Origin of the sequence: Sutcliffiella horikoshii (assembly GCF_008180725.1) — a bacterium.
Lineage (GTDB): Bacteria > Bacillota > Bacilli > Bacillales > Bacillaceae_I > Sutcliffiella_A > Sutcliffiella_A horikoshii_B.
The window spans coordinates 1-57,671 of record NZ_VTEV01000011.1 but is presented as its reverse complement, the minus strand read 5'-3'; the positions used below and the strand labels follow the sequence as shown (position 1 = coordinate 57,671).

General features: G+C 38.7%; 52 protein-coding genes (1 of these 52 running past the window's edge). 32 read left to right on the top strand and 20 right to left on the bottom strand.

Annotated features, from left to right (window positions below; genetic code table 11):
* The 6 genes from FZC76_RS20445 to FZC76_RS20420 form a co-directional block, all read left to right on the top strand.
* A protein-coding gene (locus FZC76_RS20445; RefSeq protein ID WP_148990003.1) for a sodium:solute symporter family transporter crosses the window boundary here: on the top strand, positions 1-830 show its 3' portion. It extends 817 nt beyond the left edge of the window; only the last 830 of its 1,647 coding nucleotides appear in the window; its start codon lies off the left edge, out of view; it ends in the stop codon at positions 828-830.
* A 56-nt stretch (positions 831-886) separates the two neighbouring features.
* The gene (locus FZC76_RS20440; protein ID WP_148990002.1) at positions 887-1,456 is read left to right on the top strand and encodes a YIP1 family protein; all 570 of its coding nucleotides are present in this window, start codon (positions 887-889) and stop codon (positions 1,454-1,456) included.
* 744 nt (positions 1,457-2,200) lie between these two features.
* Positions 2,201-2,620: a GNAT family N-acetyltransferase gene (locus tag FZC76_RS20435; protein ID WP_262372740.1), complete on the top strand. Its 420-nt coding sequence runs from the start codon at positions 2,201-2,203 to the stop codon at positions 2,618-2,620.
* 805 nt (positions 2,621-3,425) lie between these two features.
* Positions 3,426-4,049: a nucleotidyltransferase domain-containing protein gene (locus FZC76_RS20430; protein WP_148990001.1), complete on the top strand. Its 624-nt coding sequence runs from the start codon at positions 3,426-3,428 to the stop codon at positions 4,047-4,049.
* A 21-nt stretch (positions 4,050-4,070) separates the two neighbouring features.
* Positions 4,071-4,607 (top strand): serine hydrolase, encoded by a 537-nt coding sequence (locus FZC76_RS20425; protein ID WP_316246626.1) that lies wholly within the window; start codon positions 4,071-4,073, stop codon positions 4,605-4,607.
* Between the two features lie 338 nt (positions 4,608-4,945).
* Positions 4,946-5,512: a class I SAM-dependent methyltransferase gene (locus FZC76_RS20420; RefSeq protein ID WP_148990000.1), complete on the top strand. Its 567-nt coding sequence runs from the start codon at positions 4,946-4,948 to the stop codon at positions 5,510-5,512.
* A 158-nt stretch (positions 5,513-5,670) separates the two neighbouring features.
* Here FZC76_RS20420 and FZC76_RS20415 read toward each other — a convergent pair whose 3' ends face one another.
* Positions 5,671-6,207, bottom strand: a complete 537-nt coding sequence (locus tag FZC76_RS20415; protein ID WP_262372739.1) for a YhcN/YlaJ family sporulation lipoprotein — start codon at positions 6,205-6,207, stop codon at positions 5,671-5,673.
* 131 nt (positions 6,208-6,338) lie between these two features.
* Between FZC76_RS20415 and FZC76_RS20410 the strand changes: the two genes are divergently transcribed.
* On the top strand, positions 6,339-7,232 hold the full coding sequence (locus FZC76_RS20410; RefSeq protein WP_148989999.1) for an alpha/beta hydrolase: 894 nt from the start codon (positions 6,339-6,341) through the stop codon (positions 7,230-7,232).
* Between the two features lie 27 nt (positions 7,233-7,259).
* The gene (locus FZC76_RS20405; protein WP_148989998.1) at positions 7,260-7,451 is read left to right on the top strand and encodes a DUF2187 family protein; all 192 of its coding nucleotides are present in this window, start codon (positions 7,260-7,262) and stop codon (positions 7,449-7,451) included.
* A gap of 42 nt (positions 7,452-7,493) precedes the next feature.
* Here FZC76_RS20405 and FZC76_RS20400 read toward each other — a convergent pair whose 3' ends face one another.
* Positions 7,494-8,081, bottom strand: coding sequence for a cell wall hydrolase (locus FZC76_RS20400; RefSeq protein WP_148989997.1), 588 nt, complete (start codon positions 8,079-8,081; stop codon positions 7,494-7,496).
* Positions 8,082-8,308: 227 nt separating this feature from the next.
* Here FZC76_RS20400 and FZC76_RS20395 point away from each other — a divergent pair, with 227 nt between their 5' ends.
* Positions 8,309-8,761 (top strand): hypothetical protein, encoded by a 453-nt coding sequence (locus FZC76_RS20395; RefSeq protein ID WP_148989996.1) that lies wholly within the window; start codon positions 8,309-8,311, stop codon positions 8,759-8,761.
* Positions 8,762-8,786: 25 nt separating this feature from the next.
* Here the strand turns inward: FZC76_RS20395 and FZC76_RS20390 are convergent, their stop codons facing one another.
* A complete protein-coding gene (locus tag FZC76_RS20390) occupies positions 8,787-9,488 on the bottom strand; it encodes a class I SAM-dependent methyltransferase (protein ID WP_148989995.1) in 702 nt (233 codons plus the stop codon).
* Positions 9,489-9,590: 102 nt separating this feature from the next.
* Here FZC76_RS20390 and FZC76_RS20385 point away from each other — a divergent pair, with 102 nt between their 5' ends.
* The 3 genes from FZC76_RS20385 (at position 9,591) to FZC76_RS20375 (ending at position 12,631) form a co-directional block, all read left to right on the top strand.
* Positions 9,591-9,794, top strand: a complete 204-nt coding sequence (locus tag FZC76_RS20385; RefSeq protein WP_148989994.1) for a DUF6501 family protein — start codon at positions 9,591-9,593, stop codon at positions 9,792-9,794.
* A gap of 105 nt (positions 9,795-9,899) precedes the next feature.
* The gene (locus FZC76_RS20380; RefSeq protein ID WP_148989993.1) at positions 9,900-11,012 is read left to right on the top strand and encodes a PQQ-dependent sugar dehydrogenase; all 1,113 of its coding nucleotides are present in this window, start codon (positions 9,900-9,902) and stop codon (positions 11,010-11,012) included.
* 191 nt (positions 11,013-11,203) lie between these two features.
* Positions 11,204-12,631, top strand: a complete 1,428-nt coding sequence (locus FZC76_RS20375; protein ID WP_148989992.1) for a phospholipase D family protein — start codon at positions 11,204-11,206, stop codon at positions 12,629-12,631.
* A 30-nt stretch (positions 12,632-12,661) separates the two neighbouring features.
* Here FZC76_RS20375 and trhA read toward each other — a convergent pair whose 3' ends face one another.
* The 4 genes from trhA to FZC76_RS20350 all read right to left on the bottom strand — a co-directional run bounded on the left by trhA (position 12,662) and on the right by FZC76_RS20350 (position 17,277).
* On the bottom strand, positions 12,662-13,309 hold the full coding sequence (trhA, locus tag FZC76_RS20370) for a PAQR family membrane homeostasis protein TrhA (protein WP_148989991.1): 648 nt from the start codon (positions 13,307-13,309) through the stop codon (positions 12,662-12,664).
* 516 nt (positions 13,310-13,825) lie between these two features.
* Entirely contained in the window at positions 13,826-14,926 is a 1,101-nt protein-coding gene (locus FZC76_RS20360; RefSeq protein ID WP_148989989.1) for an AI-2E family transporter, read from the bottom strand.
* 138 nt (positions 14,927-15,064) lie between these two features.
* A complete protein-coding gene (locus FZC76_RS20355; RefSeq protein WP_148989988.1) occupies positions 15,065-16,684 on the bottom strand; it encodes an ABC-F family ATP-binding cassette domain-containing protein in 1,620 nt (539 codons plus the stop codon).
* A 140-nt stretch (positions 16,685-16,824) separates the two neighbouring features.
* Positions 16,825-17,277 (bottom strand): cupredoxin domain-containing protein, encoded by a 453-nt coding sequence (locus FZC76_RS20350; RefSeq protein WP_148989987.1) that lies wholly within the window; start codon positions 17,275-17,277, stop codon positions 16,825-16,827.
* 158 nt (positions 17,278-17,435) lie between these two features.
* Between FZC76_RS20350 and FZC76_RS20345 the strand changes: the two genes are divergently transcribed.
* Positions 17,436-18,422 (top strand): DUF3231 family protein, encoded by a 987-nt coding sequence (locus tag FZC76_RS20345; RefSeq protein ID WP_148989986.1) that lies wholly within the window; start codon positions 17,436-17,438, stop codon positions 18,420-18,422.
* A 763-nt stretch (positions 18,423-19,185) separates the two neighbouring features.
* Here FZC76_RS20345 and FZC76_RS20340 read toward each other — a convergent pair.
* Both FZC76_RS20340 and adh read right to left on the bottom strand, forming a co-directional pair.
* Positions 19,186-19,515 (bottom strand): DUF779 domain-containing protein, encoded by a 330-nt coding sequence (locus FZC76_RS20340; protein ID WP_148989985.1) that lies wholly within the window; start codon positions 19,513-19,515, stop codon positions 19,186-19,188.
* 1 nt (position 19,516) lies between these two features.
* Positions 19,517-21,037 (bottom strand): aldehyde dehydrogenase, encoded by a 1,521-nt coding sequence (gene adh, locus FZC76_RS20335; RefSeq protein ID WP_148989984.1) that lies wholly within the window; start codon positions 21,035-21,037, stop codon positions 19,517-19,519.
* 306 nt (positions 21,038-21,343) lie between these two features.
* Between adh and recQ the strand changes: the two genes are divergently transcribed.
* Both recQ and FZC76_RS20325 read left to right on the top strand, forming a co-directional pair.
* Positions 21,344-23,488, top strand: coding sequence for a DNA helicase RecQ (gene recQ / locus FZC76_RS20330; RefSeq protein ID WP_148989983.1), 2,145 nt, complete (start codon positions 21,344-21,346; stop codon positions 23,486-23,488).
* A gap of 66 nt (positions 23,489-23,554) precedes the next feature.
* Positions 23,555-23,827, top strand: coding sequence for a hypothetical protein (locus FZC76_RS20325; protein ID WP_148989982.1), 273 nt, complete (start codon positions 23,555-23,557; stop codon positions 23,825-23,827).
* 43 nt (positions 23,828-23,870) lie between these two features.
* Here FZC76_RS20325 and FZC76_RS20320 read toward each other — a convergent pair whose 3' ends face one another.
* Positions 23,871-25,400, bottom strand: a complete 1,530-nt coding sequence (locus tag FZC76_RS20320; protein WP_148989981.1) for a hypothetical protein — start codon at positions 25,398-25,400, stop codon at positions 23,871-23,873.
* A gap of 239 nt (positions 25,401-25,639) precedes the next feature.
* On the opposite strand from FZC76_RS20320, the gene msrA reads away from it, so the two are divergent.
* The 3 genes from msrA to FZC76_RS20305 are packed head-to-tail and all read left to right on the top strand — an operon-like array spanning position 25,640 to position 27,844.
* On the top strand, positions 25,640-26,185 hold the full coding sequence (gene msrA / locus FZC76_RS20315; RefSeq protein ID WP_148989980.1) for a peptide-methionine (S)-S-oxide reductase MsrA: 546 nt from the start codon (positions 25,640-25,642) through the stop codon (positions 26,183-26,185).
* A gap of 49 nt (positions 26,186-26,234) precedes the next feature.
* On the top strand, positions 26,235-27,425 hold the full coding sequence (locus FZC76_RS20310; RefSeq protein ID WP_148989979.1) for a DHH family phosphoesterase: 1,191 nt from the start codon (positions 26,235-26,237) through the stop codon (positions 27,423-27,425).
* Positions 27,426-27,451: 26 nt separating this feature from the next.
* Positions 27,452-27,844 (top strand): VOC family protein, encoded by a 393-nt coding sequence (locus tag FZC76_RS20305; protein ID WP_148989978.1) that lies wholly within the window; start codon positions 27,452-27,454, stop codon positions 27,842-27,844.
* Positions 27,845-28,488: 644 nt separating this feature from the next.
* Here FZC76_RS20305 and FZC76_RS20300 read toward each other — a convergent pair.
* Both FZC76_RS20300 and FZC76_RS20295 read right to left on the bottom strand, forming a co-directional pair.
* Complete coding sequence (locus FZC76_RS20300; RefSeq protein ID WP_148989977.1) at positions 28,489-29,556, bottom strand: DUF3900 domain-containing protein; 1,068 nt, start codon at positions 29,554-29,556, stop codon at positions 28,489-28,491.
* A 90-nt stretch (positions 29,557-29,646) separates the two neighbouring features.
* Entirely contained in the window at positions 29,647-30,891 is a 1,245-nt protein-coding gene (locus FZC76_RS20295) for an MFS transporter (RefSeq protein ID WP_148989976.1), read from the bottom strand.
* Positions 30,892-31,053: 162 nt separating this feature from the next.
* Here FZC76_RS20295 and ltaE point away from each other — a divergent pair, with 162 nt between their 5' ends.
* Entirely contained in the window at positions 31,054-32,082 is a 1,029-nt protein-coding gene (gene ltaE, locus FZC76_RS20290) for a low-specificity L-threonine aldolase (RefSeq protein ID WP_148989975.1), read from the top strand.
* Between the two features lie 34 nt (positions 32,083-32,116).
* Here the strand turns inward: ltaE and FZC76_RS20285 are convergent, their stop codons facing one another.
* The 7 genes from FZC76_RS20285 to FZC76_RS20255 all read right to left on the bottom strand — a co-directional run bounded on the left by FZC76_RS20285 (position 32,117) and on the right by FZC76_RS20255 (position 40,114).
* Complete coding sequence (locus FZC76_RS20285) at positions 32,117-33,757, bottom strand: AMP-binding protein (protein WP_148989974.1); 1,641 nt, start codon at positions 33,755-33,757, stop codon at positions 32,117-32,119.
* Positions 33,758-33,849: 92 nt separating this feature from the next.
* Entirely contained in the window at positions 33,850-34,788 is a 939-nt protein-coding gene (locus FZC76_RS20280) for a hypothetical protein (protein WP_148989973.1), read from the bottom strand.
* Between the two features lie 316 nt (positions 34,789-35,104).
* The gene (locus tag FZC76_RS20275; protein ID WP_148989972.1) at positions 35,105-35,587 is read right to left on the bottom strand and encodes a spore coat protein; all 483 of its coding nucleotides are present in this window, start codon (positions 35,585-35,587) and stop codon (positions 35,105-35,107) included.
* Between the two features lie 26 nt (positions 35,588-35,613).
* A complete protein-coding gene (locus tag FZC76_RS20270) occupies positions 35,614-35,826 on the bottom strand; it encodes a hypothetical protein (RefSeq protein ID WP_010199436.1) in 213 nt (70 codons plus the stop codon).
* Positions 35,827-36,692: 866 nt separating this feature from the next.
* Positions 36,693-37,166, bottom strand: a complete 474-nt coding sequence (locus FZC76_RS20265) for a GNAT family N-acetyltransferase (protein WP_148989971.1) — start codon at positions 37,164-37,166, stop codon at positions 36,693-36,695.
* 72 nt (positions 37,167-37,238) lie between these two features.
* Positions 37,239-38,156, bottom strand: a complete 918-nt coding sequence (locus FZC76_RS20260) for a nuclease-related domain-containing protein (RefSeq protein WP_148989970.1) — start codon at positions 38,154-38,156, stop codon at positions 37,239-37,241.
* A gap of 971 nt (positions 38,157-39,127) precedes the next feature.
* Positions 39,128-40,114 (bottom strand): Gfo/Idh/MocA family protein, encoded by a 987-nt coding sequence (locus FZC76_RS20255; protein ID WP_148989969.1) that lies wholly within the window; start codon positions 40,112-40,114, stop codon positions 39,128-39,130.
* A gap of 389 nt (positions 40,115-40,503) precedes the next feature.
* On the opposite strand from FZC76_RS20255, the gene FZC76_RS20250 reads away from it, so the two are divergent.
* The 13 genes from FZC76_RS20250 to FZC76_RS20190 all read left to right on the top strand — a co-directional run bounded on the left by FZC76_RS20250 (position 40,504) and on the right by FZC76_RS20190 (position 56,690).
* On the top strand, positions 40,504-41,637 hold the full coding sequence (locus FZC76_RS20250; protein WP_148989968.1) for a M20 family metallopeptidase: 1,134 nt from the start codon (positions 40,504-40,506) through the stop codon (positions 41,635-41,637).
* A 130-nt stretch (positions 41,638-41,767) separates the two neighbouring features.
* Positions 41,768-42,805 (top strand): N-acetyl-gamma-glutamyl-phosphate reductase, encoded by a 1,038-nt coding sequence (gene argC / locus FZC76_RS20245; protein ID WP_262372738.1) that lies wholly within the window; start codon positions 41,768-41,770, stop codon positions 42,803-42,805.
* 14 nt (positions 42,806-42,819) lie between these two features.
* Positions 42,820-44,052 (top strand): bifunctional ornithine acetyltransferase/N-acetylglutamate synthase, encoded by a 1,233-nt coding sequence (gene argJ / locus FZC76_RS20240; protein ID WP_148989966.1) that lies wholly within the window; start codon positions 42,820-42,822, stop codon positions 44,050-44,052.
* A gap of 10 nt (positions 44,053-44,062) precedes the next feature.
* Positions 44,063-44,863, top strand: coding sequence for an acetylglutamate kinase (gene argB / locus FZC76_RS20235; RefSeq protein WP_262372737.1), 801 nt, complete (start codon positions 44,063-44,065; stop codon positions 44,861-44,863).
* 25 nt (positions 44,864-44,888) lie between these two features.
* Complete coding sequence (locus FZC76_RS20230) at positions 44,889-46,052, top strand: acetylornithine transaminase (RefSeq protein WP_187442171.1); 1,164 nt, start codon at positions 44,889-44,891, stop codon at positions 46,050-46,052.
* Entirely contained in the window at positions 46,045-47,118 is a 1,074-nt protein-coding gene (locus FZC76_RS20225) for a carbamoyl phosphate synthase small subunit (protein WP_148989964.1), read from the top strand. Before FZC76_RS20230 ends, FZC76_RS20225 begins: the two co-directional genes overlap by 8 nt.
* Complete coding sequence (gene carB, locus FZC76_RS20220; protein WP_148989963.1) at positions 47,108-50,332, top strand: carbamoyl-phosphate synthase (glutamine-hydrolyzing) large subunit; 3,225 nt, start codon at positions 47,108-47,110, stop codon at positions 50,330-50,332. The genes FZC76_RS20225 and carB overlap by 11 nt, the downstream gene beginning before the upstream one ends.
* Complete coding sequence (argF, locus tag FZC76_RS20215; RefSeq protein WP_148989962.1) at positions 50,317-51,291, top strand: ornithine carbamoyltransferase; 975 nt, start codon at positions 50,317-50,319, stop codon at positions 51,289-51,291. Before carB ends, argF begins: the two co-directional genes overlap by 16 nt.
* A 66-nt stretch (positions 51,292-51,357) precedes the next feature.
* The gene (locus tag FZC76_RS20210; RefSeq protein WP_148989961.1) at positions 51,358-52,569 is read left to right on the top strand and encodes an argininosuccinate synthase; all 1,212 of its coding nucleotides are present in this window, start codon (positions 51,358-51,360) and stop codon (positions 52,567-52,569) included.
* A 188-nt stretch (positions 52,570-52,757) separates the two neighbouring features.
* Complete coding sequence (argH, locus tag FZC76_RS20205) at positions 52,758-54,149, top strand: argininosuccinate lyase (protein ID WP_148989960.1); 1,392 nt, start codon at positions 52,758-52,760, stop codon at positions 54,147-54,149.
* A 62-nt stretch (positions 54,150-54,211) separates the two neighbouring features.
* On the top strand, positions 54,212-54,736 hold the full coding sequence (locus FZC76_RS20200) for a type 1 glutamine amidotransferase domain-containing protein (RefSeq protein ID WP_148989959.1): 525 nt from the start codon (positions 54,212-54,214) through the stop codon (positions 54,734-54,736).
* 42 nt (positions 54,737-54,778) lie between these two features.
* Positions 54,779-55,735 (top strand): Gfo/Idh/MocA family protein, encoded by a 957-nt coding sequence (locus FZC76_RS20195; RefSeq protein WP_148989958.1) that lies wholly within the window; start codon positions 54,779-54,781, stop codon positions 55,733-55,735.
* Positions 55,736-55,838: 103 nt separating this feature from the next.
* Positions 55,839-56,690 (top strand): CAP domain-containing protein, encoded by an 852-nt coding sequence (locus tag FZC76_RS20190; protein ID WP_262372736.1) that lies wholly within the window; start codon positions 55,839-55,841, stop codon positions 56,688-56,690.
* A gap of 748 nt (positions 56,691-57,438) precedes the next feature.
* Here FZC76_RS20190 and FZC76_RS20185 read toward each other — a convergent pair.
* The coding region (locus FZC76_RS20185) for an IS3 family transposase (protein WP_148989062.1) at positions 57,439-57,671 on the bottom strand (233 nt) is incomplete at its 5' end.

The following is a 57,671-nucleotide window of genomic DNA, read 5'->3' as shown; positions in this document are numbered from 1 at the left end:
CTCGTCAGGCAATGGTTTGGTTTGCTTTAGTTCTTGGGTTTGTTTTCTCGGCAACTTATACAATGGGGTTTGCTGGTGTGTTCTATAATAGCTCCAACGGCAATTTGATTTCAGCTGCCGACGCTGACAAACTTACCATCATTTTAAATCTTGTTTATAATCCCGAATGGGTGACTGCTTTGGTGATTGCAGGTGCAATATCTGCCGGTGTTTCCACTTTAAGCGGTAACCTGTTAGCAATCGGAGCTCTTTTATCACAAGATATTTTTGCAACTTTATTACCGAATATTACTTCTAAAACGAAGGTGCGTTTGGGGTACGCAGCCATTGCTTTAGGAGGAATAATAAGCGTTATGCTTGCTGTAAAACCTCCTGCCTTTCTTGTAGTGAGTATTCTATGGGCTTTTGGCCTTGCAGCGGTTACGAATGCTCCGATAATTTTGATGGGAGTTTGGTGGAAGGGAGCCAATAAATATGGGGCCATTGCATCTGTAGTCATTTCAGGAGCCATTTATGTTATTGTTTCTCCTTTTGTATTTCCGAGTATTGTTGTGAGCGGCCATGGTCTGACAGACAGTTTAGGTGTATCGGGAGCTATGCTATGCGTGCCAATCGCTTTCATTATTTTAGTGGTAGTTTCCATGATTACAAACAAAATGCCTTCTCTGCAAAATAAATTAACCATACGAGAAGACCACAAATTGATTGAACGTATTCACGGGTGGAGCGATGTGAATCCAGCCAGATATAATAGCCTGACTGGTGCTATTATTGTGGTAATCGCTAGTGCATTGACCTTAATTTGGGCCTTGACACCTTGGCAATTCTAACATAAAGGAGAAGGATTTTTCATTCCTTCTCCTTTTCTGTCAAAGGAGGGAGATAAATGAATAAGCTATCACCTATTTTTCAAGCGATTTTTTTAGATAAGGAAGCGGCAGAAAAGCTCGCTTCCAGTGAAGCATATAACAAATGGGCATTTATTTTTACATTTGTCGTTGGCATCTGTTATGGATCGGTAATCTACTTGAGAGTGCCGGAAGAATATCTTACATTCGACTCTTCCATTTTGCAATCAGCTGTCTACCTATTCCTCCTCCTTTCAGGAACGGGGATGGTGTATCTCACAAGACTAGGCCTTACTCTTTTATTGTGGGCAGGAGGAAAAGCATTTGGCGGTCAGGGGTTTATGGGCATCATAAACCGGCTTACCGCGTTTGCCCTTGTTCCTTCAATTGTTGGCTTACCATCAATTGTTGCATTAAGCACAGGTGAAGAGTTATCAATTATATTGAAAATCCTTCTGGTAATCTCTTTATTATGGATGTACTTTGTTTCTGTGCGTTTTATACAAATATCCCAGAAACTAAATGCATGGCGGGCTTATGGGGCTGTTTTGATTGCCTTTTTATTCTTTTCAAGTGTTTATTATTTAATCCTGCCGCCTGCTGCCTAATAGGGAAATAATGTTTACATGGCCCTCACAAAATGTGGGGCTTTTTATAAAATAAATAAAAATAACCTGCTTTTCTAAATGTGCTTAAGAATCCAATAGCGAAAGGTCTTTTTCAAGTTCTGCGCGAACCCTGTAACAATAATAAGCGCCAGTTTTTCATTTTAGGGCAGATTGTAGGGAAAGAAACGAAATTAGATGGTTCATGTTGATTTGTAGGTCATGCAAAGAAGAGGATACCAATTAACCCCACCTTTATCGCTTTCGTACTTACATCTGGTAAACACATTGAATGGATATATAAGAAATGTAAACAAATGAAGTACATCATCTTTAATTATCGGGCGCTTTCCCAGAACAAGGATCAGCGCTCTTTTTATCTTGAACAAGATGAAGAATTGTATATTGTAGTAATTTGAAGATTATAAAATAATTGGTATTAAGCAATAGGGAAGTTTAATGGAAGATGTTTGGATATTACTTTTTAAAGGGAGAAGGAGATATTTCAATGAATGAGAGAAAGATGATGAAAGTTCTAGACTATAAATAATTTAATGGTCCTTTTTTTAGATTGAGTAATTCATTAAACGTTTCCTTAATGCATTAACGGGTGCTTTCTTCAATAAGACTTTAAATGATATTCAGCAATCTAGGGCGATTGCTGGATAAGTGATTGCATTTTACGTACTAAGTATCGCGCAGCAACTATTAGAGTGGACTATCACTTACACAATTATGGGAGGATACATGATGGAGTGGTTTAAAAACGAATTTATGATTAGTGACAATGAAGAGCTCATAGATTTTAATGTTGTAACACAGTTACTTTCGAATACATATTGGGCCTCTAATAGAACCAAGGAAACTATCGAAAAAAGTGTAAAAAATTCGCTTTGTTTTGGGTTGTACATAAGCGGCAGACAAATTGGGTTTGCCAGGGTTGCTACAGATAAAGCAGTATTCTCTTGGATTTTGGATGTAATTATTGCTGATAATTACAGGGGAAAAGGGTTGGGGCAATGGTTAATGAATTATATCTTTGAATATCCGGAAATAAAATATACGGCATTCGGATTGGCTACTGCTGATGCCCATAACTTTTACAAAAAGTTTGGTTTTAAAGACAACAACTGTATGACCAGAAGCATATTAACAACTAAGTATTAATACGTGTTTAATAACGCTTGTTACTTAATTATATATTCCACAATCTGGCGCGTTTATCTAAGAACGCGTCTATTAATCTTGGATTGTGGATAAGACGAGGACTTATTATGTTGATAATTGGCTTCTGAGCTTAGGGGAGATAAGATTGAAAATCTCACAAAACCGGAACAGATGGACAGAGATTTTATTAGAAAAGTGGAGGGGTAACTGTGGGAAGAAAAATGAATGTTGAAAAAATGAAAGTTTGGCAGCCTAGCCATCAAGCATGGAGGAATTATAGACACCGAGGGTCCTTGGTTTTATAAATTTTTAGACTCTAATTATATTGAATGGCATGACAAGTTGGGACATGTATCTAGTAAAGATGTGCCTGAATTAGTACATCATCTAATTCCTGTGGCTGATGGTATTTTAGAAGTTATAAGCGACTATGAATCTTTAGTTATAAGAGAAAAGCTTGATAGTGAAAAAAGCAATAACAAATGTTAATCTAGTTTTTAAGCTATAAAAAAGCCTATTCCTTTCGGATATCTTTTTTATAGCTTATTTTATTTACACTTGTATATAAGATCAATTTAGGAAGGTACAGCTGACGTAGCATTACCTTTAGATAAATCATATATTATAAGTTATCTCGAATTCGAGTCTTCAGCTATCGGACACATTCCATGAAAAGGATTAGCGCACATTTTTATTGGAACTGGATGAAGAATAGCTTATTGTAGGAATTTATATATTATGAAATAATTGGTATTTAGATAAAAGTCTGTTAGGGATAGGTCGAAAATAAAAATGGGGTGAAAAGTTGATAGAAAATGAAGAAGTCTGGAAACCTCTTTCTATTACTGAAATTCAAAATATTTTCTCCAGAATTCCTGTCCAATGGTGGATTGCTGGTGGGTGGGCTTTAGATATTTATTTACAGAAAATCACTAGGGCTCACGATGATATTGACATTGTTATGTTAAGACCAGACCACTTAATTTTACAAAGACATCTGGGTAGGGATTGGGAGATGTTTATAGCTTATAAAGGTCAGTTAATACCTTGGAACAAAAATCAATTGCTAGACTCTCATTTTGATAATATGTGGGTAAAGAACAAAGATGAATCAACATGGGCTTTCCAAATAATGTTATTGGATACAGAGGAGAAGGATTGGATATACAAACGAGACAACTCAATAAGAATGCCTATTGAAGATATTGGGTTAGAATCTTTATCGGGAATACCATTTTTAAAACCAGAAATACAACTTCTTTATAAAGGAGGAAGTTCTTTCATTAGAGAGAAAGATATTATAGATTTAAGAAATATATTACCTAAATTAAATACTAGCAACCGTGATTGGTTAAAAGAGTCCTTGAATATACAGTACCCTCAAGGACATAAATGGATTGAACTAATAGATTCTTATGCAAAAGTTTGAAACTAGGTAAGGTGAATATGCTTGAATAAAGTTATTGATAAACTTAAAGAAATAGATACCGGAGAAATAGGACTCATATTATTTTCCTGCAAAGAGCAAAGGTATGATACTGCTTTAAATAGTGAACTCTCAGTCCCCCTTGCTCCAGCAGCAAAAGTGGCTATAGGATTTTGTGTAGCAAAATGGGTAGATGAAAATACATATAATTGGGAAGACCTAGTTAATGAGATTTCATTTAATCCGGAAGAAGGTAGCAAGGAACTTTATCCTCATTTACAAAATAGAAAATCACTTCCTTTAAGGGAGGCGATTGAAGTTATGATTTCTTGTCATGATAGCTATGTAGCAAATTGTGTTGTAAATTATTGTGGTGGCTGGGAAAAGTTAAACAATTCTCTCCAATCTTATTTTCCGACAATAAATATTACTGAAAACTCGAGAGATATTGAAAACAGGGGTCAGCTAAACCAAATTCTTGAAATAATGATTCAAATCTTTCAAGGCTACAAAACAAAACCTCTCCTTTGGATACCTATTATTAATGGCCTAGTAAGATAAAAAGGAGAAATAAACCATATTCCAACACACCATCTAAATCATATGACAGGTGGCTTAGACAATGTGGTAATTGATATCGGTATGATAAAAAGATCCTTTTATTTATGCATTAGGCGCTATTAATTTACCAAATAGATTTACAAATCAGGCTGCTGACAACAAAGTTATGGAAGCTATGAGTTTGGTTTATGAAGAATATTTAAAGCAATCAACAGCAGTACTTAATGATAAAGAGAGCAACTTGTAACATGTTTAAGAATAAGGGCATGAATATTCAATAAGGAGTTATTAAGGTAGATAAGAAATTAACTTCTTTTTTGAGGAGAGGATGGGGTAATATGGATCTAAAAGAAAATTTAAAAGTTGTCATTGGTGCTGGTGAACACAATAACAATCCAGAGTGGCTTCAAACGCAAGAAAATGAACTAAATTTGTTAAGAAGAGTTGATTGGGAGAATAAGTTTTCACCTACTTCACTTGAAGCTGTCTTAGCAGAACATGTTTGGGAACATCTAACTTATGAAGAAGGTACCGAAGCTGCAAAGATTTGTTTTGACTTTTTAGAACCTGGTGGATATATACGTTGTGCCGTTCCTGATGGTTTTTTTCCAGATAAAGAATACCAAGAAGTGGTTCAAGTTGGAGGACCTGGACCTAAAGACCACCCTGCAGTAAGCCATAAAATTGTCCATAATTATAAGACAATTACCTCTATGTTTGAAGAAGCTGGTTTTAACGTTACTCTACTAGAATATTGTGATGGGGAAGGTAAATTTCATTACAATGATTGGGATGAAAAGGAAGGGTTTATCTACCGTTCAAAGCGTTTTGACCACCGAAACCAAAATGGCAACTTGGGTTTCGTTTCTCTCATAGTCGATGCTGTGAAACCATTATCAAAATGAGAAGTTTATTGAGAGTGTGAAATGATGTACAATGCAAAACAAAGTGGAAAATTGAGAATAGCCCTCTACAGTAAATATTTTTAGAACTCAGGTAAAAACCCAGACATATAATCTGGGTTTTTTACTGTTCATATATATCGTTGATTGCTTCTCCTACATTATCTAGAAGTCGGGAATAAACGTTGTACTACTTCCGTAAACTCATCAAAGATTCCAGCAACAGGTCTGCCTTCTCTAATATCATTCGTATAACCTTCCATACGATCGACAAACTCAGGATTTACAGAAACATATACATTTCGGATACTGCCATCAGATTTACGTACCTGATTTGCTATCTTTTCTTCCACATCTTTCGTTAATTCCTGCCTACCTTCACCTTCTAATACAGCTGCTACATAAGCATTTCGATTAGTTACGATAATACTGCAAGATTCCACTTCTTTAAGGTCAGTAATTTTCTTAGAAGCTTCATCCGCAACCTCAAGTCTTGGCTCATTTGTGTCATTAACTCTACGTGGGTTAATGTCGCCATTTCTTACATTCCTATTGTAACGCCCCATCTTATCGTAATTAACATTTAGAGCGTCATCAGGATTGTCATTTCTTGCCGTACCATAATCATCTACATTTCCACAACCAGTCATCACCATCGTCATGACAAGGCCAGTTACTAAAAATCCTTTAATGTTCAATTCTCTACACCTCTTTCATTATATTTACCTTTATGTTTCATCAAGAGGAGGGGAATTATTCGGATTTTTTATCTGAAATAAGGTAAGATAAGAATAACTAATCTTGTTCATAGGGCGAAGAGAGGTCAACTATGGTAACATATGACAAGCAGGAGTATTTAAACTTTTATGGTCTAAATAAATGGTGGTCCATACATACTAGTGAAATAATTACCCACCATCAACACGAAATTTTTATTCAAACATTTTTGCCAAAAAAAAATAAGGGCATAGTCACTATTGTTCACGGTTATCTGGACCACTCAGGAGCACTTTCCAAGATCATCGAAATGTTAGTTACAGATGGGTATGGTGTCATTACGTTTGACTTGCCAGGTCATGGTCACTCTAGCGGGGGAAGGGGAGATATTAAGGATTTCTCTGAATACGTCCAAGTTCTCCATGCGGTCCATTCTCACATGACCCAAAAAGGAATAACTCATAATAGTTGGTCAATAATGGGTCATAGTACAGGTGCCGCCATCATTTTAACTTACTTAAACAAATATAAAAGCTCATTTGATAAAGTAATTCTTGTTGCACCCTTAATTCAGCCATATTTGTGGTCATTTTCAAAATTTGGTGTTAAACTCATTGGGGAGAAAAATATTCACTTAAACAGGACATTTAGAAAGAACTCTTCAGACCCAGAGTATTTAGCACTTGTGAAGAAGGATCCTCTTCAATTCACCAGGTTACCTGTAAGATGGCTTCAATCTCTAGAGCAGTGGAACAGCAGTCTGTCGGAACAACTTTCTGGGAGTGAGAAAGCCCTTTTTATCATTCAGGGAAATAAAGATACGACAGTTGATTGGAGGTATAATTTAAATTTTATTTTTAAAAAATACCCAAATTCTAGATGTGTTCTTATTGATCGAGGTAACCATCAGCTTTTCAATGAAACGGCTATAATTAGGGATATAACTTTTACACATATTAAAAGATATTTATCAGCCATTGGGGATAATAAGGATAGAAGAGACTAAAGAAATAAAAAAAGGTGGAGTTAGAACATGGAAGAAACAAAAACAACAAACGTACAAGTAGGAGATACAATTCAAATTAACAAAGGTACAAAAAAAGGTAGTAAAGGCACGGTTATCGTTGTGAGAGACAGCTCGGTAATTGTTGAACTCGGTAAAAACCCAAACACCGGAGAACCAATCCGTACCGTTATCAATCATAAAAATTACAAATCACTATAAGCAAAAAGCACCGGACATTACGCCGGTGCTTTTTTGATCATATTATTGTGCAAATACGTGATTACCAATTGTCTTCGTTACTTTTCTAGTACGAATCCATTCATCACTTGTTTTGTCAGGGTTAAAGAAATAAAGGGAGTTGTTGCCATCTCCACGGAATGCAATGGCTTCTTCTACCGCTTTTAATGCTTCTTCATCTGCTGCTTTATTAATTTGACCGTTTCCAACAGGGGAAAATTGATAAATTCCACCTGGCGTCGTTTCATACACTACTTCTTTAATCGAGTCAGGAAATTGCTCATTGTCAACGCGATTTAAGACAACTGTTGCCACAGCAACTTTTCCTTCATACGGTTCACCTTTAGATTCGGCATGTACAAGGCGTGCCAATAATTCTTTATCTTTCTGTGATACTTTCTCTGGAAGCTGTAATGCTTCTCCAGGGAAAATAAGATGATTGTTTTTTTTATTTAGTTCCTTCATTTCCTTAACGGAAACTCCGTACGTTTTTCCTATATTCCAAAGCGTATCGCCAGATTTTACTTTATGTGTGCCAGCTGCTTGTGCATCAAATCCAGTTCCTGCAAATAATGCCACAGCTGCAGTAGAAATTGCAATAAGTTTTTTCATAAAAGATTCCTCCTTGTGTTGTGGGTAATCATCAACTCTCGGACGCTCTAGGAAATATCGTAACAAGTATATACAACTATTTCACTGTATAAATGTTGGCATGGGATGATATATATTGTAGATATTACCTACTTTTCACAATTAAGAGGATAATTATGGAACAAAGGTGGGAAAATAAGTTCATTGCACCAAGTATAACCTAATCCAAATTGATAGGAGATGTTGTATTGCACTATATAGCAAAATATCCAACAGCAGTCCATAGCTTTATTTTATCCTTGATGTTGATTCAAGGAACCTATCAAATGTTGCAAGCTCATTATGGAAGAGGAGTGGTACAGCTTTCCATAGGCATGATTATCTTGTTTTCTTATTTCATTCGATATGAAATAAAGTTGGATGAAACAAAAGTCCAGTATGAGATACTGTTTTTAGGTCATACGTTTTATTCGAAAAAAATAGCAGCGAGTGATATAAGAAAGATCGTCTTTAAACGAGTGGGTTGGTCGGCAAGAGGGGCATTTATTTATACAGACAAACTTTTCCCCATCCGATTAATAAATTTTAAACCAGATAATATGTATAATCAATTAGATCTGTTCGGGAAGAAAAACGGAATTTCCATCATATCTAGAAAAGACTTTATGGAACAAAGTCAAAGTATGACAAAAGAAAGCTGAAGCATACAAAAGTAGCTCCAGCTTTTTATCGTTGTGCTCGTATGATAGTTAATTCAACATGTTCCTGCGATTCATAGGTTAGCTTTTCATGGTCATGCATTACTTCAAAATATTTTTCTTCTATTTCTTCAGAAGGGTTGATCTCCGGTTCGGATGGTTCTAATTCTCCAAGTGATAGAGGAGTGATTTCTACCTTTGTAAACCCATGTTGTTCAAGAACGTCTTTCCAATCCTTTTTACTGAATATGTTCGGCATATTATAGAATTGTTTCATTCTGTCTTCCAACTCAAGGTGCATGGTATCTTTCTTTGTCATCTCAAACGCTAAAAGAACACCGTCCTCCTTCAGCAATCGAAACAACTCAGGGAGTGTTTTGTTTGTATCGGTAAAAGTAAGTACAGATTCAGAAAGGATAAAATCAAATGTCCTATCTTTAAACTCTGACTTTTCAATATCCACTTCTAGGGCAGTTATCCCTGCTTGATGTTGTGCAAATCGATGGTTAGCTTTTTCAATCATAATTGGATGATTGTCTATGGGGGTTATATTTACGTTCATTGCATGCAGGAACAAAGACGTTTGTCCTGTGCCACAACCAATTTCGAGTAGTTTCTTATCTTCAAGACTTTCTTTTAATAGGATAGTTTTTGTAAGCTCCAAACCTCCAGGATGAGCACCACCAATCCCAAGTAAAGCCAATAGATCCGTATATGCTTTATTGCTCATACATTTTTCACCTCACCTAATCATATGAGGAAACGGTTGTGTTTGTTCATTAATAAAAGATGAGGTAAAATAGTTAGAGATAAGTGTGGAGGTGCAAAGCAAATGATACATAATTCTTGGGATAAAAAAGAAACGGTACAGCTCGTAAAATGTGTACATACAGACGCAAAAAAATATCTAGTGAGCAATATGCTGACTGTCGGACAAACGTACGAAGTGAAAAATGAAACAGAAGAATTTATTTTCGTAAAAGACAACAGCGGCCATATTGGTGGATATTATAAAACTTATTTTGAAAAAGCATAAGCGTACAAAGAGACAAGGCGATTACCGTCTTGTTTTTTTTGTATTTTAATTCGTTTTTGGATTAGACTTGAAAGATGAGGGGAAAAGAGTAGAGGGGTGACTTTTTTGAAAAATTTCATGTTAATTATTACCTTGTGGTGCGTGTTTTTAACAGGTTGTACTCCTGTGGTGGAACCGGAAAATCAAAATAATAAAGAAGTTCAGGAAACTGCTACTTCACCTGACAAGAATGTAAAAAATCAACAATTTAGCGTTGGTAACAAAGAAGTAATAGCTACCAAGTTAAACGTACCTTGGTCTATCACTAAATCAGGAGATACATTCTTCATTACAGAAAGAACAGGGAAGATAGTTAAGATAAATAAAGAAGGTATGAAAAGGGAAGATATTAAATTGGAAAGACCATTATTGGTCTATGGAGAGGGCGGATTGTTAGGCACGGAGCTACACCCTAATTTTGAAGAGAACGGACTCGCGTTTGCCTATCATACATATGGGACAGAAGAGAAAGTGAAAAATAGGATTGTAACGTTGAAGTATGACGGAACAGAATGGAAGGAAACAGGAGTTCTCTTGGAAGATATTAATGGAGCAATTTATCACAATGGAGGACGGCTTAAAATCGGACCAGATAACACGTTATATGCAACAGTAGGAGATGCCAATAAACCTGAGTCGGCACAGAATAAAGAATTACTTACTGGCAGCATTCTCCGCATGAACCTGGATGGAACAGTTCCTGAAGATAATCCGTTTCCAGGATCTTATGTTTACAGTTACGGCCATCGAAATCCTCAAGGATTAGCATGGGATAAAGAAACAGGTGAAATGTATGCATCTGAGCATGGCCCTTCTGCATTCGATGAAATGAATATAATTAAAAAAGGCAAGAACTATGGATGGCCAACTTATACAGGAGACGACCATGGGGAAGGAGTAGAAGCGCCACTGTTTCATTCTGGGACTGATACTTGGGCTCCATCTGGCATTGTCGTCGAAAACGGAATTCTGTATGCAGCAAGCTTAAGAGGTGAAATGGTGAGAGCTTTTAACATTAGCTCCAAGCAACAATCTGTACTATGGAAAGATAATGGTCGAATTAGGGACGTGTGGAAGGAGGGGGATTTCTTTTATTTTATTACCAATAACACAGATGGGAGAGGAACCCCTGTCCCAGAAGATGACCAGTTGATTAAATTGGAGCTAAAGGATGAATAACTAAAAAATTCTAGCTGTTGATTGGAGCAAAAGGCGAAGACTCTAGAGGGGAGTAGCGACAATGTTGAGACCCCGCAGCGAATGCGAGGAGGCTCAAGGTCGCCCCGCGGAAAGCGAAGCCATTTGCGGAAATCAACAGCGGCTTTTACGAGAGTTAATTGGTCTTTCGCCAACCATTTAGGGGGAACAAGATGAAGAACTTTATAAAGAAAAATAAAATGCTGACTTTTATTCTTATACTTATTACAATTGTTATCATAACCAGTGTCTATCATAGTTATAAGCCTTTACCTGAAGGTGTATCTTTTGAAGGAGACGTTCACTATGTTTCAGAAGTAGATTTCCTCTACGATATCACTTATGGAGAGAAAGATAATCTTGAGAAGGAACACGAAATATTTGATCGAATCTATAAAGTGATTGAAGAAGCAGAAGAATTTATCGTAATAGACATGTTTTTATTCAATGGATATCATGATGGAGAAATGGATTATCCACCGTTAAGCTCAAATCTAATGGAAAGTCTAATTTCCAAAAAGAAAGAAAATCCGGCGTTAGACATTGTATTCATAACAGATGAAATCAATACGACTTATGGATCACATGAAGCGGAAGAGCTCTCAATCCTTGAGGATAATGGAATTAGAGTAATTGAGACAAATGTAAAAGTATTGCGAGATTCCAATCCGCTTTATTCAGGTGTCTGGCGAGTGTTTTTCCAATGGTTCGGTCAAGGTGGTTCAGGATGGATTAAAAACCCGATGGCCAAAGATGCACCTGAGACAACTGTGCGCTCCTATCTAAAACTCTTAAATATTAAAGCTAACCACCGAAAGGTAATTGCGACAGATAAAACTGCCATCATCTCGTCCGCAAACCCGCATGATGCGAGCGGACTTCATTCTAATACAGCTTTTGAAGTGTCTGGAGACATCATTGGTGATATCTTAAAAACGGAACAGGCAATCCTCGATTTTTCCGGGGGAGGCAATTTACCAAAGTATACTGGACAGGCAAAGAAAGGTGACATTGCAGTTCAGCTGTTAACGGAAAGGAAAATACTAGACCATGTTCTCAAAGAAATAAAAGAGTCCAAGGATAAGGAAGAAATCTGGGTAGGGATGTTCTATTTAGCCGAAAGAAAAATCATAGAGGAATTAATTGCCGCTGCAGATCGGGGAGTAACCGTTCATTTAATACTTGACCCTAATGAACATGCATTCGGCCAACAGAAAATCGGCCTTCCCAACCGGCCAGTTGCAGCAGAGATGATCGAAGAAGGAGAAGGGAATATTGAATTAAGATGGTACAATACACAAGGTGAGCAATATCACCCTAAAATGATTTACTTTAAACGGGCGGAGAAATCCACTATTATTGGTGGATCAGCAAACTTTACGAGAAGGAACCTCTATGATCTTAATTTAGAAACTGACATTAAGATAACTGCGAATAATAACGAGCAGGTTATCAAGGACATGAATGATTATTACTTGAGGTTATGGAGCAACGAGGAAGAGATGTACACACTACCATACGCAACCTATAAAGAAGATATGCCTATCGTAAAAAAAGCCATGTACCGACTACAAAAAATATTCCGATTTACAACCTACTAAAAAAAGCTGTCCAGTTCAGTCCTGGACAGCTTATTGTATAGGTAACACATATAATAAAACAAAAAAGAAATGGAGCACAGTCCCGCCTAACACAAAAATATGCCAAACCGCATGATGATATGGAAACGCCCGCCAAACATAAAAAACCGCTCCTATACTATAAACAACCCCACCAGCAACAAGAAAAGCAATACCGCCAGTACCGACCGTTGAAGTAATATCACCCCAACCAAATACTGCAAGCCAGCCCATCAAAACATAAAGAAGGGTAGAAGCCAAAATAAATCTTTTTACAAAAAACACTTTAAATACCGTTCCTGCTATTGCCAGACCCCATACTATACCAAAAAGTGTCCATCCTAAAGCACCATCCATAATGATAAGGGTAATCGGGGTGTAGCTTCCCGCAATAAAAAAGTATATGGAAGAATGATCCAGAATTTCAAAAACATTTTTAGCCTTACCCTTCGGCAATGCATGTAATAAGGTTGAGGCTGTGTAAAGCATGATCATCGTCACACCATAAACGATAAAAGTAGCCAGATGAAGAGGGGTTCCGTTGATTGCAGAAAACACAATCAATAAAACAAGCGCTGCTATACTCGTTAAAATTCCTATCCCGTGGGTAACTGTATTTGCAATTTCTTCTCCTTTTGAAAAGGTATGTGTTTGAGCCATGTTTATCATCTCACTTTTGTTGTTTAATGAACTAAACTGATTTGTTACATACCATCATAACAACTATAAGTACTTTTTTCCAATAAAAAAGCATGCCATGAAAGTGAAATTAACTTTTCATGCCATGCTTTTGGGATGGAAGAGAAGGTGCCGGTGTATTGGCGACCAATCTGTACAAAAACGGGAGAAAACACTCGTTTTAATGGGAGTCTTTAATCGTTCGGTCATTTCGAGCCTTGGTTCGGACAATTTTCTCGCTTTTTTAGAGGGGTTTGGACATTTGAAGGTGCATGTTCGGTCAACTTTCAACGACCTTCGGACACCTCAAAATTTCGTTCGGTCAACTTTTGGAAAACTTCGGTCAACTTTGCCAAAACTTCGGTCAAAATCGGAAAAACTTTGGTCAACTTTCGAAAAACTTCGGACAATTGCCGAGTGGACCCCCGGTTATGTGTCCCCATGACCCGCGTCAACCTCGGTAATCGTCCCCATGACCCACTAAAACACTATACGTATTTATAGAAGCGAATCTTCCGTTACTTTTACTTTTCTAAGTTTAATAAATCGTATGGTATGCAGTACAATTACTTTTGAAACTGCATAAGTTGGTACCGCAAGCAGTAGACCAAGCAAACCTGCAAATTTGCTTGCGACTAGTAAGAGTAGGATGATGGTCAATGGGTGAACATCCAATTTCTTGCCCATAACCTGTGGCGAGATCAAATTGCTCTCTATCTGCTGAACAATTACCACTACCAAGAGTACCCATAAGGCCATAATCGGTTCATCAAAAAAGGCTACGATGACACTTGGAATAGTCCCGATAAATGGTCCAATAAAGGGTATCACATTTGTAAACATGGCAATCAAAGCTAAGACTAGGGAATATTCAAGTCCAATAATTAAGAACCCAATATAAATTAAAACTCCAACAAATACACTGACAATAATTTGGCCTTGAATATAAGAACTTAAAGCAATATCCATATCTTTAAGTACACTTCTTCCTTCCCGTTCATGTTGGCGCGGTATTATTTTAATTACTTGATCGGGTAGTCTGTCGCCATCTTTTAGCATGTAAAATAGAACAAAAGGAATTATTACCAGTAAAATTAGAAAGCCCGTTATTGCGCTAATTACATTCACTACGTTTGATCCAAATGCAGTAACATAAGCATTAAGATTATCAGCAAGCTTTGCAGATATTTCTTCTAGAGAAAACATTTCATTTTGCTGAAACCTTGCAACATATTCATTTTCTTGCAATTCGATTGTGTAATCTCTAATATCATTAATAATTCCTGGAGTATTCTTTACAAGACTATTAACCTGTTGTTGTAAAGTTGGACCAATAAAGAACAATAACAAGGTAATTAGTCCAATAAACATAAGGTATATGCTCAAAATAGCTATCCCTCTTGGAACATAGCGAGCAGCAAGGTTTACAAGGGGTCTAAGTAAATAGTAAAGAACACCTGCAAGGATAATCGGAGCAAATAACGTGCTTATCATCACGGTGATAGGGGTGAAGATAAAATCTACCAGTGATGCTAAGAAAATAATTAACAGTATGACAATAATTCCATAGCCAACCTTAAACCACTTCGTTTGCGGCATGCCTACACCTCATTCATTCTAAGTTATTAACTTCATTATTATATAGGTAAAAAGCGAGTAATACTAATACGAAATAATGCCAAGAAAGGTTTCAAAATTCGAAAAAAGCCCTTTTATTCCAAAGGGCCTTTCACAATTTTAGGAATGAAGATCAGCTAACTGCTGCTGTACACTTGCATCCTCTAAATATTCATCATACGTCATTTGTTTATCAACCATACCTTTAGGTGTGATTTCGATGATTCTATTTGCAATCGTCTCGATGAACTGATGATCATGAGACGTGAAAATAATGGAACCTTTAAAATTAATTAATCCATTATTAAGAGCTGTAATAGACTCAAGATCCAAGTGGTTTGTAGGGTCATCAAGCAAAAGTACGTTTGAGCCAGAAAGCATCATTTTAGAAAGCATACAACGTACTTTTTCCCCTCCGGATAGAACACTTGCTTTTTTCATTACTTCTTCACCAGAGAATAACATTCTTCCAAGGAATCCGCGCAAGAAGCTCTCGGTTTGGTCATTAGGGGAGTATTGACGCAACCAATCCACAAGGTTCATGTCTACACCTTCGAAATACTTTGAGTTGTCTCTTGGGAAATATGCCTGGGTAGTCGTGATCCCCCATTTGAATGTTCCACTATCAGGTTCCATTTCACCAGAGATGATTTTTAAAAGAGTGGTATTAGCGATTTCATTTCCACCCACAAGGGCAATTTTATCATCCTTGTTCATAATGAAACTTACATTATCCAATACTTTCTCGCCATCGATGGTTTTAGTCAAACCTTCGACACGTAAAAGGTCATTTCCAATTTCTCGTTCCGGTGTGAAATTCACATAAGGGTAACGACGGGATGAAGGCTTTATATCATCCAAAGAAATCTTATCTAAAAGCTTCTTACGGGATGTAGCCTGTTTGGATTTAGATGCATTTGCACTAAATCGGGCAATAAAGGCTTGAAGCTCTTTAATTTTTTCTTCTTTTTTACGGTTCACATCAGATGCCATTCTAGCCGCAAGTTGACTGGACTCATACCAGAAGTCATAGTTACCAACATAGATTTGGATTTTTCCATAATCTAAGTCAGCGATATGCGTACAAACTTTGTTTAAGAAGTGACGGTCATGGGATACAACAATGACTGTATTCTCAAAATTGATAAGGAACTCTTCTAACCATTGAATGGCTTTAATGTCCAAGTGGTTGGTAGGCTCATCAAGTAATAGTACATCTGGCTTACCAAAAAGAGCTTGTGCCAAAAGTACTTTTACCTTTTCGCCACCCGTAATGTCGGCCATTTTCTTTGTATGAAGATCTTCAGAAATTCCTAAACCTTTTAAAAGGATTGCTGCTTCTGATTCTGCTTCCCAACCATTCAATTCAGCAAATTCGCCTTCAAGCTCTGCTGCTCTCATCCCATCTTCATCAGAAAAGTCTTCTTTCATATAAATAGCATCTTTTTCTTGCATCACTTCATAAAGGCGACTGTGCCCCATGATTACTACTTTAAGAACCTCGTGTTCCTCATATTCAAAGTGGTTCTGCTTCAGGATAGCCATACGCTCATCCTTATTCATGTGAACGTCACCAGTTTGAGCTTCTACTTCACCGGACAAGATTTTCAAGAAAGTAGATTTACCGGCACCATTAGCTCCAATTAACCCGTAACAGTTGCCAGGGGTGAATTTTATATTAACATCTTCAAATAACTTTCGATCGCCATAACGTAGACCAATATTCGTAACTGTAAGCATGTATTTAGTTTCCTCCAAAATTAATGTCGTTGAAATTATACCATTAAATGAGGACGTTGCAAAAGATTCATTTACTATAGAAGCAATAATTATGTAAATAAAAATGACCAGTCTTCATTTTGACCGGTCATTTGGTGAATTTAATAGACGTAGATATAAGCCACCATTGGAGGGCTATGATGTCCATTGTGATGAGAATGGGTTGAACAGATTAGTTTATATACACCTGCTTTATCAAATTTCACATCAATTAGAGTTTCCTCACCCTTTTTTATTACCCCGTTAATATCTGTTCCTTCAATTGAATATGGATGTTCACTGCCATTTACCCCAAAAATACTTAACGTTATTACTTTGCCTTTTGGTACGGTAATCGTACCAGGATCAAAACGGTATGCTTCTATTTCCGTACCATCATCCAATTTAGTCGTAAATTCAGAAGTAATCATATTATATACCAATTTTTCTTCTTCAGATGGTTTTCCTGTGGTGGGAACTACTCCTTTATTTACCACATACCATCCGCCTAACCCAGCGATAATACAAAGTACAATCGTAATAAGAAAGCTTTTCTTTATAACAAAAAACCTCATCAAAACCTCACCCTTTCTTTTGCTTGTCTTCTACTTAAATGTGTATGCAAAAGAGGGGAGAGGGTTGTCTACATTTTTACAAAAGTAATAATAATTTTAATAACATTCATTTTTGGAGGATATACTAAAAAAAATTTTCAAGGGAGGGGCAAGTCTGAATGGATAAGCAGTTGTCATCATCTGAAATAGGTAATTTGTGGATGACGTACCAACAGAAAACGATGCTGGCGAGGCTTTTAGAGCATTTTCTTGCGAACAAACAAAATGAAGAAGTACACAATTTAGTACAAACCTACTACGATTACGAAATAATTTTTATAAATGAACTAACAGAACTCTTTAAGCGAGAAAATATTGTGGTGCCTGTCGGGTATGTCGAAAGCGATGTAAAACTGCCTACGAAGCCATTGTATGACCAGTATTTCGATGCACTTTTCTTAAGAGTGATGATGAAAATAACAATTGGTTTAAATGCTTTAAGTGTCAGCATGTCTTATCGACAAGACATTACCGAGTTATATAAAAGATTTTTGGATGTATCGCACAATACATATAACGACACGACTCAATTCTTATTGAAAGATGGTGTTCTTACTCGTCCCCCAATGATCCCAATGCCTGAAAAAGTGGAGTTTGTAAAAGGTGAAGGCTATATGGCAGGCCTTAATATATTCAGTGAAAAGAGACCATTGAATGCAATTGAACTTTCTTTATTGTATCAAGGTATTGAAACCAATGTTCTTGGCTTTCAGTTGTTACGAGGGTTTGAACAGGTAACCAAGGACAAAGAAGTGAAGAAATACTTTGAAAAAGGAAAAGACTTGGCGAAGCAAATTATTGATACTTTCAGCGATATACTTCTAAAGAGCGATATACAGCCACCAATAGTTGCTTGGGGAAATCCAACCTTATCAACGGAATCGCCTTATTCAGAGAAGCTTATGATGTACCTGACGAACTTACTCAGCAGCTTCGGTCTTACAAGTAATGCCCTTGGTACATCATTCAGTCTTCGTTCGGATCTGCCTACTAAAATGACCTTGATTGCTAAAGATATTTTTGATTATGCAAAAGATGGTGGACAGTTAATGATTAAGAATGGTTGGATGGAAGAACCACCGCAATCATTAAAAAGCACAAAATAAGTAAAACCGGGCAACTGTTAATTTGCCCGGTTTTTTTAATGTTTAAGAAATTATAAATAAGCGAATTGTGGATAGTCTCAAAGTAATTCTTGATCGTCCGGATGAAGACTTCATTGACAAGAAATTAGAAGAAGAAATGGCATCATCGTTGTAATGAAGACCTCCGTGACAAGAAATCAGGAGGAGAGAAGCCCTCATCAACCGTATGAAGACCTCCGTGACAAGAAATCGGGAGGAGAGAAGTCCTCATCAACCGTATGAAGACCTCCGTGACAAGAAATCAGGAGGAGAGAAGTCCTCATCAACCGTATGAAGACCTCCGTGACAAGAAATCAGGAGGAGAGAAGTCCTCATCAACCGTATGAAGACCTCCGTGACAAGAAATCAGAAGGAAAGAGGTCCTCATCATCCCTATGAAGACCTCGGTAACAAGAAATTAGGAGGAGAGAAGTCCTCATCAACCGTATGAAGACCTTCGTGACAAGAAATCGGAAGGAGAGAAGTCCTCATCAACCGTATGAAGACCTCCGTGACAAGAAATCAGGAGGAGAGAAGTCCTCATCAACCGTATGAAGACCTCCGTGACAAGAAATCAGCAGGAGAAAGGTCCTCATCGCCCATATGAGGACCTTAGTTACGAGAAATCAGAAGGAAAAAAGAGGTCCTCAAAAATAGTTTCTTAGCCTTAAGATGAATGAAATCAACTGTATATCAATATTTCCATCACATATGTAAAAAGGCGTCCATATGCGGACGCCTTTCTTCATTTTGGGAACACTTTTGATCTCGTTAGGAAACGTACACCTTCTGGACCTTCTAAAGAGAACATGCCACCTCTACCAGGTACGACATCAATAATGAGCTGTGTATGCTTCCAGTACTCATACTGCTTTTTATTCATGTAGAAGGGAGCACCGCCTATTTCGCCAAGAAGGACATCTGAATCGCCAATCAAAAAGTCGTCAATAGGATAACACATAGGGGAACTGCCGTCGCAGCACCCACCAGATTGATGGAATAGTACAGGTCCATGTTTGCCTACAAGCTTTTCAATTAATTCAAGGGCAGCTTCGGTAGCCAGTACTTTTTCCATCTTAAAAGAATCCTAATTTTTTTGGACTATAGCTTACTAAAAGGTTCTTCGTTTGCTGGTAGTGGGATAGCATCATTTTATGGTTTTCACGCCCGATTCCACTCATTTTATATCCGCCAAATGCCGCATTGGCAGGGTATGCGTGGTAGCAGTTTGTCCATACGCGACCGGCTTCAATTTGGCGGCCGAAACGATATGCAGTATTTACGTCTCTAGTCCAAACTCCTGCACCAAGCCCGTAAAGGGTGTTATTTGCAATTTCCAATGCTTCTTCAGCTGTTTTAAAGGTGGTGACAGATACAACAGGTCCAAAGATTTCTTCCTGGAAAATTCTCATTTTGTTATCGCCTTTAAAAACGGTCGGTTTTACATAATATCCATTAGCTAGGTCACCTTCAAGCATATTTCGTTCTCCGCCTGCAAGTAGTTCGGCACCTTCCTCTTTCCCAATTTCAAGATAAGAGAGGATTTTTTCCAACTGCTCAGAAGAGGCCTGTGCTCCTATCATCGTTTCCGTATCAAGTGGATTTCCTTGTTTGATTTGAGAAACCCGTTCAAGTGCACGCTCCATAAACTTATCATAAATAGATTCATGTATGAGGGCACGGGAAGGACATGTACATACTTCTCCTTGGTTGAGTGCAAACATAACAAAGCCTTCCACTGCTTTATCAAAGAAATCATCATCATGAGCCAGCACGTCTTCAAAGAAGATATTCGGAGATTTTCCGCCAAGCTCAAGCGTTACCGGAATGATGTTTTGAGAAGCATATTGCATGATAAGACGTCCTGTTGTTGTTTCTCCTGTAAAAGCAATTTTAGCTATTCTATCACTAGAAGCTAATGGTTTCCCAGCTTCCACACCAAATCCATTTACGATATTTAACACACCAGGAGGTAGAAGGTCTGCTATTAACTCAGTTAAAACCATAATGGAAGCAGGTGTCTGCTCAGCAGGTTTTAAAACGACACAGTTCCCAGCTGCCAGAGCTGGAGCAAGCTTCCAAGTGGCCATTAGTAACGGGAAATTCCAAGGAATTATTTGTCCGACTACACCTAGTGGTTCATGGAAGTGGTAAGCAATGGTGTCGTTATCAATCTCTCCTAGCGATCCTTCCTGAGCTCTAATACAACCTGCAAAATATCTAAAGTGATCAACCGCAAGAGGGAGGTCTGCTGCCATCGTTTCACGAACTGGTTTTCCGTTCTCCCACGTTTCCGCAACTGCAAGCATCTCCAAGTTTTCTTCCAAACGGTCTGCAATTTTATTAAGAATGTTGGCTCTTTCAGCTACAGAGGTTTGACCCCAAGCTGATTTTGCTTTATGTGCGGCATCCAATGCCAATTCAATGTCTTCTGCAGTAGAACGGGCAACTTCACAAAAGACCTGACCTGTAACGGGAGTGACATTTTCAAAATATTCACCTTTTACCGGAGCGACCCATTCGCCACCAATATAGTTATCATACCGGTTTTTAAAAGAAACTTTTGAATCTTTTTCACCTGGATTAGCATAAATCATTTGAAAATTCCTCCTCATAATAGATTAATAGGTTGTGTAATAGACTTAAATATGTAAGCGCCTTCAAAATACTACAAAAAAATAGAGAGGTTAGACAACCTATTGTATAATGAATTTTAAACATTCTGATAATAAAATGCAAGGGAAAAGATTTTTGTAGCCTGCAATGAGGGTCAGGGGCTATTTCACTTTGGTTGCAGGTCATCCATCATTCAGTTAAAATGATATGGAAACTTAAAATACTCCTTCATTTACCTATCCCCAATTACCTGCTAAACCATTTCCCATCTATAAACGAGGTGTACTATGTACGAACAAGGAAAAATTATATTGAAAGAATACTACGGTTATGAAGATTTTAGGCCTGGCCAGAAAAAAATTATTGAAAGTATTTTAAACAAGTCCAACACATTAGGAGTGATGCCTACAGGTGGCGGGAAATCCATATGTTATCAGGTGCCTGCATTGTTGGAAAGTGGACTGACTATTGTCATCTCGCCCTTAATTTCTTTAATGAAAGATCAAGTGGATTCTTTGATAAATATTGGGGTAGCGGCAACCTATATTAATAGTTCATTAAACGCTGGAGAAATAAGAGAAAGAGTTCAACAGGTAGAACAAGGGAAAATTAAACTGTTATATCTTGCACCAGAAAGACTGGATTCTTATGATTTCCAATCTATTTTATCTGCTGTTGAGGTTTCAATTGTTGCAATTGATGAAGCACATTGTATGTCCCAATGGGGCCATGATTTTAGGCCAAGCTATCGTGAAGTGGGTACCTTTATTAGAAGGATACCAGGAAACCCAGTCATAACTGCGTTTACAGCAACTGCAACAGAGCAGGTTATAGAAGACATTCAAACGATGCTGGGAATAACACCAGAACATACATTCGTAACCGGTTTTTCACGAGACAACCTGACATTTTCCGTTTTGAGAGGACATAATAAGGACAATTTTTTGGAAAAATTTCTGAAAGCGAACAAGGGAGAATCGGGAATAATCTATGCAACTACCAGAAGAGAAGTAGATCAAATTTTTTCTTCATTCACCAAAAAGGGTTATAAAATTGGCAAGTATCATGCAGGGTTATCTGAAGAGGAAAGAAAGGATTATCAAGAAGACTTTCTCCATGATCGACTCAAGCTGATGGTTGCCACTAATGCGTTTGGGATGGGAATCGATAAGTCTAATGTTCGATTTGTCATCCATTACAACATGCCAAAGAATGTTGAATCTTACTATCAAGAAGCTGGAAGGGCAGGAAGGGATGGAGAGGAAAGTGAATGCATCCTCTTATTTAATGCGAGGGATGTACAAATTCAAAAGTTTCTGATTGAGGAAAGTCTCCGCTCACCAGAACGTAAAATGCAGGAATATAAGAAACTTCAGGCTATGATGGATTACTGTTATACACAACGCTGCCTGCAAGGTTATATCGTTCAATACTTCGGTGAAGACTCAGAACAAGTTTGCGGTAAATGCAGTAATTGTTCCACCGATTTTGTAGAGCAAGATATTACACTAGAGGCACAGAAGATATTTAGCTGTATTCATAGAATGAATGAAAGATTTGGTGCATTACTGGTAGCAAAAGTTTTGAAGGGCTCAAAAGATAAACGTATCCAGCAATTCCGTTTTGATAGCTTGCTAACTTATGGGTTAATGAGATCTTATACTGAAAAACAATTGGTAGACCTTATCAATATTCTGATTGCTGAAGGATATTTAATATTGACGGAGGGGCAATATCCAGTCGTAAGATTAGGTGCTCGCGCCGTTCCAGTTCTAAAAGGTCAGGAAAAAGTACTCTTTAAAGTGAAAGAGCAAGTGAGAGCTGTCGTTGAGGACAACGAATTGTTTGATAGGTTGAGAGAGTTACGTAGAAATTTATCAAAAGAAGAGGGAGTCCCGCCCTATGTTATTTTTTCCGATAGCACTTTAAGAGAAATGAGTGAGGTCCTTCCGAGAGATGAAACAGCCATGCTAGAAATCAAAGGGGTAGGATCGTTAAAGTTTGAGAAGTATGGGGCTTTATTTTTGAGTGAGATCGGTGAGTTTGTGGGTAGTGAAACCTCTGCTAAATTAAATACATCCACTAAAAAACCTTCTGTTAAGCCTAACAAGCCCTCCATTCCAATGAACCTTGGAGAATCCAGCCATATGTTTACTTATAGGCTACTGCAAGAAGGTTTGACTTTTAAAGAAATAGCCAAGGAACGGGGGATGAGTTTAATTACCGTTCAAAACCATCTTTTTAAATGTGCAAGTGATGAGGGTATGGAGGTTGATTGGGATTCTTTTATTCCAGAGGAGTTTGAGGAGGAAATAATTAGAGTTATTGAGGAAGTTGGAACGGATAAACTGAAGCCCATCAAGGAGAAATTACCTGATGCGGTTGATTATTTAGCAATAAAAGCGGTAATGGCCAAGCATGACATGATATAATGTTTAGTTTTTCTCTTGTCGGGAATATCATGGTTATAGATAAATCCATTAAACAGGAGGCGTTATATGATGAATGCTCGTGGACTGAAGAAACCTTTAATCGTAGCAGGAGCGGCAAGCCTCACCGGTGCAGGACTATTAGTATATAAACCGTATAGAGAGAAGTTTGTGCAATACTCTAAAAAAGTTAAAAATAAACTTGTACCTCTAAAATTCAGAAAGACCGATTTACCAATTGAAAAGGCAGGGAACCCAGATCCTGAAGATATTCAGGATAATAGCATGGTCAGTGAGGGAGCCCAATATTCCGTAGAGTATTATAATAAGAAAATGCAATAACAATAGGCGTTCGGTGCAATCCGAACGCCTTTTTATATACACTTTACACAAAGAAGATAGCGTAAGCTACACCAATTACACCTATAAACGCTAACGTATACACAGGTTTTATTGGCATTTCACCATTGTTCTCCATAGCTTTCCCGAACATGAAGAATACAAGTGGGTGAACTAGGAATGGCATAGAGAAGATGAAAGGAATTAAAGCGGCAGCATCAGCTCCAAACATCTCTCCTTGTATTGCGGCAAACAAGCCAAAATGGGAAATAGCAGAAGATTGTGCCATGGCAGCATAGTCAATAGACATGGTACTTAGGCTCAATAATGCCAATCCACCAAAAACCGCACACATTTGCCAGCCAAATGAGAACTGCATTAATGCCTTTACTTCTTTTTTGTCCTCTCCATTAGCCTTTCTTAAGTTAACCAATGCCAGAATGGTCAAACCTAGACCAAGAGCAACAATTACCATGGATGGTAATATCCAAAGGCTACCTCTCTCAGCACTTATGGCAAGTACGGAGAAAACAAATATATGACCGAAAAACGGGATGTTAATCATAATAGGAGCACGTTGTGCAGCAGTTTTCCCGAAATCTCCAGCTGTACATGCGCCAGTTAATCCTGAATGTGATAAAGAACCAGCCATACCAGGTGCCAGGTTTCTTGTGTTGGCATTCTTTGCAAAGAACATAATCAATGCAATTCCACCAAACATCCAGAACAATTGCCCAAAGAATCCATAGGCCAATACCGCATTCATGCCATCAATAGCAAAGGCGTCCCCGATTCGGGATCCACCTACTAAAAAGTTGGCAGCTAATACAACTGGAATACCTGCAACTAATAGTGCTCGAATGGTCGGTCCAAAACTCCAATTATAGAAAACAGCTCCTAAAGCAGCCGCAATCATCATCGCAAAGAAAATTTGAGGCAATGCAATTATTGGCTTAATCCACATGGCAATATGATAAGAAATTACAAGCAACAGGATAATTGCGACTATTTCTACGATCCCTTTTTTCATGTATTGTTTCTTATTGTGGATTTTTGCTTTGTTATCAATAAAAAGAATAGATCCGATAATTCCAATGTAAGCAATCAATGGATAAACATTATCAAAACTTTGAGTACCATCTGAAAGGATCATCCGCGTGATTCCTTCTAGCCCAAATAATAGGAAGAATGCACGGACGATAAAGAAAAACTGTGTTCTTGAAGTTCCAAGAAAAGATTCTTCATTAGAAGGTACAACACTGTCCTCCACATCCAAGTCTTTATTACCTAAAATTTTTCGTAGTTCCTGACCGCCTACAAAGAAGGATACGGTCAATGCAATAATAGTTGTTCTTGCCATAAGGTCAACAAAGGGGTACTCTGCTAATCCAGGTGTTGCAACCCCTGTATCTACTAGTAAGTAGCCCATACCCAGTCCAAGAATTACGATAATAAGGATTGGGGAAAATCTTGTTCCTGCTACAACCATCCTTGATACCAACACTATAGGTATAAGGAAGAAAAGTATCAGCCAAAACTGATTGATCAATTCTATATTTGAAAATTGTTCTACCATCTTTTTGATCAGACTCCTATCGTTCATGTATTCACAAAGAATTATCGTACAATACTCTATGAAAAGTGTAAATCATTGTAAACGCCATCATTAAAATGTTTAACTATTGAAATAATAAGGAGTAATTTATAATTTTATTATGTAAACAAATTCTTAGGTAGATGAGCGTTGTTATTGTAACTATAAGATAGTTAGTGTAAAATTCCATCAAACACATATAAAACAGGAGGATATAACATATGACAACGAACAAAACGGAACTAGCCACCTTTGCTGGAGGGTGCTTTTGGTGTATGGTAAAACCTTTTGATGAGTTACCTGGAATTGAGAACGTAATTTCCGGTTATACAGGCGGTAGCATCTCCAATCCTACATATGAAGAAATCAAAAAAGGAAATACAGGTCATTACGAAGCTGTCCAAATAGAATTTAATCCAGATATCTTTCCTTATGAAAAATTATTGGAATTGTATTGGCCACAAATAGACCCTACAGATGATGAAGGTCAATTTTTTGATAGAGGAAGTCAGTATCGTACAGCAATCTTTTATCATAATGAAGAACAGCTAAAACTTGCAGAGAAAACAAAAAAGGATCTAGAAGCAAGCGGAAGATATAAAAAGCCAATTGTAACTGAAATTAAACCAGCTACTCCATTCTATGAAGCAGAAGAATATCATCAGAAATTTTATAAGAAAAATCCTGAAAAATATAAACAAGAACGTCAAGAATCAGGTAGAGATGCTCATATAAAAGAGCATTGGGGTGAAGAATATACAAAGTAAGTGAGGGTGTGAAAGGCTTACCCATCAGAAAGAAGAAGGGGGACTACCATTGATTCATCTTTTTACACACAATGATTTAGACGGGGTAGGCTGCGGAATATTAGCCAAGCTTGCGTTTGATGAGAAGGTAAAGGTTCATTATAATTCAGTCGGCAGTTTAAATTATCAAGTTGCGGAATTTATGGAAGAAGCAACTCCGCGGCACCAAATATACATAACTGATTTATCGGTCAATGAAGAGAACGCCAAAAAGCTCGACCAGTTTGCAAAACAACTAAAAGGCTTTGTTCAATTTATTGATCATCATAAGACTGCCATGCATCTAAATGAATATAGCTGGGCTTCTGTTAAGGTCGAATATGAGGATGGCAGACTGACAAGTGCCACTTCTTTATTCTATGAGTATCTATTAGAAAAAGGTTTAATTGCCCAGTCTGAACCGTTAGATGAAGTAGTGGAATTAATTCGACAATATGATACATGGGAATGGGATCGAAATAAGAATACGAAGGCAAAAAGATTAAACGACCTTTTGTATATGATTTCTATTGATGACTTCGAAGAGAGAATGCTTCAGAAGTTAAAAAGTGAAGCCCAGTTTAATTTCGATGACTTTGAAACACAAATTCTAGATATGGAAGAACAAAAGCTAGAAAGATATTTGCGTAAAAAACGCAGAGAAATTGTTCAAAAGCCTGTAGATAACAAGTGGGTAGGAATCGTTCACGCTGAATCTTTTCTATCAGAACTTGGAAATGTTTTGGGGAAGGAAAACCCCCATTTAGACTATATAGCAATGATTAATATGGGGAGCAAACGGATTAGCTTGCGCACCATACATGATGATGTAGATGTTTCACAAGTTGCAGGTAAATTTGATGGAGGGGGCCATGCGAAGGCTTCTGGTTGCAGTTTGACTGAACAGGCGTACAAGCTTTTTGTAGCGGAGGCATTCCCATTAGATTCTCTCAAACAAGACGCTCGACACAATGTTTTCAATGTCAAAGAATCACCTAATGGCGTTTTGTACGACTCTAAGGAAAAAGGATCATTATTTCTATTACCGAAAGAGGACGGCACATGGAAGGTGGAAAACAAGGAAAAGTTTCTGGATACTTCCTTTTCTTCTTTCCAAGAAGCGGAAACGTTTATTAAAAGAAAGTATGCAGCATGGTTGGTTAAAGACGAGGAATATGTCAATTTCCTAGTTGAAAACATAAGAAGGTTAAAGGCAAACTAAAGGTAAGTTATGGGGAGAGATAGGTAATGGCAATTAAAAGATTAGAACATGTTGGAATAATGGTTAAAGATATTCAGGCATCCATAGAGTTTTATACAAACGTGGTCGGATTTTCTTTAAAGGGCCAGTTAGACCATCCAAATGGGGTGATAAAGCTTGCATTTCTAGGGTTTAATGAAAGTGAAGAAACGGAATTAGAGCTGATCCAGGGTTACAATGACAATCTTCCTGTAGAAGGTAAAGTTCACCATATAGCATTAACGGTTGATGATGTAGAGGTAGAGCATCAGAGGTTGAAAGGCTTGGATGTTACGTTTATCGAACAGGAGATCACGACGCTTCCAAATGGAGCTAGATATATCTTTTTTGCAGGGCCAGATGGTGAATGGATTGAACTTTTCGAAACTCCAGTAAAATAAGAAGAAGGCAGGGAGATATTCCCCGCCTTTTTTTAATGATGATCATTAGTCCAGTTGATTTCCGTTCCAGACGCTTCGCTTGCCTGCGGGCGGTCCGTGAGCCTCCTCAGGCTTCGCCTTTCCAGGGTCTCAACCTGTCCCTTCCTCCCGCGGGCGTCTGCACTCCTTCCACTCCAATCAACAAGATGGCTTCATTCAACATAGATTTTAATATATCTTCTAATTGAGTTATTTGAAAAAGCATTAACTTATCTTTACGCAATTTCTAGCTGTGAATTGGAGCAAATGGCGGAGACTCCAGCGGGGGAGTAACGGTAGATTGAGACCCCACAGCGCAGCGAGGAGGCTCAAGCACCGTCCCGCGGAAAGCGAAGCCAGTTGTGGAAAGTAACAGCGTCGACTACCCAAACAACTAAAGTTTTTTAGGTTTAAAAAAGAACATGTTGTTCTTTATTTCCTATCAATTGTTTTTCCTTTTTCGCGTGAACTTTTCAACATATGCTTATACGTGAAGCCTAGACAAATGATTCCGGTAATAGAACAAGCATACCGAATGATGGACATCCAATCCATGATGGTCACCCCTAAAAGGTATTTGTCCTTATTCTCTCAAATGCTTGATTAAATTATTCTTAGAAGAAAGGTCAAGAACTATACTTTTTATTTAATCGCTCTAATATCATCGTCAATTCACTTGGCTTTAACATTTCAACCGGTGACACATTCTTTTCAAATTGAAGAAAATCCCCTTCTAAAAGGACAACATAACGGTCATTAATTTTTGCTATATGGACATTTTCACCAAAGTCCGCTAACAAGCCCTTAACTGAGATATGATCGAGCTTGAATTTGAGTTCAATATCAGGTGTCTGTTCTATGATGGAGGAGGACGCTTCTATAACTTGTTCGTCGGACCAACGCTCCTGAAGTTCTCTTTTCGGTGAAGTAGCCCAGGCTTCCATTGCTTGCTCCACTTTTTCTTTTTCTTCGCTCTCTTCTTGATAGGTCTCGGAAATCTCTTGGTGCACCATCCCCATTACTTGGTTCTTGATGATTTCTGGCATCGACTCGCCGTATTCTACATACTTCAAGAAATCCTCGAAGTACCGGGAATGTGAGGACTGGTGGATCTTTAATTCTCCTTCTTCTACCATTCCATCCTCTACCATGAAGGGATATTGTATGGACTTCATGTTTTTTGTAGTGATGGCCATCTGGACGTTATGAATTAACGTCTGTTCATTTGTGATGGAAGCAACTTTTTGTTCAAAATCACATTTTAAGATAAAAACAAAGGGCTCATCAAAATATTTATTTAATTTAGCCCTGGTGACAATGAGTGCGCCACCTCTTACTGCTGTTGTATCTGTGTAGGTGGATGCCATTTCATCTGCAGCAGAAGAAAATGCTTCTAAGCTTTCGGCCTGTTTGATTCGATTGAAGTGGTTGAAGTTTGGGTTTGAGCCTAGGTCGTAGCCTGGTTCTACAATGAATCTCCCAATCTTTGTTGGTACTTGTTCATTTTTAGGATGTCGATCTACCTTTCTTTTAGTGATTTTCATCAGTTCCCCATCAAGAAAGGGTTTTAGAGCGCTATCTTCATATGTATCTTCATCTAATACTGCCATAGGTTTAAATTGTTTTTTAGCATTATCTCCACTTCCTTCTACTTCAATAAGGTAAAAGGCTAATGACTTTATATCAAAATCCATTTTTATCACCATTTTCGCTAGGTATCTTTAAGCACTTTAACAAGTATAGGCAAAAGAAAAGAAAGGGTCAACAGGAACCCTTTCCTTAAATCAGTTATGCATTTCTCTAACTTTTTGATCACTAGGCAGGAAGAAAGTCAACAAACCAATAAAAGGTAAACAAACAGTAAAGATGATGGTATTAGTTAATCCGACCCAATCTGCTAAAACACCGAGCGCAACCGATCCCACGGCCCCCATACCAAACGCCAATCCTACAATAAGCCCGGATACCAAGCCGATTCGACCAGGAACCAACTCCTGAGCGTACACTACCGTGACTGAAAAGCTAGAAAGGATAATGAATCCAATTATGGCAACGAGTAAGTAGGCAACTGTGGGGCCTACAAAAGGAAGTAACAATGCAAGTGGAGCGGACCCCAGCATGGAAAGGGAAATTACCAACCTTTTACCGAAACGGTCCGCCAACGGTCCTCCAAAGAATGTACCAACAGCACCGGCACCTAAGAATACGAAAATATATATTTGTGAGTCTGCAATAGGAATTCCATAGTTCTCAATGGCATAAAAAGCATAAAAGTTGGTGATACCTGCATGGAACCAGGAACGAGCAAATACTAGAAAAATTAGCAAACAGATGGAAAAGGTGATGATCCTTTTATTTCCGATAGATTTATCAGTTGATTTAATTTTGATACTTTTCTTCTTTTGTTTTAATGGCCTGTTCGTATGTGCTACTTGCTGTTTGTACCAGGCAGCGATGTATAAAAGTAATATCACAGCTGCTGCAGCAACAATGGTAAACCATAGGACGCCTTTTTGCCCGAGTGGCAACAGGATATAAGCTGCCATCAAAGGAGCCAAGGCCTGACCGGAGTTGCCTCCTACCTGGTAAATCGACTGTGCCAGCCCTCTGCGGTTTCCTGCAGCCATATAAGCTACACGGGAACCTTCAGGGTGGAAAGCAGCGGAACCAAGTCCAATGAACAACACCGAAATAATAATCACCCAAAAGCTTGGTGCCAATGCCAAACCAATTATTCCGAATAAAGAAAATGTAAGTCCGATTGGCAAGGCGTAAGGAGAAGGTCTTTTATCCGTTATGATGCCAACAACAGGTTGAATAAGCGAAGATGTTGCATTTAGCGCGAATGCAATGAGTCCCAATTGAGTAAAGGTCAGCCCCATGGAATTTTGCAACACGGGGAATAAGGCTGGTACCACAGATTGCAATGCATCATTCAGCAAGTGCACTAGACCTATGATAAAAAGAATTGGATAAACGGTAGAGCTTTCGGTAGTAGCGGTATCTAATCTGACTTTTTGTGCCTGCATAAATATTTATAACTCCTTCGAAAATAGTGGGTATTGTAAGCCAACATTTGTATGTAAAATATCATAGCACGTGAATGCGTATGGGTGGTGAATTATTTTACGGTATGCGAAATAAATAACATTCTGGTAAACTGTAAGAAAAAAGAGAAGGGGAAAGGCCATATGATGGATTTAAGAAGTGATACGGTAACAAAACCAACAGAGGAAATGAGAAAGGCTTCGTATGATGCAGTCGTTGGGGATGACGTATATGGGGAAGATCCTACTGTTACGTTGTTAGAAGAAAAAGCGGCGGAGATTCTTGGGAAAGAAGCAGCACTGTTTGTTACAAGCGGAACGCAAGGAAACCAAATTGCTGTATTGACGCATTGTCGACCGGGTAATGAGATATTACTAGAAGAAGAATCTCATATCTTTTATTACGAATCTGGTGCTGTTGCCGCATTGGCTGGAGTCCAAACAAGAACCATACCAGGCGTTAACGGGATGATGAATCCTCAAGAAATAGAGTCTGCAATTCGTGGGGAGGACCAACATTTTCCCGAAACGGGTCTAATCTGCATAGAAAACACACATAATCGCGCTGGTGGGGCAGTGGTGCCTGTATCAAACATGGCAGAAATCTATAAAGTGGCACAGAGATATTCTATACCTGTTCACGTGGATGGTGCGCGACTATTTAACGCCGCAGCAAGTTCGGGAATACCAATACAAGAGTTCACCAAACATTGCGATACGGTACAGATATGTTTGTCTAAAGGATTGGGTGCACCAGTTGGTTCTATCATTGCCGGTTCTAACGATTTCATTAAACGAGCGAGAAAATGGCGAAAGCGTCTTGGTGGGGGATTGAGGCAAGTTGGAATCATTGCGGCGCCAGGGTTAATAGCTTTAACAAAAATGACAGAAAGACTTTCAGAAGATCATGAAAATGCTATGTTTCTTTCTGAAGGATTAAAGGGAATTAGCTCTTTAAAAATAGTAAATTCAGTTGATACGAATATTGTGGTAGTGGATGTATCCGGGTTGGATATGATGGCAGATCACTTTGTACAAGCGTTAAAAGAGAAGGGTGTTTTGGCTGTTACGTTTGGACCTACGCTTGTTCGACTTACGACACATTTCGATGTGAGCAGAGGGGATATCGAGAGGGTTGTTAGTACGATTGATGAGATAGTCAAAACTAGATAAAAAAATGGTAAGGGGCACCATACCCCTTACCATATTACATTCTGACTAGTGTATTTACAGCATGTTCTCTGAGTTTGAATTTTTGAATTTTCCCCGATGCTGTCATTGGATACTCGTCTACGATCTCTACATAGTAAGGTATTTTATATTTTGATATTTTTCCAGTGCAGTAGTCTTTGACTTCTTGACTGTTTAGGCTTTCCCCCGGTTTGACTTTAATAAATGCTGCAACCTGCTCGCCGAACTTTTCATCTGGAACTCCTACAATTTGAACATCAAAAATTTTCGGATGGGAGTATAAAAATTCCTCAATCTCACGCGGATATATATTCTCTCCGCCTCGAATAATCATATCTTTTAGTCTACCTGTAATGACGACATACCCGTCATCATCCATTGTCGCGAGGTCCCCTGTATGAAGCCAGCCTTCGCTATCAATGGCATCTTTCGTTTGGTCCTTCATATTATAGTAGCCTTTCATAACAAGGTAACCTCTTGTACAAAGCTCGCCCTGGACTCCATTTGGCACAGATTCGCCAGTTGTAGGATCAATAATTTTCACTTCCACATTATCTAAAGCGCTTCCAACAGTGGATACGCGCCTCTCAATACTGTCGTATGGGCGTGTTTGTGTAATAACTGGGGAGGCTTCGGTTTGACCATATGCGATAGTGATTTCCTTAGCTCCCATATCATTTACAACTCTTTTCATAATTTCCGTTGGACAAGGTGATCCTGCCATAATACCAGTTCTTAAACTAGATAAATCGTATTTATTAAATTCCGGATGGTTTAGTTCCGCAATGAACATAGTTGGAACTCCGTAAAGCGCCGTACATTTTTCTTGCTCCACCGCTTTTAGAACTAATAGTGGATCAAACATAACAAGAGGAACCATCGTCGCTCCAGTTGCTACTGCAGCCAGAGTGCCCATTACACATCCAAAGCAGTGGAAAAAAGGAACAGGTATACAAATTCTATCTTCTACTGTAAGCTTTTGGCATTCCGCAACATTAATGGCATTGTTGATAATATTGGAGTGGGTAAGCATGACACCTTTTGGGAAGCCAGTTGTACCAGAAGTATATTGCATGTTGATCACTTCATCATAGTTTGTACTGTTTTGTCGGATCAGTAATTCTTCATCTGTAATGGTCATGGAATTTTTCAGTAGGTCATCCCATTGGAACATACCAGGGTGACTTTCGCTCCCCATAAAAATGACGTTCTTTAATTTAGGTAATCTACTAGATATAAGTTCGCCAGGTGCACAGTATGCGAGCTCTGGACATAATTCTTGAAGCATATCCAAATAGCTCACTCCTTTAAAATCATCCATAAGAAGAAGTGTAGTGGACTCTGATTGTTGCAATAGATACTCGAGTTCCTTAGATTGATAGCTAGTATTGACTGTTACTAAAACTGCGCCAATTTTTGCACTCGCGTACTGTGTAATTAACCACTCCGGTTTATTGGAAGCCCAAACCGCAATGTGATCTCCCTTTTGAATTCCTAGGCTTATTAATCCTTTTGCTACTTGGTTACAGACTTGCTGAAACTCTTTATAACTATAACGCAATCCTGTTTCCACATAGACTACAGCTTCTTTATCAGGGTAACGAGCTGTAGTTTCATCCAATAAACCACCAATTGTTTTATGTACTAACTCTGCCATCGTTCAAACCTCCATAATAGAAAAGTAAGTGCTAGTTAAATATTAGTATGAATGTTCAGAAAAATCAAACGAAAAAAAGAGCAGTCCGAAGACTACTCTTGCTTCACTTCTACTTTTTTTGCTTCATTGCTTTCTATCTCTAGGGGTGCTTTTTGAATAATTCTTTCTTTTAATCCAAACATACTTCCACTCAAGTAGTGAAGTGTTTGTTTATATTTACTATCAATGGATGTAATGGCGTTTTCCAATTTGTCCACTAGTGTTTGTCTCAAGGTGTTAAGCTGATCGGCAATTTTTTGGGAGGCAATATCTTGGCTGTCCATTCGCTCCATTAGCGACTTGTGAAACATTTCTTGAACTAGTAATTTATTGTTTATTTCTTGATAAAAATGTTCTTGATCATGTAACTTCAATTGAATATCTTCATACAATTCTTCATATTTTTCTAACTTCGTGTGTATACATCTTGTCAGGTCTTCTTGGAATGCCAACTGGTCTAATGTAGCTTGACTCAATAGTTTTTCTTCTTCCAAAGAAACTTCCAATTTATTCAGTCTTTGATCTACCTTCTTACTGCTTTCTACATGTGATGCGATATTTTCTTGGAGTTCTTCACTTAGTAATGACTGAACTTTTATCAATTCTAAGAGTTGAGCATAATTTCTATCCTGATCTTTTAATTTTAGTGTAAGATCTTCATGACTTTTTTCGTGTACTAGTACTTTTTCATATACCTGACGGACGTTTAAGTCTTGAGTAGTTATCATTTCGGATAATTCTTTTTGACCTTTTTCCTGGGAGTATAACTTATCCAGTAGAAGTTGATGATTATTTTCCTGTGTGGACATACTTTGATGTAAATTATTATTAATCTTGCTAACTGTTTTAGATATAGTCAAATTCGTTTTTTCTTGTTCCTTTAAAATATCTTCTAAATAGTTTTTTCGAAATTCCTGCTGGTTGGAAGAGATGGATTTCGTTTGATCGTACAATTTAGGAATAGGTAGCAGGTTGTTGTTTTTCACTCTCATAACTTAACTCCTTTGGGTTTAAATTAGGTTATTTAACTACACTATCTTATGAGAGAGCAATGGATTTGCGCGCGTTTTGGAGAAAACTAGGCAAAAGACTAGATTTATTACGAAAGCAAATAAAAGAAGACCAACTTGGTGGTCTTCTTATAACGAACTATTAGTAGGTGTGGTGTAAGATGGGTATAGCAAGGAGGCTATGATATGCTTTGGCAGGAATTGTAGGTGTTTTCCGGCACTTTAGATAAGAAGGAGTGTTACATGGCAGGTGATTTTTTTGAAAATGTTGGCTGAAGCGGGCAAGTCTTCAACAAAATTATAAGATGTCTACAGCTACAACAAGTGCGATCAATAGTTGAAGAAGTAGTTGGATGTTTAGTACTAGGTCAGTATCTGTTGTAGTTACTCTTACACCACGAGAATTAGAGATATACGTTTGTTGGCGATTTACTTGTTCAGATTTAGAACTTTGAAGCAACTCTTGGATTACTTGCTCTGCTTTGTTGCTATCAGCAATGCTTACGCTGATTACTAAAGCAATAGCTGCTTGAATTGCTGCTTGCAGGGATACTGCGATTTTTGTGTCAGTCGTTGTTACTTCAATATCGCAGGAATCTTTAATAACAATTTGCTCATATGATTTTTGAATCATTTTGTTTACTTGGGCAGCTTCTTGAGCTACACCATCATTGTCAAGCGGGTGTCTACTTCCTGCTGCTAAAGCATTCCATTCACCATTATTTCCACAGCCATGATCATAACCACAGCTTCTTCCACCGAATAACCAATCTTTACTCATTATTTAAATCCCCCAATTTAAAATTTTTATTTTTTTTCTTCTTTTTGAAGTTTTTCCATTTTCCCGAAAGAATCCTGGATGTCTGCAACCAATTTCTTCAGTTGCGCTTTTTGCTCTTTGGAGAAGTTATCTCCACTTAGTTTCACATTGTGTTTCTTTAAAACATTTTGAAGCATCATGTTTGTTGTTGCTTGGGTGAGTTTTGAAATCTCTCGTTGCATATCTTTGCTATCTGCCATTCTTACACCCCCTTTTTCTTATCTACCACATACTATGTATTTACTAGAGAAGAGAGTGGACGCCTGTCCTCTAGCAAACGTCCATTTTTGATAGATTTAGTAAAATAGGCGTAAAAACTATTAAAAAAACGATAGTTTTTGATTGGCCAGTGGGGCTGGAGGGGAAGACTTTCATAGGGGAGGTCTTCATAATGAGGACCTCTCTGGCACGAAAAAGGTATAAGGAAGGTCTTCATTCGAGTAATGAGGACCTCTCTGGCAGGAAAAAGGAATAGGGGAGGGCTTCATTCGAGTAATGAGGACCTCTCTAGCAGGAAAAAGGAATAGGGGAGGTCTTCATTCGTGAAATGAGGACCTCTCTGGCAGGAAAAAGGAATAGGGGAGGTCTTCATTCGAGTAATGAGGACCTCTCTGGCAGGAAAAAGGAATAGGGGAGGTCTTCATTCGAGTAATGAGGACCTCTCTGGCAGGAAAAAGGAATAGGGGAGGTCTTCATTCGAGTAATGAGGACCTCTCTAGCAGGAAAAAGGAATAGGGGAGGTCTTCATTCGTGAAATGAGGACCTCTCTGGCACGAAAAAGGAACGAGAGAAGTCTTCATCCGTGCGATGAAGACCTCTCTAGCATGAACAGGGAACGAGGGAGGTCTTCATCCGTGCGATGAGGACCTCTCTAGCACGAAAAAGGAACGAGAAAGGTCTTCATTCGTGCAATGAAGACTTCTCTTCCCTGTCTTTCGCTTCACTGAATTCTTCATCTTTTTATAAACTGGTGTTTTAGCACTTAAAAAAAGCGAAGATGGACTACTCTCCACCCTCGCTAACTATTCTAAAAACCTATTTTATTACCACACAAACTAACCAAGACTTACTTTCCATTATTTCGATCCAGCCTGTAAACAAAAATCTCCTCGTCAAATTCTTCATCCACTAATCCTGTATTATCAAATCCATGCCGTTCATAAAAGGCTTTTGCAAATGAGTTTTCTTTTATGATACTTAATACAATTTCATCGACCTCATGATGGTTGGCAATGAATTCAATTGTTAGTAAAAGAAATGCAGTTCCAAGGCCTCTTCCTTGAAACTTTGCATCCATCATAAAACGGTCCAGCCAAATGTAGCGATCTTCCTTATTTTCTGCACCAATCATGACAAATCCAACCGGTGTTTCATTTTCAAACAACCCGTAACATTTCCAATCGTGTTTTGTGTCATAAACAGATTCTAAAAGGGAAATCTCATTTTTTTCAATAAATCGTTGTTGGTTACCTTCAACTTGCAGTGAAATTATTTGTCGCCAATTTGAAGAATTGACTGGTTGTATTTTTAGTAAATCCATATTTAAACCTCCAGCTAGCAAGTAAGCTTAACAATAAAAATGCTTCTAGGTTCATTGTGTCAGCCCACATTCTCAAAACTCATAATAACTCCACTGATGTACACCTTTAGTGTTCAAGTGTTGTTGTAGCACTCGCCTGATCACCCGTTTTGCAAGTTTCCCACTACCCCAGTCAAAAATCGCATTTGTAGTTATTTTCATCTCAGGAAACAGCATAGCAAAATGTTGAACAATTCGTAGAATACGTTTTTCCATCGTTTCTTTTTTCGAGCACACCGAACAATAACAGTAAGATCCCTTAGTAGTAAATTCTAACGAGTCACAATACGAGCAAGGGATACCTTTTTGTAGCTCATCATATTGATAAGTGGGTGGAAAATAAAATGGAGCATTAGGGTTATGAAGGGACTTAAGTTTGTCTGCAAGTAGGTAGTGGTTATTATCAAGTCTTAAAGAGATAGGACTAATGCTTTTTAGGAATTTATTAATCTGACCTGGGTATACTATTTGCTTGATGATGGGTGCTTGATATAGCGTGAATTCGGGGTTAACGAACACTACGTATGATTGAATAGTCATATTACTACCGAGCTGTTGTAAAAGTTGTCGGAACAAAGACTCACTTCTATTTAGTTGAATAAGCGGATTGGTTATTTCAGAATGTGGCGGGATGCTTGTATAAAGGCGGTCTTTTTCAAAAAAATAATCCCCTTCGAAATTTTTCACTTCAACTATGTAAATGGTCTCTGGGACAATGATCAGTGAGTCAATTTGAAAAGTGTTTTTGTTGTGAGGAAGAAGTAAGTCGTTGAGGATGAGACATTCGGCTTTAGTAACTGAAGAAGTAACGTTATCAAAGAGCAATTCTCCTTCGTACCCTTTTTGAAGGGCATAAAGGTGCTTCCTTTCATTATCGAGTAGATTTTTGCGAGAATTAAGTAATTGATAAACTTCTAACTCGCGAGGTATAGTCCGAGCTTTATATATCATGGCACACTCCTTTATTCTTTGTACTCTTACTTTACCAATACTATAGTAGAAAAGGTAGGGTTTTTTTTAAAAAATTCATATTTTATCCATTTCGTATTGTTGTGGTAATTATGAAGACCTGTCTTGCTTCGATGCCGCTCCACTCAGTTCCTCATCAGCACTGTGAGGACTTCTCTTTCATGAAAAAAGAACGAGAGAAGTCTTCATCCGTACAATGAGGACCTTTCTAGCACGAAAAAGGAACGAGAGAGGTCTTCATCCGTGCAATGAGGACCTCTCTTTCATGAAAAAGGAACAGGAGAGGTCTTCATCCGTGCAATGAGGACCTCTCTTTCAAGAAAAAGGAACAGGAGAGGTCTTCATCCGTGCAATGAGGACCTTTCTAACACAAAAAAGGAACGAGAGAAGTCTTCATCCGTACAATGAGGACGTTTCTAGCACGAAAAAGGAACGAGAGAGGTCTTCATCCGTGCAATGAGGACCTTTCTTTCAAGAAAAAGGAACAGGAGAGGTCTTCATCCGTGCAATGAATACCTTTCTAACACGAAAAAGGAACGAGAGAGTTCTTCATCCGTGCAATGAGGACCTTTCTTTCAAGAAAAAGGAACGAGAGAAGTCTTCATCCGTACAATGAGGACCTCTCTTTCAAGAAAAAGGAACAGGAGAAGTCTTCATCCGTGAGATGAGGACCTCTCTTTCAAGAAAAAGGAACAGGTGAGGTCTTCATCCGTGCAATGAGGACCTCTCTAACACTAAAAAGCAACGAGAGAAGTCTTCACCCGTGCAATGAGGACCTTTCTAACACGAAAAAGCAACGAGAGAAGTCTTCATCCATGCAATGAAGACTTCTCTAACATGAAAAAGGAACGAAAGATGTCTTCATTGTTTGACCTTAAGTTAAATGGTAAATGAAGAAACTGAATAAAAAAGAACCGCCCGTGTGCAACAGGCGATTCTTTCAAGAGTATAAGTTATCTTTTGTCTGCCGGGTAAACAAGACCTATCTGAGCACGAGCTTCTTCTATTAGCTCCATCGTTTGCAAGGAAGCACTAAGCGAATTAATAGAAGATTCCTTTTCACCAGATTTAATTAGTTGAATAAATTCTTCCGCCTCATAAAACATCGATGTACCCTTTTGAGGGACCGTAATATCTTCCTCAGAACCATCTTTAAACCTAATCAATACCTTCTCAGGTGTATGAATGGTATCTAAAATGATCGTTCCTTCTTCTCCTTGTATTTCAGAAGGAAGGTAGGAATTTGCAATTTTTGAATAGGCGACAGAAGCATCCATTCCTTCATAATGGAACAAGATGCTCCCTTGCCCATCCACTCCAGAATCCAACATATGAGCCATCGCTTGCAAAGCTTTCGGTTTCCCAAACAATGAAACCATTGGATAGACGGTGTAGATACCAATGTCCATCAAGGCACCATTAGAAAATTCAGGCTTGAATGCATTAAGCACTGTACCTTCTTTGTACTTATCATAGCGGGAGGAGTACTGACAATAACTTGCGACATAACGCCTAATTTTTCCGATTTTATGTAAGTGTTCTTTAACTGCCAAGAAGTTCGGAAGCAGGGTGCTTTTCATTGCCTCCATCAGAACCACATTATTTCTTTTTGCCGCAGCTATCATTTCAGATAATTCAGCAGTATTTGATGCTATCGGTTTTTCGCATAGCACATGTTTTCCTTGATCCATACAGGCAATTGCTTGCATTGCATGTAGTGAGTTTGGGCTGGCTATATAAACGGCATCTATTTCGTTGCTTCTTGTAAACTCTTCCAATTCAGTATATGTAGTAGTGACATTAAATTTATTCCCGAACTCCCTTGCTGTTTCTTCTTTTCGGGAATAGACAGCCGTTAAACGGAAATCTTCTAATTCTAGAGCTGCATTAATAAAGGATTCTGTTATCCAGTTGGTTCCGATTACGCCAAAACGTATCAAAATAATACCTTCTTTCTCTAATAGATGTAGACAGTATAGCAGATATGGCGAAAAAGTAGCAAAAAAAAGAAGGCCACCTAAAAAGGTGCCTTCTCTGCGTATTGAGGCGAGGGACAGCATGACCACATTCATGCCTTGCTCATAGAGCGCGTCCGTCGACTTACACAATTCAGCTCATCGCCCACTAAATATAACATAGATTAGCCACAATGTATAATAGATAGTTTATTCAGATAAAAATTCTTTTTTGAAGTAATTAGGTTTGAATTCTTCAAATAGGTAGAATAAAGGAAATATAGGACTTAATAAGTAGAAAAGGTATAATGGTGAAGGAGAATAAATATATGTATATAAAAAGTGTATGCGTCTAAATGTCAGGAGAGAGTAAGATGAAAGAGTTTTTACAAATTAAACAATCTGAAATGCTAGAGTTGTTAGAAAGACTCGTCAATATTGATAGTGGCTCTACTTCAAAGGAGGGAATTGATCAAATTGGATCTATTTTATCAAAGGAGTATAGAGCTATCGGATTTTCAGTACAAGTGTTAGAAGAAGAAAAGTATGGAAATCATCTAGTCATCCAACACCCTTTAGCAAAAGAACCGAAAATAATTATAGTGGCACATATGGATACTGTTTTCCCTAACGGCACAGTACAATGTCGACCGTTTAAGGTAGAAGGGGAGAGGGCTTATGGACCGGGTGTCATTGATATGAAAGCTAGCCAGGTTTCCATACTCTACGCAATGAAAGCATTAATTCACTCCCATTCTAAAGCTTATCAGGATGTTGTTCTTGTATTGAACAGTGATGAGGAGATTGGATCCCCGTCTTCCAAATCGCTTATCGAGAGCAAAGCGAAAGATAAAAAATATGCGCTTATAATGGAACCCGCTAGAAAAGATGGTTCCCTTGTCACGGCAAGAAGAGGAAAAGGGAAATATACGATAAATGTACGTGGAAGGGCAGCGCATTCCGGAATTGAGCCAGAAAAAGGAAGAAGTGCGATAGAAGAGCTCGCTCATAAAGTGATTCAACTACATGCACTCAATGATCATTCTAAAGGAATTAGTGTGAATGTAGGATTGATAGAGGGGGGATCCTCTGTTAATACTATATCTGACAGTGCTGTGGCGCATGTAGACATCAGGATCACAGAACGAGAGCAAGCACTGCCAATAGAACGGAAATTGGAAAAGATTTGTGCATCTACTGATGTCAAAGGCACAGAGGTGGAGCTTGTAGGGGAAATGAACCGGCTACCTATGGAGAAAACGGCACGCACAGAATCTTTGCTACATGTCATTGAAAAAGTCGGCGAACAAATTGGAGTAGAGGTTAAGGACACAGCTACAGGCGGCGGGTCGGATGCCTCCTTTACTGCTGCAATGGGGATTGCCACCGTTGATGGAATGGGTCCGGTTGGTGGGAATGCCCATAGTGAAGAGGAATACCTGGAGATCCCTTCCTTGGTAGAAAGAACGGAACTTCTAGCCAGAACTATTGCGGCCCTGGGTGAGTAAAAATTTGAAGAAAATGACCTGGAGAAATCCACGGTCATTTTTTTTGATTTTTTTTAAATATTATATTGTATTTTTATGCATACGTAGTTATAATAATTCATATTATAAACGCATGGAGAGGATGAAGGACTTGAAGGTTGGAATTATCGGAGCGAACGGATATAGTGGGGCAGAACTTATAAGAATTTTAAAGCAACATCCGGAAGTGGAAGTAAGTTTCCTAGGTTCCCACTCTACAAGTGGAACCCTTATTACTGATCAGTACCCGCATTTACAAGGGATTGCTGAAATGAGGTTAGAGGAAATGAATGTTGACGATATTTTGGGAAGTGCCGATTTGTTCTTTTTTGCTACTCCATCTGGTGTCGCTAAAAACCATGTTCATAGATTTGTAGAAGAGGAGATTCCTTGCATCGATCTCTCTGGGGATCATCGGTTAAAAGATTCTCGATTATACGACAAATGGTATAAATATTCATCGGCGCCTACTAGTGTTTTACAAAAATCTACATACGGGTTGCCTGAACTTTTCAGAGAGGATATCAAAAATTCATCTTTGATTGCAAATCCAGGCTGTTATCCTACTGCAACATTAATTGGTCTTGCGCCTCTATTAAAAAGCAACCTGGTTCATTTAAACAGCATTATCATCGATGGAAAATCAGGAGTAACAGGCGCAGGTAGAAAAGCTTCTATGGGAACTCATTATTGCGAGGTTAATGAAAATGTAAAAGCTTATAAACTAGGAAACCATCAACACATACCGGAAATGGAACAAGTCATCCAGACATATACCAACTCTATTGCCACCATTACTTTCACTCCGCATCTTGTTCCAATGTCTAGAGGGATAATGTGCACGATCTATTGTGACCTGACCCAGTCTTTGTCAACAAAAGATGCTGTAGAACTATATCGTGAGTTTTATCAACAAGAGTATTTTGTTCGAATCAGACAGGAAAACCAATGGCCTGCCACTAAAGAAGTTTACAGTTCCAACTATTGTGACCTGGGAATAGCAGTGGACGAAAGGACCAACAGAATCACAATCGTCTCTGTAATTGACAATGTAATGAAAGGTGCATCAGGCCAAGCAGTTCAAAACATGAACATCATGAACGGCTGGAACGAGCAAACAGGACTCAAGATAACTCCAGTTTATCCATAAAATGAGGTGAGAACATGAAAGTGCAAGTAATACCGAAAAAAGAAAAATGGATTGCCGTGGAACAAGGAAATATATGTACTCCCAAAGGCTTTTCAGCCGGCGGCCTGCACTGCGGAATAAAACGCAAACGAAAAGACCTGGGTTGGATTTATAGCGAAGTTCCAGCAACAGCTGCAGCAGTTTACACCACCAATCAATTTCAGGCACCCCCGCTTAAAGTATCAAAAGAAAGCATCAACACAAACGGAGCTCTTCAAGGTGTTATTGTTAACTCGGGTAATGCTAACTCTTGTACAGGAAAACTAGGTTTACAAAACGCTTATAAAATGAGAGAAATATTTGCCGAGAAAGCCTGCCTGAAAGAGAATGATGTTGCAGTTATATCCACAGGAGTCATAGGGGAACAACTGCCGATCAACAAAATCGTAGCAGGAGTGGAATCGATATCAACGCTTGTAAATGATGCGATTTCTTTTGAAGAAGCCATTCTCACTACAGACACATTTACCAAACATATATGTCTGCAATTAGAAACAGAAAATAAAGTATACACGATAGCAGGTGCTGCAAAAGGCTCTGGAATGGTTCATCCTAAAATGGCAACCATGCTCGGATTTGTCACAACAGATATCAACATTCATCATGACATATTACAAAAAGCATTAAAGGAAGTAACCGAAGAGACATTTAATATGATTACCGTGGACGGAGATACAAGTACAAATGATATGGTGCTTGTATTGGCAAACGGGATGGCTGGTAATAAACAATGGACGCAAGATGACGATGAATATGCTCTGTTTAAAGAAGGACTTCATATTGTCTGTCAATCACTCTCTCAACAAATAGCACGAGACGGAGAAGGTGCCACAAAATTAATTGAAGTGCAGGTAAACGGTGCCGAAACGGTTCACGATGCACAAGTAATTGCAAAAACAATTGTCGGCTCAAGCTTGGTGAAAACAGCGGTTTTTGGTCAAGACCCAAACTGGGGCAGAATCGTGTCAGCATTAGGTTATAGCGGGATTACAATCAATACGGAAAAAATCAAATTGAAAATTGGACCTGTCTTAATTGTTGAAGATGGTATGCCTGTTTCCTTCTGTGAAGAAGAAGCCAAATCCTATTTAAAGAATGAAAAAATTGAAATTACTGTAGATCTACATGCCGGTAACGAAATTGCTACGGCATGGGGTTGTGATTTATCCTACGATTATGTACGAATCAATGCATCTTATCGCACTTAAAGGAGGCCAGATGATGAAGATACTCGTAATAAAATGTGGGGGCAGTACTATTGAGAAACTTTCCACCTCTTTTTTTACTGAATTAGTGGGGTTAAAAAACAAGCATCAAATTCAACCAATTGTAGTTCATGGTGGTGGGCCATCTATTTCTAGTATTCTTTCCTCTTTACATGTAAAAACCACTTTCGTTAACGGTTTAAGAAAAACAACGGAATCTGTATTGGAAGTAGTGGAAATGGTCTTGTCAGGTTCGACGAACAAACACCTTGTTCGCCAAATAATGAAAGCCGGCGGCAATGCGATGGGTTTAAGTGGAGTAGATGGGAAGTTTCTAATCGCAGAACCTATTGCAAATGCAGAGGAGCTAGGGTTAGTTGGTGAGATTGTGGATGTAAATAAAGAATTATTGCTCCCAATTATGCAACAAGGAATTATTCCAATCATCTCACCGGTTGCTGTTGATACTGACGGCCAGCACTACAACATTAATGCGGATATGGCAGCGGCTGCTGTTGCAACGGCATTCCGTGCGCCGCTATGCATGATAACAGATGTTGATGGAGTGCTTGTAGGAGACTCTGTCGCGTCTAAGTTATCAGATATAGAAGTTTATGGCTTGATAGATAGTAATCAAATTACCGGTGGGATGATTCCAAAAGTGGAGGCTGCGATTCAATGCTTATCAAAAGGGGTGAGTAAGATTGGGATAATTAATGGTACTACATGTGATGCCTTAACACATTTTGCATTGAACCATACATGTGCAGGTACATCATTCTATCTTAAGGAGGTTATGGAGAAAAGTGTCTAAATCTGCTACTGATTACTCACAAATAATGAATACATACAGCAGGCTGCCTTTATCTATCCAAAACGGTAAAGGGACATATGTCTGGTCTAATAATAATGAAAAGTATCTGGATTTCACTTCTGGCATCGCAACATGCAATCTAGGTCATTGTCCACCGGAAGTAGAGAAGGCTCTAAAAAAGCAACTTTCTGCACTTTGGCATACGTCCAACCTTTATCACGTTCCAAAACAGGAAGAACTTGCTCGCCTACTTGTTGATAAATCCTGTTTTGATCAGGTTTTTTTCTGTAATAGCGGTGCAGAGGCAAATGAGGCTGCTATTAAGCTTGTAAGGGCCATTGCCAATAATAGTCATAAAAAGCAAGCTAGCATTGTAACTTTTCAGCAAAGCTTTCACGGCAGAACTTTGGCTACAGTGGCTGCAACTGGTCAAGAGAAAATCAAGTCTGGATTTGAACCGATGCTAGAAGGGTTTATCCATCTGTCTTATAACGATTATCAATCTCTTCAGACTATAAGAGAACTGAAACCAACCGCTGTTATGTTAGAACTTCTTCAAGGCGAGGGTGGCGTGGTTCCGGCAGAACCTGAATGGGTAAAGGAACTTTCTTCTATATGTAAGGAGTATGGAATACTACTTGTAATTGATGAAGTGCAAACAGGAATGGGTCGAACTGGAAGCTTGTTTTTATATGAACAGTACGATGTGGAACCAGATATCATGACACTAGCCAAAGGGCTGGGCTCTGGTTTTCCGATTGGCGCGATGCTTGCTAAAGAAGAGGTCGCTCGTGCCTTTAAACCTGGAATGCATGGAAGTACCTTTGGCGGGAACCCGTTGGCATGTACAGCAGGAATAGAAACGTTAAAAATAATAAGTGAAGAAAATTTTTTGAAAAATATTACCGAACAGAGCCAGTTCTTGCATACACAGCTTGAAAGTGTACTGGATGACTTTTCCTTTATCAAGGAAAAAAGGGGAAAGGGCATGCTAATTGGTTTGGAGATTGATGGGAACGCGATTGATATGGTCAAAATGGCATTAGAAGAAAAACTATTATTATTAAGTGCCGGTCCAAACGTAGTAAGATTGCTTCCACCTCTCACAATCTCACAAGAAGAAGTGATCTCTTTTATTCAAACTTTCATCAAGGTACTACAGCAATACAGGGAGGAAGAACATGGATAATGGATATTTAGTTTTAGAGACAGGGGAAGTTTTTCCCGGTAGTTTAATAGGAAGTAAAAGGGATGCGATAGGGGAAGTGGTCTTTAACACCAGTATGACAGGTTATCAAGAAATCATGTCAGATCCCTCCTATGCAGGCCAAATTATTGTCTTTTGTTATCCGCTCATTGGAAACTACGGCATTAACCCACAAGATTTTGAAGCCGAAAATATTTATGCCAAAGGGGTAATCATGGGAGAGGCGTGTTATTTGCCTAATCATTACTCTTCTGAGGTGGCAGCACCTGATCTATTAAGCAAATTGGGAATCAGCGGACTTAGTAATGTGGATACAAGAGAGATTGTTAAAACCATTCGAAAACGGGGATCTGTGAAAGGGTTTATTACGGACTCCATAAAAGATTTCCCAGATGTTATAGTTCCAGAAAACTGGGTGGAATTGGTGTCCACTCCAAAAATAAAAAACTATCCTGGTGCAGGTCCTCATATTGTTCTGTTGGATTATGGATATAAAAAGTCAATATTAGAAGCTTTGCTTCATGCAAACTGTCAGGTAACGGTTGTACCTTATAACACAAGCTTAGAAGAAGTAGAGGCACTTCAACCTGATGGTGTGTTACTTAGTAATGGTCCAGGAAATCCAGAAGTATTAAAGAATCACTTGCCAAAAATAAAAAAGATTGCAGAACAATTTCCAACGCTTGGAATCTGCCTTGGCCATCAATTGTTAGCTATGGCATTTGGTGCAAGAACAGAAAAGTTGCTTTTTGGACATCGGGGTGGCAATCACCCTGTAAAAGATCTTGCAACAGGGAAAGTGTATATCACGTCTCAAAATCACAGCTATAACGTAAAAGAAGATTCTATTAATCTAGAAGTCTTTTCTATTACCTATAAAAATATAAACGATGGCACAGTGGAGGGTCTTCATCTTAAAAATTTTCCTGCATTAAGTGTCCAATTTCACCCGGAAGCACATCCTGGACCGCAGGATACCAATTATATATTTGAGAAATTTTTAACACTCATCCATGAGAAAACAGGAGTAATGTCATATGCCATTTAACAAAAACATAAAAAAAGTGTTGGTAATCGGGTCAGGTCCGATCGTCATCGGTCAAGCAGCTGAATTTGACTATGCTGGAACACAAGCTTGCCTTGCCCTTAAAGAAGAGGGGGTAGAAGTGGTCCTCGTAAACAACAATCCTGCGACTATCATGACTGATGTTGATATTGCAGATCATGTTTATATGGAACCTTTAACAGTGGAAAGTCTAGAGAAAATTATTGAGAAAGAGCAGCCTGATGGGATTATTGGAACGCTCGGCGGGCAGACGGCATTAAACCTGATAGTAGAGCTTTCGGACAAAGATATCTTGAAAAAACATAATGTTACAGTCCTTGGAACATCCGTTAACTCTATTCAACAGGGAGAGGACCGAGAACTGTTTCGAAAGCTGATGTTGGAGTTGAATGAACCCATTCCTGAATCTCAAATTGTCCACTCTTTAAAAGAAGGCCTTCAATTTGTAAAAGGAATCGGTTTCCCGCTTATCATCAGACCGGCATACACCTTAGGCGGAGAAGGTGGGGGTTTTGCATATAACGATAAAGAGTTTGAGTCCATACTAAAAAAAGGATTGAGCCTGAGTCCAATAGGTCAAGTATTAGTGGAAAGAAGCATAAAAGGCTGGAAAGAAGTGGAGTACGAGGTGATGCGTGATGATAACGATACTTGCATCATCGTCTGCAACATGGAAAATTTTGATCCAGTAGGCGTTCATACAGGAGACTCTATCGTAGTGGCCCCTTCCCAAACATTAACAGATAGACAATATCAACTACTAAGAAATGCAAGTCTTAACATTATCAGAAATTTAAAGATTGTCGGAGGCTGCAATATCCAATTTGCTATCGATCCACAGTCAGACGATTACTATATTATCGAGGTGAATCCTCGGGTAAGCCGTTCATCTGCTCTTGCATCAAAAGCAACCGGTTATCCGATTGCAAGAATGGCGGCCAAGTGTGCAGTAGGTTACCACTTGGACGAAATTAAAAATCCAATTACAGGCTCTACTTTTGCTTCCTTTGAACCTGCTCTTGATTATGTGGTAGTGAAGTTACCAAGGTTCCCATTTGATAAGTTTCCAGAAGCGGATTCAACCCTAAGCACACAAATGAAGGCAACCGGTGAGGTACTTGCGATTGACCGTACCTTTGAAGGAGCATTAAATAAAGGCCTACGTTCTTTGGAAATGAAAGTAAACGGGATTACACATCCTGCAATGGAGAATATGGAAGAGGATCAATGGTTGGGATTAGTCAAGGAACCAACGCATTTAAGACTTTTTGCCATTACCCATGCTTTTAGACAAGGTGTTTCATTAGAAACTATACATGAGACGACTTTTGTAGATAAATGGTTCCTTCATAAATTACAACAAATGGTATCGCTTGAACAAGACCTTTCCAACAACAGCTTGGATACATTGTCCCTTGAGACTTTAAAAATAGCAAAAAGTCAGAATATCAGTAATGAGAGACTGTGTGCCTTATTAGGTTGCAACGATGAAGAATTGGCTTCCCTCTTGAAAAATCACCATATCTTTCCGTCCTATAAATTGGTCGATACGTGTGCAGCTGAATTTGAGGCTATAACTCCATACTACTATTCCACCTATAATGGAGGGGATGAAGTAAAAGTCAGTCAAAACAACAAAGCACTAATAATAGGTTCAGGTCCTATCCGTATTGGTCAAGGAATTGAATTTGACTATTGCTCTGTTCATGCTGTAAAAGCCCTGAAGAAAGCAGGATTTGAAACTATCGTCGTAAACAACAATCCCGAAACCGTCAGTACAGACTTTTCGGTGGCTGATAAACTTTATTTTGAACCCATAACAGTGGAAGATATTTTACCAATCATTCAAAAGGAAAAAATTGATCTGGTCTTTATTCAGTTTGGTGGACAGACTGCCATCAACCTTGCAGAAGGTTTAAAAAGTAAGGGTGTCAACATTGCAGGAACGAGCATCGAATCGATTGATAAGCTTGAGGACAGATACCACTTTTATTCTTTACTGGAATCAGTTGGTATTCCCCATATTTATGGGATGATGGTGGATCACCACGACCAATTGCAGGCTGCAGCACATGCAATCGGTTATCCTGTATTGGTGCGTCCATCTTATGTGATAGGTGGGCAATCCATGTACACACTTTTTAATGAAAAAGAATTATATCAATTCAGCGAAACACAGCGGCATAATGACTCCATATGGCCTTTGTTGGTCGATCGTTATGTTCCGGGTCTTGAATGTGAACTGGATGTAATATCAGATGGAGAAAAAATATATATCCCTGCAATCTTTGAACATATCGAAAAGGCAGGAATTCATTCAGGTGACAGCCTTGCCGTTCTTCCATCGATTTCCCTGACAGAACAAGTGAAAGAACGATTAATCGAGTACACAAGAAAAATTTGTCATGCTGCGCAAATAATCGGTATTGCCAATATTCAATTTGTCATTTCCGGTGACAATATCTATTGTTTGGAAGTAAACCCGAGGGCATCCAGAACAGTCCCTATTGTTAGTAAAGTTACGAATGTACCATTGATAGAACTTGCAATTAAAGCTCAGTTGGGTGAGAAACTCAGTCAAAGTGGCCTAAAAGAGGATCCTGATTTTTGGACGGTCAAAGCACCTGTGTTTTCCGATGCTAAACTAAAAGACGTCGATCATGTTCTAGGACCTGAAATGAAGTCTACTGGAGAAATTATCGGACTTGGCATGACTTTAGAAGAGGCGATGAGTAAAGCATTGTTTCTAGGGAAAATAAGCCCATTCTCTCTCTTTAGTGAAGAAAAGAAGGTTTTTTGCTCTATTGCAGATCGTGAAAAAACAAATGCTCTTCCACTCATTAAAGATATTGTGAACAAAGGATTTTCTATCATTGCTACAAAAGGGACGGCTGATTTCTTAAAAGAAAACAACATAAAAGTGTGTACCATATTGCAAAAAGAAATAGACATCACATTAAAAATGGAGAAATTTGCTGCTGCAATCATCATCCCTACAATTGGAAGAGAAAAGTTGCGCAATGGAGCGATGTACAGAGCATTATGCACCATGAACGGAATAAGAACTTTTACTTGTATAGAAACCGCTCAACAAGCAATTATGCTGGAAGATAACATCCATCAAAATTATCAAACGATAAAAGATTATATAAAAAATAAAAAGAGAGAGGTTGAATATTTATGCAAAGTGTACTAAAATGGGAAACGAACAAGGAGACCTATCATGTTAGTCAATCTCATTTTTTGACACTTGGATCCTTTTCACAAGAAGACATTCATTTTTTATTAGAAGATGCTATTAAACTAAAAAAATATCAAAAAGAGGGCATACCTCACCCATTCTTACAAGGAAAAGTGCTTGCCATGCTCTTTGAAAAGGCTTCTACCAGAACAAGAGTATCGTTTGAAGTTGGCATGCTGCAACTTGGTGGTCATGCGATTTTCCTGAGCTCCAATGATATTCAATTAGGTCGAGGAGAGTCACCGGCGGATACAGCAAAAGTCTTGTCCCGTTATGTAGACGGATTGATGATTCGAACCTTTGACCATCAAATATTAGAAGAATTTGCACTGCATTCTGACGTACCAATTATAAATGGTCTTACTGATTCACATCACCCAGCTCAAGTATTAGCAGACCTTTTGACTATCAAAGAGCATAAAGGGAAATTAAAAGGCTTAAAGCTTTGTTACTTGGGCGATGCAAATAATAATATGTCTCATTCTTTGATAGAAGGTGCAGTAAAAGTAGGCATGGATATTTCCATTGCTTGTCCTGCTGGGTTTGAACCGGATCCCGCCATTCTAACTACCATGCAGAAGGAGGCACTATTAACAGGATCTACTATTGAGGTCGGAGAGTGCCCTGTTGAAATGATCAAAGATGCAGATGTAGTTGTAACAGATGTCTGGACCAGCATGGGGCAAGAAGCAGAAACAGAAGAAAGACTTAAGAAATTTGCGCCATATCAAGTAAACAAAGAGCTTTGCAAATATGCTAAGGCCGATTTCATCTTTTTGCACTGCCTCCCAGCACACCGTGGGGAAGAGGTAATTGCTGAAATAATTGATGGATCCCATTCTGTTGTATTTGATGAAGCTGAAAACCGACTTCATGCACAAAAAGCCATTCTGAAGGCTTTGTTAGGAAACTAAATTTTTTTACACTAAAATGCATAAAAATGCAACAAAGTAGATTTTTATACCATAGGAGGAGTTCATATGAAGAAAGAAAAAGTGGTATTGGCTTATTCAGGAGGGCTTGATACTTCCGTTTCCGTAAAATGGTTACAAGAGAAATATGGTTATGATGTCATTGCATTAGGTCTTGATGTCGGCGAGGGAAAGGACTTGGAATCAATCAGACAAAAGGCTCTCGATGTTGGTGCAATCAAAGCTATTATGGTTGATGCAAAAGAGATGCTTGCCAAAGATTATATTGTCCCTGCATTAAAATCAAATGCGATGTATGAAGGTAAATACCCGCTATCATCCGCGTTGTCTCGTCCCCTTATATCAAAGCTGCTTGTACAAGTCGCAGAGGAAGAGGGAGCGGTAGCAGTGGCACACGGTTGTACTGGGAAAGGGAATGATCAAGTCCGTTTTGAAGTTTCTATTCAAGCGCTAAACCCAAATCTGAAGGTCATTGCGCCCGTCCGTGAGTGGGGGATGACCAGAGATGAGGAAATTGAATATGCAGTAAAACATAATATTCCAATTCCGGTTAATTTGGATAACCCATTTTCTATAGATGCCAATATATGGGGCAGAGCATGTGAAGCAGGAGTGCTGGAGAACCCTTGGAATGAAGCACCAGAAGCTGCATTTGATTGGACTAATCCGATTGAACTGACGCCAGATCAACCGGAATACGTTGAAATAAGTTTTGATAAGGGCATACCGGTAGCGTTAAACGAAAAGCAAATGGGCCTTGTTGACCTTATTGAAGAACTGAATTTTCTTGGAGGAAAGCATGGGGTCGGAAGAATCGATCATATCGAAAATCGCTTGGTAGGAATCAAATCAAGAGAAGTATATGAAAACCCGGCAGCCCTTATACTTATCCAAGCCCATAAAGAACTCGAGTTCTTGACCCTTCCAAGAGAAGTTAGTCAGTTTAAATCTACCATTGATGAGCAAATGGCCAAGGTCATCTATGAAGGACTGTGGTATTCTCCATTAGTGAACGCACTCGGGGCATTTATTGAGGAGACGCAGAAAAATGTAACAGGTAAAATTCGCGTGAAGCTCCAAAAAGGCAATCATATAGTAGTTGGACGCCAATCGCGATACAGCCTTTACAATGAAGAGCTTGCAACCTATTCCAAGGGAGATATGTTTGACCATAACGCAGCAGTGGGCTTCATCAAACTCTGGGGCCTCCCTACAAAAGTATACGCCGAAATTCACAACAAACAAAAAGTGACACTGTAAAAGTTATGTATGTGTAACTTGTACTACGTTGATTGAAGTGGAAGGCGCGCAGACTCCTACGGGTGGAAGGGACAGGGGAGACCCCTGAAGCGTTGTGAGGAGGTTTCCGGACCGCCTGCAGGCAAACCAAGCCCTGGAACGGAAATCAACAGTTAATGTAGAAACTTACAGTAAGAGGAGGCAACAACATGACAAAGCTCTGGGGTGGGAGATTTACAAAAGAAACAAACAAATTAGTAGAAGAATTTACAGCATCCATTGAATTCGATAAAGAACTCGCACTAGAAGATATCCAAGGAAGCATGGCACACGTCCAAATGCTAAGTAACTGCGGCATCATTCCAAAAGAAGATGCAAAAACAATTCAACATGGACTCCAAGTGATCCAAAACAAAATAAATGCTGGTGAAGTCGAATTCTCCGTTGCACATGAAGATATTCATATGAACATTGAAAAGCTATTAATAGATGAAATTGGGCCGGTAGGAGGAAAACTTCACACTGGAAGAAGCCGGAACGACCAAGTGGCAACAGATATGCACTTATACCTAAAAAAACAAACGGAAAAAATCATATCATTACTAACGGATGTACAAAATTCCATCTTAATGAAGTCTAAGGAAAATGTGCATAACATTTTACCGGGCTACACGCATTTGCAACGTGCTCAACCTGTGTCATTTGCCCACCATCTGATGGCATATTTCTGGATGTTTGAGCGTGACAAGGAGCGTCTACAAGACAGCCTTAAGCGAATTAACTGGTCACCGCTTGGAGCAGGTGCATTGGCGGGCACTACCTTCCCGATAGATCGAGCACAGACTGCCTCGTTATTGAGATTTGATAAAATATATCCTAACAGCATGGATGCCGTCAGTGACCGTGATTTTATCGTCGAGTTTTTATCTCATGCATCCCTTATCATGACACACATCTCACGCTTATCAGAAGAAATGGTCATTTGGTCAAGTCAGGAATTTCAATTCATTGAACTAGACGACTCTTTCTGCACAGGTTCAAGTATTATGCCTCAAAAGAAAAACCCAGATGTACCGGAATTGCTTCGAGCCAAAACTGGCAGAGTTTATGGAAATCTCGTTGGACTTTTGACCGTACTAAAAGGTTTACCATTGGCTTATAACAAGGACATGCAGGAAGACAAGGAGGGGATGTTCGATACTGTCAAAACATTGGTTGGTTCTTTGAAACTTCTGGCACCAATGATCCAAACGATGACCGTAAACGAAAGTAAGATGTATGAAGCAGTATCACAAGACTTTTCAAATGCAACCGATATTGCCGATTATTTAGTAACAAAAGGTTTGCCATTTAGACAGGCTCACGAAATAATCGGTAAAATTGTACTTTATGCCATCAATCAGGATAAATACCTTTTAGGCCTAACACTAGATGAGTATAAGAAATTTTCCCCTTTATTTTCGGGGGATATTTTCGAGTTGCTTCAGCCAAAACACGTGGTTGGCGCAAGAAAAAGTGAAGGTGGGACATCCTTTGAACAAGTAGAAAGTCAGCTAGCATTAGCAGAGAAGTTAATATATGATTCACTACCTTCTTCATAATTTGCAAAACGCGATACCCTCGTTCACAATGGAGTTATATTACTGTGAAGGAGGGTGTTTTTATGAAATTACATAACAAAAAAATAATTCAATTGGTCAGTGACGATTTTGAGGATTTGGAGCTTTGGTATCCCGTTCTGCGTTTGCGTGAAGAGGGTGCAGAAGTGGTCATAGCGGGGGAAAAGGCTGGAACGACCTATATTGGAAAATATGGCGTACCAATTGAATCTGATATATCTTTTCACGATGCAAATCCTACAGATTATGATGCCATTTTGGTTCCTGGGGGATGGTCGCCAGATAAACTCCGCAGATATGAGGATATTCTAACGTTTATTCGAACGATGGATGAGCAAAAGAAACCAATCGGACAAATTTGTCATGCGGGGTGGGTACTAATTTCTGCAAAGATACTTGAAGGTAAAAAAGTAACCAGTACACCTGGAATTAAGGATGATATGATTAACGCCGGAGCAGAGTGGGTTGACGAAGCCGTAATTGTTGACGATAATATCATATCCAGCAGAAGACCACCAGACCTTCCAGACTACATGAGAGAATTCATCCAAGTGTTAGCAGACAAATAGATAGAAATTAACCGGTAAAGATATAACTTAGGGGGAGAAACATTGAAAAAAATATATAAAGTTGGAATAGTTGGGTTAGGGGTAGTCGGTCAGCGTCTCATTTCATCATTCCAAAATAACGACAATATTCAAATAGCAGCTGTGTGCGACAATAATGAAAATTTGGCAAAAGAAACAGCCATTAAATGTGGTAATATATCTTACTTTTCTGACTACAAAGAACTTATTCAATTGAAAGAGATTGATTTTGTTTATGTCGCGGTTCCACCAGCAGTGCATTATGACGTTGTAATGTTCGCTTTTCAACACAACAAACATGTTCTCTGTGAAAAGCCACTTGCCAATTCTGAGGAAGAAGCTGAAGCTATGGTACACGCTGCAGAAGAATCAGGGTTAGTACATGCTATGCATTTTCCTCTCGTCTATGAAAAAGCATTTGCCACGATAGAAGATCATATCCGCAAAGGCTCTTTTGGAAAAATAAAGCGCATTACATTAAAAATGCACTTTGATCAGTGGCCAAGACCTTGGCAACAAACAAATTGGATAGGTTCCAGAAAACAAGGAGGATTCATAAGAGAAATCTCCCCACATTACCTTCAAATGATTCTCCATTTTTTTGGTTCTGTTAAAGAAGTTAAAAGCTATGTCGATTACCCTTCCAATCCCGAATTAAGTGAGCAAGCTGTCATCGGCATGCTTGAACTTGAAAGTGGAGTGCGTGTTCTAATCGATGGACTAGCCGGGCAAGCGGAAAATGAAGAAATAGCCTTTATCATACATGGGGAAAAGCAAAGCCTTACTTTACTTAATTGGAGAGAGGTGAAATTGGCAAATAAAGGAGAAATATGGAAAGACATAAAAGACTCTGAGTTACTTAGTTCAAAGGGGAGCTTGGTCGAACATTTTGTAAGCAGGTTAAATAATGAACAAGCTTTTCTTGTCGGATTTAAAGAAGGTTTACAGGTTCAACGTGTGTTAGAGCAACTAATACGATAACACGGTTTCCAAATTTATCTCTTTTTTATCATTATTACCAATAATACTTTCAGGTGAAATTGCAAAACTAAAAAAGTATTAATGATGAAAAGGAGATGTACAAATGACGAAACTTTTGAAAGTAACAGTAATTACTGCTTTTGCATTATCATTAGTTGTCGGTTGTAACAACAATGCAACCAACAATAATGATAATATGGATAACAACAACACGGCTTTTCTTGATAATGATAACGACAATGGAATTACACATGTTAGAAATGATGCTCGTGGGAAGGGTCAAAGTGCAGATGTCCAAGAAATCAACAATGGATACTTAACAATTGATCAAAACTCTTTCAGTACATCCATTCCAAGTGAAAAGTTCCCGCATTTTGAGAAATTCAAGCAACAAGGACCTTTTGCTATTTACAAATTCCAGCAGGAAATACCTCAGGGACAACAAGGTCAGCCTGCACCACCGGCTCAGCCAGAACAAAGACAAGCTCCACAAGGTGGTCAAGCAGCACCACCTGAGAATCAACCTGCTGAAGAACCAGCAGAAGATCAACAACAAGCTGAAGAGTCAACAGAAGGAATTTCAGAAACAGAAATGAAAGTAATTGAATTAACAAATGCTGAGCGTCGTAAAAATGGATTATCAGACCTAAAGGCGGATGCTGCATTAAGTAACGTTGCTCGTGATAAGTCTAAAGACATGCAAGCCAATAATTACTTTTCTCATACAAGTCCAACTCACGGTTCACCATTCGATATGATGAGAGACTACGGTATTTCCTATAATACTGCCGGAGAAAATATTGCAATGGGCCAACGCTCTCCTGAAGAAGTAGTTCAAGCATGGATGAATAGTGAAGGTCACCGTAAAAACATTCTAACTCCAGATTTCACACACATCGGAGTAGGTTATGTAGAAGAAGGCAACTATTGGACACAAATGTTTATCGGTAAATAAGTAACATAATGAAAAGCAAATCTAGTCAGATGATTAGATTTGCTTTTTATTATTGGTTTATTTTGAGTTAAGTTAATTCTTGATCTGATTTACGGGATGTGAGTAGAGAGGTTTTCATGGGTGGGATGATGTGAAGACCTCAGTGACGAGAAAAAAGGAGTAAAGAGGTCCTCATAGAGGTGATGAAGACCTCGGTGACGAGAAAAAAGGAGTAAAGAGGTCCTCATAGAGGTGATGAAGACCTCCGTGACGTGGAAAAAAGAGTAGAGAGGTCCTCATAGAGATGATGAAGACCTCGGTGACGAGGAAAAAGGAGTAGAGAGGTCCTCATAGAGCTGATGAAGACCTCGGTGACGAGGGAATAGTAGTAAAGAGGTCCTCATAGAGATGATGAAGACCTCGGTGACGAGGAAAAAGGAGTAGAGAGGTCCTCATAGGGGAGATGAAGACCTCCGTGACGAGGAAAAAAGAGTAGAGAGGTCCTCATAGAGTTGATAAAGACCTCCGTGACGAGGAAAAAGGAGTAGAGAGGTCCTCATAGGGGWGATGAAGACCTCCGTGACGAGGAAAAAAGAGTAGAGAGGTCCTCATAGAGTTGATAAAGACCTGGGTGACGTGGAAAAAAGAGTAGAGAGGTCCACATAGGGGTGATGAAGACCTCCGTGACGAGGAAAAAGGAGTAGAGAGGTCCTCATAGAGGTGATGAACTGCCCCCCGTCAAGTAGACACTCGAAATAATAAAACAAGACTAAGCTGTCTTAGCCCTGTATTCTAAAGGGCTAAGGCCGTTTAATCGTTTTTGATAACGGTCATGATTATAAAAATGAATGTACTCATCAATCGCCTCTTTAAGGTCCTCAAACGTTTCATATTTCTCTAAATAATACTTCTCGCATTTCAATGTCCCCCAAAAAGACTCTATTGGTCCATTATCAATACATCGTCCCACTCGGGACATACTATGAGTCATCTTTGCTTTAT

Coding starts and splice junctions, on each gene's coding strand:
- FZC76_RS20325 (WP_148989982.1), top strand. CDS start 23,555: ATGATGAATGCTCGTGGACTGAAGAAACCTTTAATCGTAGCAGGAGCG.
- FZC76_RS20360 (WP_148989989.1), bottom strand. CDS start 14,926: ATGCCGCAAACGAAGTGGTTTAAGGTTGGCTATGGAATTATTGTCATA.
- argH (WP_148989960.1), top strand. CDS start 52,758: ATGACAAAGCTCTGGGGTGGGAGATTTACAAAAGAAACAAACAAATTA.
- FZC76_RS20400 (WP_148989997.1), bottom strand. CDS start 8,081: ATGAAAAAACTTATTGCAATTTCTACTGCAGCTGTGGCATTATTTGCA.
- FZC76_RS20440 (WP_148990002.1), top strand. CDS start 887: ATGAATAAGCTATCACCTATTTTTCAAGCGATTTTTTTAGATAAGGAA.
- FZC76_RS20375 (WP_148989992.1), top strand. CDS start 11,204: ATGAAGAACTTTATAAAGAAAAATAAAATGCTGACTTTTATTCTTATA.
- FZC76_RS20285 (WP_148989974.1), bottom strand. CDS start 33,757: ATGGCAGAGTTAGTACATAAAACAATTGGTGGTTTATTGGATGAAACT.
- FZC76_RS20390 (WP_148989995.1), bottom strand. CDS start 9,488: ATGAGCAATAAAGCATATACGGATCTATTGGCTTTACTTGGGATTGGT.
- FZC76_RS20355 (WP_148989988.1), bottom strand. CDS start 16,684: ATGCTTACAGTTACGAATATTGGTCTACGTTATGGCGATCGAAAGTTA.
- msrA (WP_148989980.1), top strand. CDS start 25,640: ATGACAACGAACAAAACGGAACTAGCCACCTTTGCTGGAGGGTGCTTT.
- FZC76_RS20405 (WP_148989998.1), top strand. CDS start 7,260: ATGGAAGAAACAAAAACAACAAACGTACAAGTAGGAGATACAATTCAA.
- FZC76_RS20410 (WP_148989999.1), top strand. CDS start 6,339: ATGGTAACATATGACAAGCAGGAGTATTTAAACTTTTATGGTCTAAAT.
- FZC76_RS20250 (WP_148989968.1), top strand. CDS start 40,504: ATGAAAGAGTTTTTACAAATTAAACAATCTGAAATGCTAGAGTTGTTA.
- FZC76_RS20320 (WP_148989981.1), bottom strand. CDS start 25,400: ATGGTAGAACAATTTTCAAATATAGAATTGATCAATCAGTTTTGGCTG.
- FZC76_RS20350 (WP_148989987.1), bottom strand. CDS start 17,277: ATGAGGTTTTTTGTTATAAAGAAAAGCTTTCTTATTACGATTGTACTT.
- FZC76_RS20260 (WP_148989970.1), bottom strand. CDS start 38,156: ATGATATATAAAGCTCGGACTATACCTCGCGAGTTAGAAGTTTATCAA.
- FZC76_RS20265 (WP_148989971.1), bottom strand. CDS start 37,166: ATGGATTTACTAAAAATACAACCAGTCAATTCTTCAAATTGGCGACAA.
- FZC76_RS20305 (WP_148989978.1), top strand. CDS start 27,452: ATGGCAATTAAAAGATTAGAACATGTTGGAATAATGGTTAAAGATATT.
- FZC76_RS20190 (WP_262372736.1), top strand. CDS start 55,839: ATGACGAAACTTTTGAAAGTAACAGTAATTACTGCTTTTGCATTATCA.
- argB (WP_262372737.1), top strand. CDS start 44,063: ATGATGAAGATACTCGTAATAAAATGTGGGGGCAGTACTATTGAGAAA.
- carB (WP_148989963.1), top strand. CDS start 47,108: ATGCCATTTAACAAAAACATAAAAAAAGTGTTGGTAATCGGGTCAGGT.
- ltaE (WP_148989975.1), top strand. CDS start 31,054: ATGATGGATTTAAGAAGTGATACGGTAACAAAACCAACAGAGGAAATG.
- FZC76_RS20420 (WP_148990000.1), top strand. CDS start 4,946: ATGGATCTAAAAGAAAATTTAAAAGTTGTCATTGGTGCTGGTGAACAC.
- adh (WP_148989984.1), bottom strand. CDS start 21,037: ATGATTTATGCTAATCCAGGTGAAAAAGATTCAAAAGTTTCTTTTAAA.
- FZC76_RS20295 (WP_148989976.1), bottom strand. CDS start 30,891: ATGCAGGCACAAAAAGTCAGATTAGATACCGCTACTACCGAAAGCTCT.
- trhA (WP_148989991.1), bottom strand. CDS start 13,309: ATGGCTCAAACACATACCTTTTCAAAAGGAGAAGAAATTGCAAATACA.
- FZC76_RS20385 (WP_148989994.1), top strand. CDS start 9,591: ATGATACATAATTCTTGGGATAAAAAAGAAACGGTACAGCTCGTAAAA.
- FZC76_RS20435 (WP_262372740.1), top strand. CDS start 2,201: ATGATGGAGTGGTTTAAAAACGAATTTATGATTAGTGACAATGAAGAG.
- FZC76_RS20280 (WP_148989973.1), bottom strand. CDS start 34,788: ATGAGAGTGAAAAACAACAACCTGCTACCTATTCCTAAATTGTACGAT.
- FZC76_RS20270 (WP_010199436.1), bottom strand. CDS start 35,826: ATGGCAGATAGCAAAGATATGCAACGAGAGATTTCAAAACTCACCCAA.
- FZC76_RS20225 (WP_148989964.1), top strand. CDS start 46,045: ATGGATAATGGATATTTAGTTTTAGAGACAGGGGAAGTTTTTCCCGGT.
- argF (WP_148989962.1), top strand. CDS start 50,317: ATGCAAAGTGTACTAAAATGGGAAACGAACAAGGAGACCTATCATGTT.
- FZC76_RS20300 (WP_148989977.1), bottom strand. CDS start 29,556: ATGGATTTTGATATAAAGTCATTAGCCTTTTACCTTATTGAAGTAGAA.
- FZC76_RS20230 (WP_187442171.1), top strand. CDS start 44,889: ATGAATACATACAGCAGGCTGCCTTTATCTATCCAAAACGGTAAAGGG.
- FZC76_RS20340 (WP_148989985.1), bottom strand. CDS start 19,515: ATGGAAAAAGTACTGGCTACCGAAGCTGCCCTTGAATTAATTGAAAAG.
- FZC76_RS20210 (WP_148989961.1), top strand. CDS start 51,358: ATGAAGAAAGAAAAAGTGGTATTGGCTTATTCAGGAGGGCTTGATACT.
- FZC76_RS20200 (WP_148989959.1), top strand. CDS start 54,212: ATGAAATTACATAACAAAAAAATAATTCAATTGGTCAGTGACGATTTT.
- argJ (WP_148989966.1), top strand. CDS start 42,820: ATGAAAGTGCAAGTAATACCGAAAAAAGAAAAATGGATTGCCGTGGAA.
- recQ (WP_148989983.1), top strand. CDS start 21,344: ATGTACGAACAAGGAAAAATTATATTGAAAGAATACTACGGTTATGAA.
- FZC76_RS20345 (WP_148989986.1), top strand. CDS start 17,436: ATGGATAAGCAGTTGTCATCATCTGAAATAGGTAATTTGTGGATGACG.
- FZC76_RS20275 (WP_148989972.1), bottom strand. CDS start 35,587: ATGAGTAAAGATTGGTTATTCGGTGGAAGAAGCTGTGGTTATGATCAT.